This is a genomic window from uncultured Tenacibaculum sp. (genome assembly GCF_947495995.1).
Classification (GTDB): Bacteria; Bacteroidota; Bacteroidia; order Flavobacteriales; family Flavobacteriaceae; genus Polaribacter.
The window spans coordinates 1-57,671 of sequence record NZ_CANMAX010000007.1 but is presented as its reverse complement, the minus strand read 5'-3'; the positions used below and the strand labels follow the sequence as shown (position 1 = coordinate 57,671).

At 30.5% G+C, this 57,671-nt stretch carries 51 protein-coding genes (1 of these 51 running past the window's edge); 20 read left to right on the top strand and 31 right to left on the bottom strand.

Features of this window, described 5'->3' with window-relative positions; translation table 11 throughout:
• From Q1A15_RS16235 to Q1A15_RS16220, 4 genes are all read right to left on the bottom strand, one after another.
• Nucleotides 1-379 carry the 5' portion of a YceI family protein gene (locus tag Q1A15_RS16235; protein ID WP_299626380.1) on the bottom strand. The gene continues 155 nt to the left of window position 1, outside the view, so the window shows 379 of its 534 coding nt (coding positions 1-379); its start codon is at nucleotides 377-379; its stop codon lies off the left edge, out of view.
• A gap of 169 nt (nucleotides 380-548) precedes the next feature.
• On the bottom strand, nucleotides 549-3,371 hold the full coding sequence (gene leuS, locus Q1A15_RS16230; protein ID WP_299626377.1) for a leucine--tRNA ligase: 2,823 nt from the start codon (nucleotides 3,369-3,371) through the stop codon (nucleotides 549-551).
• A 483-nt stretch (nucleotides 3,372-3,854) separates the two neighbouring features.
• Nucleotides 3,855-4,328, bottom strand: coding sequence for a hypothetical protein (locus Q1A15_RS16225; RefSeq protein ID WP_299626374.1), 474 nt, complete (start codon nucleotides 4,326-4,328; stop codon nucleotides 3,855-3,857).
• A gap of 39 nt (nucleotides 4,329-4,367) precedes the next feature.
• Nucleotides 4,368-5,525 (bottom strand): LytTR family DNA-binding domain-containing protein, encoded by a 1,158-nt coding sequence (locus tag Q1A15_RS16220; protein ID WP_299626371.1) that lies wholly within the window; start codon nucleotides 5,523-5,525, stop codon nucleotides 4,368-4,370.
• Nucleotides 5,526-5,653: 128 nt separating this feature from the next.
• Here Q1A15_RS16220 and Q1A15_RS16215 point away from each other — a divergent pair, with 128 nt between their 5' ends.
• The 4 genes from Q1A15_RS16215 (at nucleotide 5,654) to Q1A15_RS16200 (ending at nucleotide 10,488) form a co-directional block, all read left to right on the top strand.
• The gene (locus Q1A15_RS16215) at nucleotides 5,654-6,085 is read left to right on the top strand and encodes a hypothetical protein (protein ID WP_299626368.1); all 432 of its coding nucleotides are present in this window, start codon (nucleotides 5,654-5,656) and stop codon (nucleotides 6,083-6,085) included.
• Nucleotides 6,078-6,623, top strand: a complete 546-nt coding sequence (locus Q1A15_RS16210; RefSeq protein WP_299626365.1) for a YceI family protein — start codon at nucleotides 6,078-6,080, stop codon at nucleotides 6,621-6,623. Before Q1A15_RS16215 ends, Q1A15_RS16210 begins: the two co-directional genes overlap by 8 nt.
• Nucleotides 6,610-7,503 (top strand): DUF5777 family beta-barrel protein, encoded by an 894-nt coding sequence (locus Q1A15_RS16205; protein ID WP_299626362.1) that lies wholly within the window; start codon nucleotides 6,610-6,612, stop codon nucleotides 7,501-7,503. The genes Q1A15_RS16210 and Q1A15_RS16205 overlap by 14 nt, the downstream gene beginning before the upstream one ends.
• A 123-nt stretch (nucleotides 7,504-7,626) precedes the next feature.
• Nucleotides 7,627-10,488, top strand: a complete 2,862-nt coding sequence (locus Q1A15_RS16200) for a leucine-rich repeat domain-containing protein (RefSeq protein ID WP_299626359.1) — start codon at nucleotides 7,627-7,629, stop codon at nucleotides 10,486-10,488.
• Nucleotides 10,489-10,576: 88 nt separating this feature from the next.
• Here Q1A15_RS16200 and Q1A15_RS16195 read toward each other — a convergent pair whose 3' ends face one another.
• The 8 genes from Q1A15_RS16195 to tyrS form a co-directional block, all read right to left on the bottom strand.
• Nucleotides 10,577-11,119 carry a DUF2911 domain-containing protein gene (locus Q1A15_RS16195; protein WP_299626356.1) on the bottom strand — a complete coding sequence of 181 codons (543 nt, stop codon included), beginning with the start codon at nucleotides 11,117-11,119 and terminating at the stop codon, nucleotides 10,577-10,579.
• A gap of 85 nt (nucleotides 11,120-11,204) precedes the next feature.
• Nucleotides 11,205-12,446 carry a PepSY domain-containing protein gene (locus Q1A15_RS16190; protein ID WP_299626353.1) on the bottom strand — a complete coding sequence of 414 codons (1,242 nt, stop codon included), beginning with the start codon at nucleotides 12,444-12,446 and terminating at the stop codon, nucleotides 11,205-11,207.
• A gap of 136 nt (nucleotides 12,447-12,582) precedes the next feature.
• A complete protein-coding gene (locus Q1A15_RS16185) occupies nucleotides 12,583-14,940 on the bottom strand; it encodes a TonB-dependent receptor (RefSeq protein WP_299626350.1) in 2,358 nt (785 codons plus the stop codon).
• 31 nt (nucleotides 14,941-14,971) lie between these two features.
• A complete protein-coding gene (locus tag Q1A15_RS16180; protein WP_299626347.1) occupies nucleotides 14,972-16,003 on the bottom strand; it encodes a transporter in 1,032 nt (343 codons plus the stop codon).
• Nucleotides 16,004-16,193: 190 nt separating this feature from the next.
• The gene (locus tag Q1A15_RS16175) at nucleotides 16,194-16,562 is read right to left on the bottom strand and encodes a hypothetical protein (protein WP_299626344.1); all 369 of its coding nucleotides are present in this window, start codon (nucleotides 16,560-16,562) and stop codon (nucleotides 16,194-16,196) included.
• A 117-nt stretch (nucleotides 16,563-16,679) separates the two neighbouring features.
• Entirely contained in the window at nucleotides 16,680-16,904 is a 225-nt protein-coding gene (locus Q1A15_RS16170; protein WP_299626341.1) for a hypothetical protein, read from the bottom strand.
• A 75-nt stretch (nucleotides 16,905-16,979) separates the two neighbouring features.
• A complete protein-coding gene (locus tag Q1A15_RS16165; RefSeq protein WP_299626338.1) occupies nucleotides 16,980-18,230 on the bottom strand; it encodes an aspartyl protease family protein in 1,251 nt (416 codons plus the stop codon).
• Nucleotides 18,231-18,529: 299 nt separating this feature from the next.
• Nucleotides 18,530-19,834: a tyrosine--tRNA ligase gene (gene tyrS, locus Q1A15_RS16160; RefSeq protein ID WP_299626334.1), complete on the bottom strand. Its 1,305-nt coding sequence runs from the start codon at nucleotides 19,832-19,834 to the stop codon at nucleotides 18,530-18,532.
• Nucleotides 19,835-20,021: 187 nt separating this feature from the next.
• On the opposite strand from tyrS, the gene Q1A15_RS16155 reads away from it, so the two are divergent.
• Nucleotides 20,022-20,630, top strand: coding sequence for a hypothetical protein (locus tag Q1A15_RS16155; protein ID WP_299626331.1), 609 nt, complete (start codon nucleotides 20,022-20,024; stop codon nucleotides 20,628-20,630).
• A 396-nt stretch (nucleotides 20,631-21,026) separates the two neighbouring features.
• Here the strand turns inward: Q1A15_RS16155 and Q1A15_RS16150 are convergent, their stop codons facing one another.
• On the bottom strand, nucleotides 21,027-21,767 hold the full coding sequence (locus Q1A15_RS16150; protein WP_299626328.1) for a LytTR family DNA-binding domain-containing protein: 741 nt from the start codon (nucleotides 21,765-21,767) through the stop codon (nucleotides 21,027-21,029).
• Complete coding sequence (locus Q1A15_RS16145) at nucleotides 21,748-24,609, bottom strand: sensor histidine kinase (protein ID WP_299626325.1); 2,862 nt, start codon at nucleotides 24,607-24,609, stop codon at nucleotides 21,748-21,750. The genes Q1A15_RS16150 and Q1A15_RS16145 overlap by 20 nt, the downstream gene beginning before the upstream one ends.
• A gap of 293 nt (nucleotides 24,610-24,902) precedes the next feature.
• Here Q1A15_RS16145 and Q1A15_RS16140 point away from each other — a divergent pair, with 293 nt between their 5' ends.
• On the top strand, nucleotides 24,903-25,907 hold the full coding sequence (locus tag Q1A15_RS16140) for an SDR family oxidoreductase (RefSeq protein ID WP_299626322.1): 1,005 nt from the start codon (nucleotides 24,903-24,905) through the stop codon (nucleotides 25,905-25,907).
• 3 nt (nucleotides 25,908-25,910) lie between these two features.
• Here Q1A15_RS16140 and Q1A15_RS16135 read toward each other — a convergent pair whose 3' ends face one another.
• The 3 genes from Q1A15_RS16135 to Q1A15_RS16125 are packed head-to-tail and all read right to left on the bottom strand — an operon-like array spanning nucleotide 25,911 to nucleotide 28,438.
• Nucleotides 25,911-26,375 (bottom strand): DUF4296 domain-containing protein, encoded by a 465-nt coding sequence (locus Q1A15_RS16135; RefSeq protein ID WP_299626319.1) that lies wholly within the window; start codon nucleotides 26,373-26,375, stop codon nucleotides 25,911-25,913.
• Nucleotides 26,376-27,716, bottom strand: coding sequence for a dihydroorotase (locus tag Q1A15_RS16130; RefSeq protein WP_299626316.1), 1,341 nt, complete (start codon nucleotides 27,714-27,716; stop codon nucleotides 26,376-26,378).
• Nucleotides 27,717-27,718: 2 nt separating this feature from the next.
• The gene (locus Q1A15_RS16125; RefSeq protein WP_299626313.1) at nucleotides 27,719-28,438 is read right to left on the bottom strand and encodes a polyprenol monophosphomannose synthase; all 720 of its coding nucleotides are present in this window, start codon (nucleotides 28,436-28,438) and stop codon (nucleotides 27,719-27,721) included.
• A gap of 82 nt (nucleotides 28,439-28,520) precedes the next feature.
• Here Q1A15_RS16125 and Q1A15_RS16120 point away from each other — a divergent pair, with 82 nt between their 5' ends.
• The 4 genes from Q1A15_RS16120 (at nucleotide 28,521) to Q1A15_RS16105 (ending at nucleotide 32,590) form a co-directional block, all read left to right on the top strand.
• Nucleotides 28,521-29,156, top strand: coding sequence for a DUF4271 domain-containing protein (locus tag Q1A15_RS16120; RefSeq protein ID WP_299626310.1), 636 nt, complete (start codon nucleotides 28,521-28,523; stop codon nucleotides 29,154-29,156).
• Between the two features lie 10 nt (nucleotides 29,157-29,166).
• Nucleotides 29,167-29,913 carry a uroporphyrinogen-III synthase gene (locus Q1A15_RS16115; protein ID WP_299626307.1) on the top strand — a complete coding sequence of 249 codons (747 nt, stop codon included), beginning with the start codon at nucleotides 29,167-29,169 and terminating at the stop codon, nucleotides 29,911-29,913.
• A gap of 94 nt (nucleotides 29,914-30,007) precedes the next feature.
• Nucleotides 30,008-31,381, top strand: a complete 1,374-nt coding sequence (locus Q1A15_RS16110) for a DUF1800 domain-containing protein (protein WP_299626305.1) — start codon at nucleotides 30,008-30,010, stop codon at nucleotides 31,379-31,381.
• A 12-nt stretch (nucleotides 31,382-31,393) separates the two neighbouring features.
• A complete protein-coding gene (locus tag Q1A15_RS16105) occupies nucleotides 31,394-32,590 on the top strand; it encodes a DUF1501 domain-containing protein (protein WP_299626302.1) in 1,197 nt (398 codons plus the stop codon).
• Nucleotides 32,591-32,633: 43 nt separating this feature from the next.
• Here Q1A15_RS16105 and Q1A15_RS16100 read toward each other — a convergent pair whose 3' ends face one another.
• The 8 genes from Q1A15_RS16100 to panC form a co-directional block, all read right to left on the bottom strand.
• Nucleotides 32,634-33,719 (bottom strand): hypothetical protein, encoded by a 1,086-nt coding sequence (locus tag Q1A15_RS16100; protein WP_299626299.1) that lies wholly within the window; start codon nucleotides 33,717-33,719, stop codon nucleotides 32,634-32,636.
• 64 nt (nucleotides 33,720-33,783) lie between these two features.
• Nucleotides 33,784-34,305 carry a hypothetical protein gene (locus tag Q1A15_RS16095; RefSeq protein ID WP_299626296.1) on the bottom strand — a complete coding sequence of 174 codons (522 nt, stop codon included), beginning with the start codon at nucleotides 34,303-34,305 and terminating at the stop codon, nucleotides 33,784-33,786.
• Nucleotides 34,289-34,834, bottom strand: coding sequence for an RNA polymerase sigma factor (locus tag Q1A15_RS16090; RefSeq protein WP_299626293.1), 546 nt, complete (start codon nucleotides 34,832-34,834; stop codon nucleotides 34,289-34,291). Before Q1A15_RS16090 ends, Q1A15_RS16095 begins: the two co-directional genes overlap by 17 nt.
• 69 nt (nucleotides 34,835-34,903) lie before the next feature.
• Entirely contained in the window at nucleotides 34,904-36,265 is a 1,362-nt protein-coding gene (gene radA / locus Q1A15_RS16085; RefSeq protein ID WP_299626290.1) for a DNA repair protein RadA, read from the bottom strand.
• 104 nt (nucleotides 36,266-36,369) lie between these two features.
• A complete protein-coding gene (locus Q1A15_RS16080) occupies nucleotides 36,370-37,248 on the bottom strand; it encodes a zinc-ribbon domain-containing protein (RefSeq protein WP_299626286.1) in 879 nt (292 codons plus the stop codon).
• 66 nt (nucleotides 37,249-37,314) lie between these two features.
• The gene (locus Q1A15_RS16075) at nucleotides 37,315-38,265 is read right to left on the bottom strand and encodes a lysylphosphatidylglycerol synthase transmembrane domain-containing protein (protein ID WP_299626283.1); all 951 of its coding nucleotides are present in this window, start codon (nucleotides 38,263-38,265) and stop codon (nucleotides 37,315-37,317) included.
• A gap of 1 nt (nucleotide 38,266) precedes the next feature.
• The gene (panD, locus tag Q1A15_RS16070; RefSeq protein ID WP_299626280.1) at nucleotides 38,267-38,617 is read right to left on the bottom strand and encodes an aspartate 1-decarboxylase; all 351 of its coding nucleotides are present in this window, start codon (nucleotides 38,615-38,617) and stop codon (nucleotides 38,267-38,269) included.
• A gap of 44 nt (nucleotides 38,618-38,661) precedes the next feature.
• Nucleotides 38,662-39,513 (bottom strand): pantoate--beta-alanine ligase, encoded by an 852-nt coding sequence (panC, locus tag Q1A15_RS16065; RefSeq protein WP_299626277.1) that lies wholly within the window; start codon nucleotides 39,511-39,513, stop codon nucleotides 38,662-38,664.
• A gap of 95 nt (nucleotides 39,514-39,608) precedes the next feature.
• On the opposite strand from panC, the gene Q1A15_RS16060 reads away from it, so the two are divergent.
• From Q1A15_RS16060 to glmS, 3 genes are read left to right on the top strand one after another with little or no spacing between them, the layout of a single operon-like run.
• The gene (locus Q1A15_RS16060) at nucleotides 39,609-40,430 is read left to right on the top strand and encodes a glycogen/starch synthase (RefSeq protein WP_299626274.1); all 822 of its coding nucleotides are present in this window, start codon (nucleotides 39,609-39,611) and stop codon (nucleotides 40,428-40,430) included.
• A gap of 15 nt (nucleotides 40,431-40,445) precedes the next feature.
• Entirely contained in the window at nucleotides 40,446-41,990 is a 1,545-nt protein-coding gene (locus Q1A15_RS16055; RefSeq protein WP_299626271.1) for a DUF4270 family protein, read from the top strand.
• Nucleotides 41,991-42,005: 15 nt separating this feature from the next.
• Complete coding sequence (glmS, locus tag Q1A15_RS16050) at nucleotides 42,006-43,862, top strand: glutamine--fructose-6-phosphate transaminase (isomerizing) (RefSeq protein WP_299626268.1); 1,857 nt, start codon at nucleotides 42,006-42,008, stop codon at nucleotides 43,860-43,862.
• Nucleotides 43,863-43,913: 51 nt separating this feature from the next.
• Here glmS and Q1A15_RS16045 read toward each other — a convergent pair whose 3' ends face one another.
• Nucleotides 43,914-44,867, bottom strand: a complete 954-nt coding sequence (locus Q1A15_RS16045) for an endonuclease (RefSeq protein ID WP_299626265.1) — start codon at nucleotides 44,865-44,867, stop codon at nucleotides 43,914-43,916.
• Between the two features lie 53 nt (nucleotides 44,868-44,920).
• A complete protein-coding gene (gene prfA, locus Q1A15_RS16040) occupies nucleotides 44,921-45,997 on the bottom strand; it encodes a peptide chain release factor 1 (protein WP_299626262.1) in 1,077 nt (358 codons plus the stop codon).
• Nucleotides 45,998-46,082: 85 nt separating this feature from the next.
• Between prfA and Q1A15_RS16035 the strand changes: the two genes are divergently transcribed.
• Both Q1A15_RS16035 and Q1A15_RS16030 read left to right on the top strand, forming a co-directional pair.
• A complete protein-coding gene (locus Q1A15_RS16035; RefSeq protein WP_299626259.1) occupies nucleotides 46,083-46,508 on the top strand; it encodes a hypothetical protein in 426 nt (141 codons plus the stop codon).
• A gap of 9 nt (nucleotides 46,509-46,517) precedes the next feature.
• Complete coding sequence (locus tag Q1A15_RS16030) at nucleotides 46,518-47,024, top strand: hypothetical protein (RefSeq protein ID WP_299626256.1); 507 nt, start codon at nucleotides 46,518-46,520, stop codon at nucleotides 47,022-47,024.
• Here Q1A15_RS16030 and Q1A15_RS16025 read toward each other — a convergent pair.
• Nucleotides 47,021-47,716 carry a sulfite exporter TauE/SafE family protein gene (locus Q1A15_RS16025; protein ID WP_363322694.1) on the bottom strand — a complete coding sequence of 232 codons (696 nt, stop codon included), beginning with the start codon at nucleotides 47,714-47,716 and terminating at the stop codon, nucleotides 47,021-47,023. The genes Q1A15_RS16030 and Q1A15_RS16025 overlap by 4 nt on opposite strands.
• A gap of 160 nt (nucleotides 47,717-47,876) precedes the next feature.
• Between Q1A15_RS16025 and Q1A15_RS16020 the strand changes: the two genes are divergently transcribed.
• The 3 genes from Q1A15_RS16020 to Q1A15_RS16010 all read left to right on the top strand — a co-directional run bounded on the left by Q1A15_RS16020 (nucleotide 47,877) and on the right by Q1A15_RS16010 (nucleotide 50,088).
• Complete coding sequence (locus Q1A15_RS16020) at nucleotides 47,877-48,296, top strand: Lrp/AsnC family transcriptional regulator (protein WP_299626253.1); 420 nt, start codon at nucleotides 47,877-47,879, stop codon at nucleotides 48,294-48,296.
• A gap of 146 nt (nucleotides 48,297-48,442) precedes the next feature.
• A complete protein-coding gene (locus tag Q1A15_RS16015) occupies nucleotides 48,443-49,006 on the top strand; it encodes a YceI family protein (RefSeq protein ID WP_299626250.1) in 564 nt (187 codons plus the stop codon).
• A 2-nt stretch (nucleotides 49,007-49,008) separates the two neighbouring features.
• On the top strand, nucleotides 49,009-50,088 hold the full coding sequence (locus Q1A15_RS16010; RefSeq protein ID WP_299626247.1) for a hypothetical protein: 1,080 nt from the start codon (nucleotides 49,009-49,011) through the stop codon (nucleotides 50,086-50,088).
• Between the two features lie 52 nt (nucleotides 50,089-50,140).
• On the opposite strand, the gene Q1A15_RS16005 is transcribed toward Q1A15_RS16010, so the two are convergent.
• Both Q1A15_RS16005 and Q1A15_RS16000 read right to left on the bottom strand, forming a co-directional pair.
• Nucleotides 50,141-51,319, bottom strand: coding sequence for an AIR synthase related protein (locus Q1A15_RS16005; protein WP_299626244.1), 1,179 nt, complete (start codon nucleotides 51,317-51,319; stop codon nucleotides 50,141-50,143).
• Nucleotides 51,320-51,385: 66 nt separating this feature from the next.
• Nucleotides 51,386-53,569: a glutamine synthetase III gene (locus Q1A15_RS16000; protein WP_299626241.1), complete on the bottom strand. Its 2,184-nt coding sequence runs from the start codon at nucleotides 53,567-53,569 to the stop codon at nucleotides 51,386-51,388.
• Nucleotides 53,570-53,726: 157 nt separating this feature from the next.
• On the opposite strand from Q1A15_RS16000, the gene Q1A15_RS15995 reads away from it, so the two are divergent.
• On the top strand, nucleotides 53,727-54,740 hold the full coding sequence (locus tag Q1A15_RS15995; protein ID WP_299626238.1) for a glutamine synthetase beta-grasp domain-containing protein: 1,014 nt from the start codon (nucleotides 53,727-53,729) through the stop codon (nucleotides 54,738-54,740).
• A 59-nt stretch (nucleotides 54,741-54,799) separates the two neighbouring features.
• On the opposite strand, the gene Q1A15_RS15990 is transcribed toward Q1A15_RS15995, so the two are convergent.
• Nucleotides 54,800-55,741, bottom strand: coding sequence for a calcium/sodium antiporter (locus Q1A15_RS15990; RefSeq protein ID WP_299626235.1), 942 nt, complete (start codon nucleotides 55,739-55,741; stop codon nucleotides 54,800-54,802).
• Nucleotides 55,742-56,263: 522 nt separating this feature from the next.
• Here Q1A15_RS15990 and Q1A15_RS15985 point away from each other — a divergent pair.
• Entirely contained in the window at nucleotides 56,264-57,595 is a 1,332-nt protein-coding gene (locus tag Q1A15_RS15985; protein ID WP_299626232.1) for an SPFH domain-containing protein, read from the top strand.
• Nucleotides 57,596-57,671 lie beyond the last annotated feature (76 nt).

Below are 57,671 nucleotides of genomic sequence, written 5' to 3'. Positions count from 1 at the left end.
ATTTTGTAATTCCTTTAATATTTAAATCTGCTTTAAGATTGTACAAATTGGTTGCGACTTTTTCTATCGCGCTAGACTTTAATGTAATTGTTGGATAATTTTTAACGTCGAAGTAATCTTTTGATAAAATTTTATTTCGGTACGAGTTGTTGGTATCGAATGAATTTACATCTATCGTAGCATTTAAGAAACTAGATTTCAAATCATTCTGATCAAAATTGCCATCAATATCTACTTTAGTAAATAAAGCATCTACATAAGCTCCAAAATATTTAATTTTAAATACAACGGTAGTTTTCGATACATCTTGAGTTAACTTTTGTGAGTGAATTTGAAAGGCACTCAAGAAAACGATCATTAAGGGGATTAATTTTTTCATCTTGTAAACCTTTAAAATTAAGCTTATTACAAATAATAAAAACTTAATAAATTGATTAATAATATAGTGATTTTTTAACAAAAAATCAATTTACAAGAAAAAAACTTATAAAAACACACAAAAAAATGGATATTTACTAAAGCTCAGTAAATATCCATTTATGATTAAATTATCCTACGATATTGATAATCTTTCCAGGTACGATAATCACCTTTTTAGGTGTACGACCTTGTAATTGTTCTTGTGTTTTTTCGTGAGCCATTACTGTTTTTTCAATATCTTCTTTCGACATGTCTAATGGTAACTTTAGCTTGAAACGCATTTTCCCATTAAAAGAAATTGGATATTCTTTTTCAGACTCTATCAAGTGTTTTCCATCAAACTGAGGGAAAGCAGCAAAAGCAATCGAGTTTTCATGACCTAATTCACTCCATAATTCTTCTGCAATATGTGGTGCATAAGGAGAAACTAAGATTAATAACTCTTCTAAAATTGCTTTGTTATTACATTTTTGAGCAGTTAACTCATTAACCGCAATCATGAATGTAGAAACTGAAGTATTGAAAGAGAAATTCTCAATATCTTCTTCTACTTTCTTAATTGTTTTATGTAATGTTTTTAAGTTGTCTTTAGTTGGTTCACCTTCTGAAACTTCAAAGTTTTCTCCGTTGTGGAATAACTTCCAAAGTTTCTTTAAGAAAGAATACACTCCAGAAATACCGGAGGTTTTCCAAGGTTTAAATTGCTCTAAAGGTCCTAAGAACATTTCGAATAAACGTAAACTATCTGCTCCGTATTCTTCACAAATATCATCAGGATTTACAACATTAAACCAACGTTTAGACATTTTTTCAACCTCACGGCCTACGATGTATTTTCCGTCTTCTAACTCAAATTCAGCATCAGCATATTGTGGTTGCCAATTCTTTAATCCTTCTAAATTTAACTCATCTGAAGAATTAATTAATTTTACATCTACACGTAATTCCTGTAATTCATCAGCTTTATAATTGTCTTTAAGACCTAAAGACACATATTTGTTTGTTCCAGCAACTCTGTATACGATAGCAGAAGTTCCTAAGATCATTCCTTGATTGATTAATTTCTTTGCAAATTCATCAACAGGAACCAAACCTAAATCGAATAAGAACTTTTGCCAAAAACGTGCATATAATAAGTGTCCTGTTGCATGTTCAGAACCTCCGATATATAAATCAACTTCTTTCCAATACTCAACCGCTGCTGCGCTCACAAAATCACCATCATTTGTAGCATCCATATAACGGTTAAAATACCAAGAACTTCCTGCCCAACCTGGCATTGTATTTAGTTCTAATGGAAATACGGTTTCATTATCTATTTTATCATTTGAAACAACAGTATTAGTAGTTGTATCCCAAGCCCAAACATCAGCATTTCCTAATGGTGGTTTACCATCTTCTGTTGGTAAATACTTTTCAACTTCTGGTAAAACAACAGGTAAATGTTGCTTCTCAATCATCTGAGGCATTCCGTCTTTGTAATAAACTGGGAATGGTTCTCCCCAATAACGTTGACGACTAAATACTGCATCACGTAAACGATAGTTTATTTTTCCGTAACCAAATCCACGTTGTTCCATTTCATAGATTACAGTTTTCATCGCTTTCTTGTATGGTAAACCATTTAAGAAATCAGAATTCGCAATAACAGACTTTTCTTTATCAGCAAAAGCTTCTTCAGAAATATCAACACCTTCAAAAATATTTGGAATCTCTAAATCGAAATGCTTTGCAAAATCGTAATCACGTTGGTCACCACAAGGAACTGCCATTACAGCACCAGTTCCGTAGCTTGCTAACACATAATCACCAATCCAAATTGGTACTTGTTTTCCAGAAAAAGGATGGATTGCATATGCTCCTGTAAAAACTCCAGAAATTGTTTTAACATCAGCCATACGATCTCTTTCTGAACGTTTTGCCGTAGCTTCAACATAAGTCTCTACTGCTTCACGTTGTGCATCAGTAGTAATTTTTGCTACTAATTCATGTTCTGGAGCTAACGTCATAAAACTTACTCCGTAAATCGTATCAGGACGCGTAGTAAACACATCGATATTAGCATCGTTTCCATCAACTTTAAAAGACACCATTGCTCCTTGCGAACGACCAATCCAATTAGTTTGAATATCTTTTAACGGCTGTGGCCAATCAATTCCATTTAATCCATCTAATAAACGCTGTGCATACGCAGAAATTCGCATCGACCATTGTGTCATTTTTTTACGAACAACAGGATGACCTCCACGTTCTGAAACTCCGTTTACAATTTCATCATTTGCTAAAACTGTTCCTAAAGCTGGACACCAGTTTACTTCTGTATCAGATAAAAATGTTAAACGGTATTGTAATAAAATTTCTTGTTGTTTTGTTGAAGAAAAACCGTTCCACTCGTCAGCAGTAAACGTAATGATATCTTCATCACAAACTGCATTTACAGTTGTATTTCCTTCAGCTTCAAACTTTGCAATTAATGTACTTACATCTTCTGCTTTATCTGAATCTTTATTATACCAAGAATTGAACAATTGGATAAAAATCCACTGTGTCCATTTATAATATTCCGGGTTTGATGTACGAACTTCACGAGACCAATCGAATGAAAATCCGATTTTATCTAACTGTCCGCGATATGTTTTAATATTAGTTTCTGTGGTTATTGCAGGATGCTGACCTGTTTGAATTGCATACTGCTCTGCAGGTAATCCGAAAGAATCGTAACCTTGTGGGTGCAATACATTAAATCCTTTATGACGTTTGTAACGCGCATAAATATCACTTGCGATATATCCCAATGGATGTCCAACATGTAACCCTGCTCCGGATGGGTAAGGAAACATATCTAACACGTAATATTTGGGTTTATCGGAAGTGTTACTAGCTTTAAAAGTTTGGTTTTTTGCCCAATACTCTTGCCACTTTTTTTCGATCTCTTGGTGATTGTATTGCATTGTTTAATTTTATTCTTGTCATTACAAGAAATGACGTAATTCAAGCTACAAATTTACGGTAATTTCAGGATTATAAAAGTTTTAGCTAAAGCAATTCAAAGATTAATTGAAGATATAAAAAAAGGACAGTGCTGGGTCGGCACTATCCTATCCTTGGAATATAAAGAAACTTGGTTTAACTTAAACTATTTTGAGTGTTATTGTAGAGCTGGTAAATAGTATTTTCTCAATCGTCAGTCATAGATATTTCTGCTTTATTTCTATTGAAGAAAACTCTAGAATAAGATATACTTGTTTGTTGTGTTTTACTTTTCAACTCTGGTACAAATAACCAAAGAAGCTAGTAATAACAAGCTATTAAACTTTGTGAAAGGTGAAAAACACTTGCTAAAGAGGAAAAAAAAGGTTTAGAAGGAAGTGAAAATTATCTGTGTATTACTGCACATTAGTACGAAGAAATAATTGGCTTTGCTTTAAATATAATTAAACATTATTATTAGCAGCTCTTTTAGTTAAAAGTATTACGGCAAAAATCATATACTTCAGAATTGGGATAAAAGCTATATAACTTTGTAGCTCATAATTATCTTTTACACCTTCAATATATAAATCGAATTCTGATGAATATTTTTCCATTAAATAATAAGTTCCATAATATGTAAATAAGAATTGAAGGATAATTATTCCAAAAAATATACCTATTAGTTTAGTAAGAACTTTTCGAGTATTAATTTCAGGTGGATTTATATACTTGTTTATCATCCAAACTACTAAAATTACAAATACTATAAGATCAATTATTTCAGGAAGCCATAGGATCATTTTTGAATCAGCTTCATTTATTATAAGAAGGTTCTTAAAAAAATAATCAAGTGATCCACAAAATTCAAGTATTGAAAAAAATGCAAAAACACCTATTCCTAAAATATTAATAAAATCCGTCTCTTTTCTTTTCAATTTTTTTCTTAGTTTAAGTTGTTATCAACACTTTTCAAACTACATATTCAACCACTGCTTAAATTCAGCAGCTTTATTCTTACTAATGATAATTTCTTCGTTTACATTAGAGTTTAAGACAATCTTTAATTGACTCTTTCCGTATTTAATAATCTTATCAATAGCGGATATGCTGATAATGTACTGTCGATTTGCTCTAAAGAATAAAGTAGGATCGAAATTAGTATACATATCATCTAAACTTGCATTAGATGTAGATTTCTTTCCATCGAAATTTACAACATAAGTGATCGTATTTTCGGTATATACATAAGCAATCTCATTAATTAAAACAGGAACTAGCTCATTACGCATATACGTCAAAATCCTTTTTCTATTTGGTTCTACAACTTCAGAAGTTTTACTGTCTGTCGTTTCTTCTACTATTTCTTCCTCAACAACTGCAGCTGCTTCTATCTTAGCTTGTTCGTCTAAATCCTTCTCTTTTTTCTCTTTATAATTGACTAAATCTGTATTTAGTTTTGATAAGTTAATTACTTCCGATTCTAGTGATGTATATTTCTCTTCTAAGTGTTTTTCATATTTACTTCCAATAATTCGAACCGCAACTGAAGAAAGTACAATCACTAAAATTCCCATTAACAAGAAAATTAAGTAAAAGTTACGTTTTAGTTGTTGCAATTGTTTATCGATACTAGATACATTAACATTCGCTGCAATTAATAAATCTGTGCTTTTTACTGGAGCAGTATGAATTACCTCTACATATTCTTTCCCTTGTTCTTCTGATCTGTTTGAGACAAGAATATCATACAAATCTTCAGAATTATTCTTTTCTTTTAACGATTGTAATAAATTAGAATTCGATTTCTCGATTTCCCCTAACTTCGTTTTATCTGGATAACAAACTTTTTTTCCCGACCAATCTAATACAGAAATAAACCAAGCATTAGAATTTGTTCCTGTTATTGTAGTTTGAAGGTTTTCTAAAACAGCTTCCTTGTTTAAATTGTTTGATAATTGGAAATCGATTATGCTCGCAATCTCATTTGCTTCACGCTTACTCGTTTCTACTTGAACTTCGATTAACTGATTTGCACTAGCTTTAATAAAATATTTCGCCCCAATAATAGAGATAATTAAAAAAACTACTGAGATTGATAAAACAGTAAATAAATATAGTTTGTCTTTTTTCATTGATCCAAATATAAAAATGATTGATCATCATTTTTTCCTTTTCATCGTTCTATTTTCCTTTTCACCCAAAATTATTCTAAAATTATAAAAATAATTAGTTTACTTTGATAGAAATTAAATATAACACGATGATTAAAAAATATCGTTTTTTATTTATAAGTGCTGTTTTTCTAGTGATAGCTTACATTATGTATGAAACAATGCTATCATATCAATTTAAAAACATTAAACATTCTAGTCCCGAGTTTACAATTTCAACAAGTGAACTTACGAATGAGTTTAACACAAATGAAGAGCTAGCTAACAAAGAATACATTGATAAGGTTATTGAAGTTTACGGTAAGATTAAAAAAATTTCAACCTTAAACGATCGAAGAACAATTATTCTTGAAAGTAAAAACGCTATAAATATTATTTGTGATTTAGATGATACAGAAAAAACCGATATAAACACTTTAAAAATAAATCAACAATTGTATATCAAAGGAATTTGTAAAGGATATTTAAAAGATGTTATCCTTTTAAATTGCTTTATCGTTACACACAGGAACCATGAATAAACTACGGCTTTTAGTAATCTTATCATTTTTTAAGATAGGAGGTATTTTAGGACAACAATTTATTGCTCGGCAAGGTCAGGTTACTTTTTTCTCTTATGCTTCGGTAGAAAATATTGAAGCAAAGAACAATCAAGTACTAAGTATTCTCGACTTTGATAAAAAAGAGATTGCAGCAACAATGTTAATGCGAGCATTTGTTTTCAAAAAAGATTTAATGCACGAACACTTTAATGAAAGTTATATTGAATCGGATATTTTTCCGAAAGCAACTTTTGAAGGAACTTTACTTGAAGGATTAGAAAATGCTGGTCCGCAAACTCAATTGATAAAAGGTAAAGTTACCATCCATGGAATTACCAAAGAAATTGAAATAAAAACGATAATTCAGAAAACGCCAGACAGTTATAATCTTACTGGTGAGTTCAACCTTCCGGTACACGATTTTAATATCAAAATACCACCGATTTTATCAAACAATATCGCTAAAATTGTACTTGTAAAATTTAATTTCCAATATTTACCTTATGAGAATAACTAAATTATTATTCGCTTTTATTCTAGCATTACTAGTAAATTCTGTTAGTTATGCACAGGGACTTTTGGATAAATTAGACAAAGAATATCCTAAGAATCCTACATATGAAATGGCTACTTTTAAAACAACCAGACTCGGTTTAGGACATTCCGTGGAAATGCGTAAAAAAGGAGCTTTAGAAATTTCTTGGTATAATAGATACTGGAACAGACCTAATGGAGAAACTCAGTTTTTTCTTGCTGATGAAGTAAATATGCGTTTTGGTTTAGATTATGCCATTTCTGATAATTTTGCCATCGGTGTTGGTTACAGTACTTGGGATGATATTGCAGATGGATACTTAAAATATAAATTTGTAAGACAAACAAAAAAAGGAAATCCTTTTAGCATTGTTGCCTTACAAACTGTATCTATGACTGATAACATGATGAGTAAAAGTTTATATGGCGGCAGTTCAACTTCAAGCAATTATAGCTTTACTTCAAAAGTTTTAATCGCCAGAAAATTCAATCCTAAATTATCACTTCAAGTCAGTCCGTTTTTAATTTCACGAAGTCAAAAACCGATGAATGGCAATCCTGGAGCACAATATGGAATTGGATTTGGAGGACGTTATAAAGTAGGAGGACATGTATCGATAGTATCAGAATATTATTCAGTATTCAATCCTGTAAAAACGGTTAAAACTTACAATCCTTTTATGATAGGTGTCAATTGGGAATTAAGTCATTTAATGTTGCAATTTCACATGACCAATGCTCGAACTTTTGCTGAAGATGCATTCATTACTCAAACCACGAATAATTTCAATTTCCACGATGGAAATTTCCATTTTGGATTTAATGCGACATTCGTCTTACATCTAAATAAGAACAAATTATAAAAATTCACACACTGTTTTCTTTTCACGGAAAACAGTGTGTTTTTCTTTGTACATTCATGCTAGTTTTGATGTTAGTTATACTAACAGTTAACACCGACTACCAAAAATTAAAAAACTTAGCATATGAAGTGTACTACAATAGAAGAAGCGCTTAATCATTATAATGAAGTTACAGGTCTTTATTTAAAAGGAGAAGAATGTAAAAAAGCCAATACAGAAGAGATTGAAAAATTCACCAATTTAAAATCGCTTCATTTCTTACCTAATATAGAAGAATGGTCTACTTTTCCTGAAGGATTTAAAAAATTAGAGTTAGACGTTTTACAGATTTCTGGAGTTCGTATCAACGAACTTTTAGGAATGAAAATAAAACATCTTGGCATTCAATTAGCGCATATCGATTTAGTACCGCTTTGTAAAAACTTTCCTGATTTAGAAGAATTATCATTGGCTTTTGGAAATGCTGAATTCTCTATTCCTAAAGAAATTGAACAATTAACAAACCTCCAAAAGTTATCGATTAAACAAGGTACATTAACCAATGTTGCCAACGAAATTAAAAACTTAACGAAGTTAAAATCTTTAGAACTCCATGGTTTAGGGTTCGAAGAATTACCAATAGAATTTACTACTATTCCTAATGTAGATGAAGTTACATTGAAAAACTTTTATACGTTAACAACTCTGCCTGAAGAAATTAAAAACTGGAAAGTTCTTGAAAAAATTAACTTTAAGTTCTGTTTTAAAGGTAGAGAGGAAAAGAGTTTTGAAGATGAATTGTTTATTGAAGATAAACCAAACGCGTTACCTGCTGCAATTTCTGGATTAAAAAACTTAAAAGAGATTCGTTTAGAATTTTGTCCTATTCAAAACCTTGATCCGCTTGCAGAACTAAGTCATTTAGAAGAAATACATATTACCCAAGCTAAATTAAATACTATTGATGCTGTTAAAAACCTAACAAGGCTCAAAAAAATAGATATTAAAAACTCATACGATCTTAACAATGTAGATGCTGTTAGTAAACTCATCAATTTAGAATATTTAGATATTTCTAGCTCAAAAATTACAAGCTTAGAACCTCTACATAAATTAACTAAGCTTGAATACTTAAATATCAAAGGATGTACATTAGATAAAAGCAATTTCAATGTAAAAAATGCGCTTTTACCTTTATATCATTTTGAAAATCTGAAAACAGTAAAGTCTTCTCATCTTACAGAAGAAGAATGGACTGAAAGAGATAAAAATGAAGCTTCAAAAAAGAAATTTTCTCCAGAAGAAATTATCGCTGTTTTAGAAAATAAGGAAAGTAGCCTTACCACAATCGAAGAAGTATTAAATGCTATCGGTGATATGGAGTTTGTGTTTAATGTAAAAAAACACGATGCTTATGACAGTACTTTAGAGATACCAGCACTTGATACTATTGTAAGTACCTATGCTGAAAAATTAAGCAAAGAAACCTTGAAAAAATTGATTTCTGTTAGTTTTGCTGATACTGGAATGGGAGATAGTTATGAAGTAACTACTATTGTAATTCGTGAATTTATAAAACGTAAATCTGTAGCCGGACAAAATCATGTTGTAGACGCTTTTATAAACTGCATGAAGTATTATGATGCTGGTCATCGTTATTTTGGTTCTACTGTTCACGATCAATTGATTGATGATTTCTTACCTCAGTTTGAAATTGAACCTTTAGCAAAACTTATACTTTCTTTAGGTAGCGGTATAAAACATCCAGAATACGGTGATGGAATATGTGAATTGTATGCTCCTATTTTCAGTAAAATGAAAGAAGAAAATACTTATGAAGCTGAAATCGTAGGTGATTTTACCAATTTTATTTTTGAAAACATTGATGAATCCATCATACTAGATATTATTGATGACGTTTTAGAAGAAGATATTTCTAATGATACTAGAGAAGTAATTGAAAAGATTAAAAATATTGCTTCACGAACTCATAAGGCTCTACAAGGTGAAAGTGCTTCTGATTTTGAAATGATGTTGAAAGATGTATTAAATGGTGATTTACCGTCATATTTTTTTAACGATTATGATTTAGAGCGTTCATTTGAGAACTTCAACATTCAAGAACTTTCTTTTGATCTCTTACTTAATGTTTTCGACTATACATTTTTTGCAAAAAGTTACACAACATTAAACAACTTAAACAAAGTACTTTTTTCATTAGATCGTGAAAAGTTAACTACTTATTTAGAGGATATTTCTGAAGATAATGAAGAAGTAACACAAATGCTTATTAAAGTTTTAAACTATAAAGTTTCTAGCACTGAAAAGAAATATATTGACAAAGATGCTTATGAAAGTTTTGCACTAGAATTTAAATATAAGTTACAAGGAAAAACTGAAGAAGATATTGCTAGAGAATTGGCTGAAAGGAAAGGGGCTGAGTTAAAAAAGGCAGCAGCAAAAAATCAAAATAATAAATTAAAAGAAGCTTTTCAGCAATCTTTAGCAAATGGTGATAATTCTATTTTTATCACTGAAAGTAAAAAAGTAATTTCTGAAGAACAATTAAACGATTACTCGTTTGACATGTCTAATTTCACCACCAAATTATTGATTAACTCTTTAATGGGTGGAGATTTCAATTCTGCTAAAAATGTATTCTTAAACTTTACAGAAAACTTGCTTCCTGTTGTCGGAATATCTCACAAAACTGATGATGTTGCATCAAACGCTATTGTTTTAGCTATAATGGCTAAAGATAAAGAAGTGGAATCTTTAGTTTTTGAAAAATTACTACCAAAAGATTTTAAAGCTAAAGATGTAAGTAATGAGGTTTTAGCTTTTAACTTATCGTGTTTTTATGCTAAAAATGAAAAGAAAGAAGATATGTTGGGTATGATTAAACAGTCATTAAATTTAGGAAAACAAGCCAAGCAATTTCAAACAGATTCTGACTTTGAAGCGTATTGGCAAGACCAAGATTTCATTGAGGTTTTAAAAGCCTAAATAAAATCTTCATATTTAAATAGTAACAACAAAAAAGCCTTTTAAAAATTTAAAAGGCTTTTTTTATAGTTATTCTTACGATGTTATTTTATCCTTTAACAGGAACTGATACTACAGTAGTTCCCCATCCTAAGTGCATATTTGCATTTCCATCTTTTCCATCAAAAGCGATAGAGAAAGCTTCTACTGGTGAACTCGTTTTAGATACTTTTCCAGTAACTCTAACAACGTCTTCGTTTTGCTTATAGAAATAAGATCCCCAAACGTTCTTTGCAGTACTTAAAATTACTGTCCATTCTTTTTCTCCAGGAATAGTAAATAGAGAATAAGTTCCAGCTTTAACTGATTTACCTCCAAAAGTTACATCTTTATAAAATGTAATTTCTGCAGCTTCGTTAGCACCTGTTCTCCAAACTTTACCAGCTGGAGCTAACTTTGCTAAAGATCTACCTTTTAATTGTGGACGGCTATAAATTACCTTTACTAATTTGTCGGCAACTTTATAACTGCTAGGGTAAGTAGCCGCATCCATAGGACTCTTGTCTAACTTAGGAAACTTTTGCGCGAAAGCTTCATTAGAAAATACTAAGGCTACAGCAAACACAACAATTGATAAAATCGATTTTTTCATGATTGATTGTTTTAAATTATAATTTAAGGGTTCGTCTATCAATTTATAAAACCTTACATCTAATTTTATTAAAATTTTGTGAAAATTATGTTTTTAAAGAAATCGCTTTCCTTTTAAAAAACTCTGATAAACAAATCAATACAATACTCACTCCAAATAAAGGAAAAATTATTCCTAAAAATAATATTGCAATCACTAAACCATAGTTTTGTTTGAAGCTCTTTGGTGATTTAGGCACACTCAATTTTCCTTTTTGTTTTCTGAATACATAAGAGAAAATTGCAGCAGTACTCATTAAAGTTAATAACACTGCTATGGCAAACATTAAATACCAATTCCATCCACCAAACTCTCCTTGATGAAAAGCCATTAACCACATTCTAGCTCTCATTAATACGCCAACATCACTCCAATTGTGAGACTTAACTAGTTCACCAGAATATTGATCAAAGTGTATCATTTTTTGTTCAGAAAGTGGAAAAGTTTTATTTGAAACTGAGAATGTACTTTTTGCTGATTTTGGTAAACCTACTGTGATTTTACCTGGTAAATTTTGTGCATTTGCAATGCTGATCATTTCATCTAAAGACAATCTCTTTTCTTTTACTGATGAAGTTAATCCGCGACCACTCCAAGTTTTTGGATATCCAGTATTTGTCCATTGCTGAACTTTCTTAAAATTCCCTCCAAAAACATCTGTCCAAGGAAAACCTCCAGCCAAAACAATCAGTAATAAAATAGAAATCCAGAAACCAGTAACTGCATGTACATCTCTAAAAAGGATTCTTTTTCCTTCTTTTAATCGTACAGTAAAAACTCCTTTAATTCCTCTTACAAAAGGAAACCAAATGTATAAACCTGATAATATTAAAACGACCATCCAACTTGCAATAAACTCAACTACTTTCGTTCCTACTTTTCCTCCAAGAAGTTCACCATGTAATTTTCTTACAGAATACATCCAAGTATCTTTCGCTTTAAAAGTACCCGAAACTTCTCCTGAATACGGGTTAATATATACAGATTGTTTTCCTCCAAATCTTCCAGAAATAAATTCAGTACTTAGATCAGTTTCATCAAGAACTACTGAATTTAATTTTCTTTTAGAGTTTTTTTGAGCGATCTCCCATTGTTTATCATAACTCAATCGTTCACTTTTTTCTTCAGGAATTAATTTTTGTATTCCTTGAATAACTTCGTTTTCTACATCTGATTTAAACAGGTAGATTCCGCCTGTAATTGACAAAACAATTACAAACGGCAAAGAAATGATACCTGCAATGAAGTGCCATTTCCATAACCATTGATTTAATTTTCTATTTTTCATAAATAAAATTCATCAATCAGAATAAATGAAACGTCATTACGAACGAAGTGAAGTAATCTCTGTTTTGAAAACTAAAAGATTCCTTCGGTCATATTTTCCCTTCAGAATGACGAAACAATTAAATAATCTTATCTGTTTAAAAGTTATACTTCACTCCAAAATGAAAAGCTCTAGGATTACCGATACTATAGCTATTTTCTCTTCTCCAGATATTATAGCTAGCACGCACAGCATATAATTCATCAAAAATATTTAATGCTTGTCCCCAGAATTCAAAATCATAAAACTTAAAACTCCCTCTGAAATTGAACACATGGTGTCCATCGTAAGTTGATGTTCCTAAAATATCATTTCCTGCAGTATCAGTTCCAACAACTACTTGATTTTCGAAACTTGTATTGTAACTTCCAACTTGTTCGTGCTCTAACGTTACTATTAAATTATTTAGCGGCTTGTACGTAATATTAGACATCGATAAGTAATTTGGTGCTGTTTGCATATCTGTATTTGAATAATCTACACCATTATCGAAAAACGAAATGTATTTATGAGTTGCATAACTTCCGCTGTAATTCACCGAAAGATTTTCTAATATTTGATATTTAAGACCAAGTTCTACACCTTGCGATCTTGTTTTACCAGCATTTAACTGAACAAAGTTTCCTGACATATCTCTAAGAGAAATTAATCGATCTGTTCCATCTAATCTGTATACTGCTACATCTACTTTTAATTTCGATGGAATTGTAAAATATCCTCCAACTTCGTAGTTATCGAACTTCGCTGGTTTTAAATCGAAAATTGTAGCACCTGTACTACTATTTCTACTATTTCTGAATAATGTTGATGTTTGTGGTGGTGTAAATCCTTTTGAGTAATTACTATAAAAACCTAAGTTTTTATTCACGTTATAGTTTAGTCCAAATTTTGGTGCTACACTGCTATAATTTACTTTAGTATCTACAACTCCTGCCTGACTTTCAATTAAGTTATTGTAATCGAAACTAAACTCATCGAAACGAACAGCTGCTGTAACTTTTAAAGCTTTAATTGGTGAAATTTCGAACTGTGCATATCCTGCATAATTAAAAATATCAGCATTATAATTTAAAATGTAATCTCCAGAATTTATTGTAAAATCAATGTTCTTTCCTGTTTGTGTATCTACAACCACGTCTACAGTTTCTGCAACATAATCTTGCGGAGAAAAATCAGCTGTTGCTCCTACTACTAAAGAAGCATCTTTAAAATTGAAATCTAATTTATGTTGAATTAAACCAACATAACTTCTAAATTGATTTGAATTAATTTCACCCGAACCTGTTCCTGTTAATTGTCCCATGTTTCTATCTTGGCGAACTCGATACGATGGAAGTTGATTCATGATGTTGTTTCTGTAAATAAAGTTTACAGAAGTTTTATTTCGATCATTCCAAACTTTCTCTAAAGTAGATCTAAAACGTAATGCTTGTGCTTCACGTTCTGTAAATGTTTGATCACTTTCGTAATTCCCAGCTAAAAAGTTTTGTTCAGAAATAGAACCAGTCATATCTGATCTATAGTCAATAAAACTTACCGAATTTATCCAACGTAAAGTTTCAGAGAAATTATTTTCGTTCTTAAATGTGATGGCAAATTTCTCATAATCTGAATGCCCAACAGGACCATTATTTCTTTGAATATAATGTCCACCAACATAGAATCCGTATTTCTCATTTGCTGTTGTAGAAGCTTCTGCTTCATACCTTGTAATTCCAAGGTCGTTTCCTTGAATACTTACAGAACCTCCAAAATCTTTTCTAGGTGATTTGGTAATAAAGTTAAAACTTCCACCGATAGCTTCACTTCCGTAAATACTAGAAGCCGGACCTTTTAGAACTTCTACTTTTTCGAAAGTAGTATTGTTCATTTCCAATAATGCATTGTGATTAAACACAGCTACAGGACGAATTGGTAATCCGTCTTCAACATATAAGAATAAAGATCTTGTTGAAATAGGAGAACGAACTGCCATAAAATGTTGTTCGTTACTCGCAGCTTTTGAAGAACTCATAAAAACTCCAGGAACTTGATTTACTAACTGTTCAATTCCGAAAGCTTTTGTTTCTTCAATTTGCTTACTAGTTAATACTCCAATAGAAGCAGGAACTTCTCTTCTTTGCTGAATTTCTCTACTTGCTGATACGATAACCTCATCTAAATTTTGAAGATTTTCTTGTAAAATAATCGTGTTGAATTCTGATGATAATTTGACCACTTTAGTAGCAAAACCAACCATCGAGATTTTCACTTGATTATCGTTAAGCTTAATCATAAATCCACCTTCATAATCAGTAGCAACTCCTCTTTTTGAGTTTTTTACTGAGATTACTGAAGCTCCAAAAATCGGATTTTGATTTGCGTCTACTACTTTTCCTTTATATATTTTTTGTGCTGAAATATTTGCACAGGCTAATACTAACCCTAGAAATAGGATTATTACTTTATTATTCATTTTGATGTAATTTCTTTGAGTTCTTTTTAACTTATAGTGAGTATTGAAGTCCGAAAGTTAATGTCTCGTTTCTCTCTAATTGAATTCCATTTGGCTTTTGGAATAGTGGCTGCGCATATTCGAATCCAAATCGTACATTTTTAAATCTTCCTTCAGGAATATAAATGTTAAACCCAAGTCCTCCATTGATATATTGACCACCAGAATTTGCAGTATCTGCAGTAGTTACCATCATCGGATTTAAATTTGGATTAGCTCCATTAATTCGTTCTTCTGCAACCACTTCTCCTCTAGCAGAAAAACTTAGCCACTCTGTAGTTTTATATGCAAACCAAGAGTTTAAATTATAACGGTTTCCTAAAGAATAATCGAAATCGTTGGTTCCAAAACGATACAATCCTTTTAACTGTGTTCCCCAAGAAAGATTATCAGATTGACCTAAGTAAGTTAACCCTAACTCTGCATCGAAAGTTCCACTACCAATTTGCATTGGATAAGGCAATTGAATTTCGTTTGGAGCAGACATTGGAGTAACATCTTTTGCTTCTAAAGTTCCTGTAGGAATTGATAACCCAACGTTTGCATGTAACGATTGACGATCTTTGTTGATGAATTTATATAAAGCACCGATTTTAATATCTCCAAAACCAGAAGAAGCTGTAGAAAATTGATTTGTCATTCCTGTTGGCATACGCATTTGTAAATCCATTTCATTTTGCATGTACATTGCCATAGCCATCACTGTGATTTTATCAGTTACACCATACATTACTCCGATCATATGCATATCCATTGGCATATTAAGAGGTGTAACCATATAACCACGATCATGAGCAGCTGCATTTGAAATATCTGAAGTTCCATCTAATAAACCTTCCATACTCATTCTCATATACCTGTAAGAAAACATTACGTCTCCTTTCCCATGATAATGATCTCCCATAACTGAGATTGGTGCATGCCCATCAGGTCTTCCAGCTGTCCATAAATTTTCTTTTTCTTGTGCGTATGTATTTACCATTGCTATTAACGAAATAGCAACAATCATTAATTTGTTTTTCATCGATTGTTATTTTTTGATTTCTGAATTTTAAAATTTAATCTGTTCAGAAATCTGCATGAATTTTAAACTCTCATGATATTGGAAAGAATAATTCATACTAATTTTATTTATTGAATATGTGTTTCTTGATTGATCGCAATATCAATCTTAAAAAGATGTAAGTCCGTTATCGAACTTCCTAATAAATAAATTATGCGGTGGGTGGATGAAAAACTGAAGGATGGTACAAAAACTTATAGTTTTTATGATAACCGAAGTTACTTTTTTGCTTTTGTTTAGGATGTACTCTTTTTCTAACTTCTAGTACAGAAACGAAACCTATTGGATATTCTTCCATAGCAATTCGTAAAGAGTTGTAATCTTCCTCTTGTTGCTGCTGAAGTTTCTTTTTTAAATGACATTTTCCATTACAACTAAGCTCAGGCTTGTCTGTATTTATACATAAAACTTTAGCGATATAATCGTAATTAATTGCATACTCAACAAATGGAGCTATAGGGCGCAACATTGCGATTAAGTATAATAAAACAAAGAAATATGTAGTTACTTTTAACTTCAAAAAACAATCCTATTTTTCGGGCTGCAAAGGTAGTTTAGTTTTATAATCTAAACAATTATTATTAACTCCAAAAACTACCGTATTTGAAACTTTAACATAGTTGGTGTTTTTGAAAAATTAAATTTCAGTTCCCCAATAAAACTTAACAAAAGGTTTTATTAGTCTATACAAAGCGTAAATTAAGATTAGAATTTTCAGAATTCCTATAAACAGTTTTTTTGTATTTGATTTTACATCAACTTCTTTACCCTTTCCATCTGTTCTTTCAAACGAGCAATTTGGACAAGATTTTCTACTATCATAAAATTTATCTCCGCAATTTTCACAAGTAATATGAGGCATAGCTTTTTTATGACAAATGTAATTTTATTTACTTAATATCATTGTTGAAGTCATTTATATTTTTTCAAATATTTACTATTGTAAATCCTCATTATTTAGAAAAACGTGTTCTTTTGTTAGCACTATTTCTTTAACAGAATTATTGTGTTTTATCTTGATTTTTAAAGAATCTGATGTGTCTTTTTTACTTCTAAATTCACATACCACATCTTCTGAAGTAATTGGTGTATCATTAATAGCTAAAATTTCAGCTTTTAAAGGCACATTTTGTACTGAAGCAGAAGAATTATTAAGAATACTTTTTACAATTAACTTTTGTGTTTCCTTATCAAATTTAGTTCCTAATCCGTTAGATTTCCAAATGAAGTTTGGCACACTATCATAAGGTTCTAAAATCATTTTTTTTGATTTCCAGCTTAATGTTGTTTTGTATTTCTTTAAAAAACCTAATCCTAATAAATTCATAGATGATGGCGACATTACCGCTGGAACTTTTTGAACATTAAAATCTGTATTCTTAAAAAATAAAGAATCTAAAAGCACTAATTTCTCTGTACTACTTGACTTTGATTCTCCACCTAAACCTTCAGATCTTTTTCCTAAAATCTTTCTTGTTTGTAGGTTTAAAGAATCTTTTAAAACATCTTTCTCAACCAAAGAAAGCACTCCGTTATTTCCTAAATCTACTAAAGCTCTTTTATATTTCTTTTCTTTTGAAAATTGTAGTGAAGTTCTGATATGAAAACTCGATTTATTGATATTTAATGGAACTTCTATCGTGTTATCTCCAAACTTTAAATCATTTAAAGATTGTGTCATTATGATTTCTTGTTTTTCAAAATCAATTTGCCAATCTACATGTTTCATAGTTCCGTTACCGATTAAACCATAGATTTCATCAGAACAATTAAAATTAAATTCTATTTCCTTAAAGTTTAGTTTTTCAATACGTATGTTGTCAATTTCAATCGCGTCAACTTTTTTAATGCTTGTAAGAAAGAAATTCCCCGTAGCACCTCTACCAATAGCTTTACCATTTGATTCTAATTCAAACTCGCTGGAATGATGCTTAAAAATAAAATTTGAAGCTCCGCTATCTAATATAAAAGGATAAGCTTTTTTACTGTTCTCGAATTTTACATCAATAAGAATGTGTCCTGAAGTTGAATAATAAAACGGAATTGTAACTGATGTTTTTTCTCCAAAATATAATTCTCCTTCACCTAACTTCTCTTGTTGTTTTATGAAATAGTACAATGTACCTCCACCAAATACTATAAGAATTCCTATTAGGAATGCTATAACAACTAAAATTCTCTTTACCATTTCACTTATTTTTTTGTTTCTATTAGTGGAATAAACAACTGGTTTCGTTACAAATAAATTTTTATTTTAATTTATTCTAAATAAATAATTATATTTGCAGCGAATTTACAGAAAGTATGATTGTTTTTTACACACCTAAAAGAGAAATAGTTAAGACATTACCAAAGATTAGTGCTTGCAGTACTGATTGTGCTAGTAATTGCTTAAAACCAAAAAGTAAGTGTTGTAATAAGTATAAGAAAAAAGGCATCAACTGTAAGCGATGCCCTTTAAGTTTTGATATTAAAATTGCTTCTTAATTATTCTACTTTTAATAAGAAATAATTTCTTTTTCCTCTTTGAAGAATTACGTATTTGTTAGCTACTAAATCATTAGAAGTAATCTTGTAATCTTCTTTTACTTTAACTTTATTTACTGCTATCGAGTTTTCTTTTAATGCTCTTCTAGCGTCTCCGTTTGATTTTAAGAACTGTGTTTTGGCAGCCAAAGCAGCTATCATATCTAATCCGGCATCTATTTCAGCTTTTTCAACAACAGCTTGAGGAACACCTTCGAAAATATCTAAAAATGTTTGCTCATCTAAACTCTTTAAATCTTCATCTGTAGATTTTCCGAATAAAATATTAGATGCTGCAATTGCTTTATCTAATTCTTCTTTAGAATGTACAAATGTAGTAACTTCTTCTGCTAACTTTTTCTGTAAAGCTCTTTGATGTGGTGCTTCTTTATGCTCTTCAATTAAATTATCTATCGTTTCTTTATCTAAGAATGTAAATATTTTAATATACTTCTCTGCATCTACATCTGTAGTATTTAACCAAAATTGATAGAATTTATATACCGAAGTTTTACTTGCATCTAACCAAACGTTCCCTCCTTCTGTTTTACCGAATTTAGAACCATCTGCTTTAGTAATTAAAGGACAAGTCATAGCAAAAGCCTTTGCATCTTCTCCAGGGTTCATTCTTCTTACTAATTCTGTTCCTGTAGTAATATTTCCCCATTGATCTGATCCTCCCATTTGTAAAGCACATTTGTGTGTTTTATGTAAATGATAGAAATCGTATCCTTGAATTAATTGATATGTAAACTCTGTAAAAGACATTCCGCTTCCAGATTCTCCAGAAATTCTCTTCTTTACAGAATCTTTAGCCATCATATAATTTACAGTAATTCGCTTACCTACATCTCTAGCAAATTCAATGAAAGAAAAATCTTTCATCCAATCGTAATTATTAACTAAAACCGGAGCGTTTTCTTTTGTACTATCAAAATCTAAAAATCTTGCAAGCGTAGCTTTAATACCATCTACATTCTTTGCTAAAGTTTCTTCATTTAACAGATTTCTTTCATCTGATTTCCCTGAAGGATCACCAATCATTCCTGTAGCTCCACCAACTAAAGCGATAGGTTTATGACCTGCTTTTTCTAAATGAACTAATAATATAATTGGCACTAAACTTCCGATATGTAATGAATCTGAAGTAGGATCGAAACCAATATAAGCACTAGTCATTTGCTTTTGAAGTTGTTCTTCTGTTCCTGGCATTATATCGTGGATCATACCACGCCATTCTAATTCTTTTACTAAATTTTCAGTCATTGGTGTAAATTACTTTGTGATGACAAATATACCATTTACAAAATTTTATTTTCTAAGAATATTGAGAAACAATACTTTTAATTTTCGCTTCACAATTTTTAAAAAGATTTGGTGTTTCCCTTTTGTGACCAATCTTATTTTTTTCGGTCTAAAGACTACATTAAATACACTAAATAAATTTAAAAAAATGAAAAGTACATTTAAATTCCCATTATTTTTTGCATTAGTTACAGGCTTATTGATGTTAACAAGCTGTAATAGTGAAGATGAAATAATTGATCCTGTTGATCCGCCTGCTGCAGTTACAACATATTCTGCAAAATTATTAGCTGCTCCTTTAGCTGATGAAACTTCGTCTACTTTTATGACTTTCTACAATAATACTGTTCATAAGATAAGTGATGCCGCAACCAATGGTAGTTCTTGGGATTTTGGTTATTTTTATGGAACTAGTAGAAAAGCTTCTTTTGCTTCTGTAAAAAATTATCCTACTGATGTTTTTGATTTAACTGCTATTGCTGATGCTGACAAAAAAGAATGCTTCTTTAGTAAATCTACTACGATTACCACTGCAGATTTTGATGCTATTACTTTAGAAAGTGAATTAAATACTATCGTAAAACCTACAACACAATCTGTTACTGAATTAAATGGTGGTGATATTATTGAATTTCAAGATGCTTATGATAACAAAGGACTTATAAAAATCACGAGAATAGTTGAAGGAAATGGTTCTAATGGAGAAATTGAGTTTGATGTAAAAATTCAAATTAACAATATTCCTGTTACTCAATAAAACCTAAAAACATAGTAGTTCATCAAACTTTTAAATATTCGGAATGACAAGTCGTACACTTTAATTTCTTTGTAAAGGGTAAAAAAACACGCTCTGCTTTGGTACGTCTAATTCTTCTTTTTAGTTGATCACCGCAATTCTTACAGGTATTGTTGACTACGAATTTCATAACAATTTATATCAATTGTAATTTTAACTCAAAAGCCAGTATATTACTGGCTTTTTAAATTAAAACCCTTCAATTTAAGGTTATTAAAACTTTCTTTTACTTTCATTTCTAATAACAAAAGTATCTCTATTCTTTTCTTCTCAACATGAATATTTGTAGAATACGGATTTTACTTTGTGAAAGACACTATTTTCTTTTTAAAAGGAAAATTTAATTAGTGAGATAGACTAAAACAACTCTTTTACACAATCGGAAAAAGCATCGAAATTAGCTTTGGCTAATGGAATTCGAGTGTCATTTTTCATTAATAAATAACCACCATCGTTCTTTACAAACTCTTTTACATACTTAATGTTTACCAGATATGATCGATGTGATTTGAAAAAGAAATCGTTATTCGAAAGTTGATCTACAAAGAATTTTAATGTTTTCGAAATCACTTTTACATTACCATCTTTCACATAAATTTTTGTGTAAGAACCATCTGCTTCTAAATACTGAATTTCATCGTAAGAGAGAAAAATCATACCATTTGGCACTTCTATTGGCAATCTATTTATTGTAAGTTTTTTTAGTTTTTCTAATTGCTGACCGACTTCTTTTTGTGCTTTTCTTTCTTTACTTCTTTGAACAGCAGCTTTAAGATGATTTATATTAATTGGCTTTAAAATGTAATCTACAGCACTTAATTTAAAAGCTTCTACTGCATATTGATTGTATGCTGTTACAAATATGATATTGAAATTAACTTGTTTACTATCGAAAAAATCAAGAATTTGAAGTCCCGAATAATTAGGCATTTCAATATCTAGAAACACAATATCTGGAGCGTGTTTATGAATTAATTCTACTCCTTCTTTTAAATCTAAAGCCGTATAAATATGGGTGATTTCTGGAAACAATTCTTTTAATAATGCTTCTAATAAAATCAACGCGTTTTTTTCATCATCAATTACTATAACTTTCATCTTCTTGTGGAATTTTAATAATAACCTTAGTTCCTTCAGAAATGCTATCAGAACTAAACTTATCTTGTATTGTTATTGTTACCTTTTCTTTTCTATTTTTATTCAGCAAATTGGTTCTATCTTCATTTGCTTCTATGGCATAAGAACTATGATATTGACTTTTAATTCGTTTCAATTCTTTTGCTCTTTCTCTTCCTATTCCGTTGTCATCTATAACACATATTAATGCTTCTTCGTCTGATAGATAACTGAATGTAATATTTAATTTTTTTATTCCTTTCTTCGGAAATAATCCGTGTTTAATCGCATTTTCTATATAGGGCTGAATAAATAAAGAAGGAATTTTCATCAATTTTCCTTTACCAACATTACTTGAATTAATAGTGTACTGAAAACTTTCTCCAATTCTTAATTGCTCAAGTTTTAAATATGTTTCTAAAGCTTTTATTTCTTCTGGAAGTTTGGTGAATTGTTTTCTACTAAAATCTAAATACATTCTAATTAACTGAGAAAACTCAGCTAAATAAATACTTGCTTCTTCTTTTTTATTCGTGATAATATAACCTTGAATAGAGTTTAAGGTATTGAATATAAAATGAGGATTCATTTGCGATCTTAAATTTTCTAATCTAGAAAATATTAACTCTTTACTTAATCGTTCTTTTTCGAATAGATTTCTTTGGTTTCGTCGAACTCTTTTTACAAACAGAAAAAGCACCAGAATAATTAATAAAATAACTCCGCTAATAAACCACCATTGCATCCAAAACGGACTAGCAATTGTGATAATAATCTCTTTGTGTTTATTGTATTTATTATTTTTTCGGTTTAAAGCTTTTATCTGAAAAACATATTGTCCGTAAGGTATGTACGGATACCTAACTTGAGTTTCATTAGTTACACTCCATTTTTCACTCAACCCAAGTAATCGGTATTTAAATGTTTTACTTCCTATTTCAGATCCTAAAACATCAAAATAAAGTTCCATTTCATTTTTATCGTGAGGAAGTGAATATTTCGATTCTACTTTAAATTTTTCATTTCCAAATAGAATATCTTTAAAAATTATCCTTTCAGGATATATTTTTTCGTTAAGTACTTTTTTATCAATGGTTACAATAGCTTTTCGACCTAATACATACAATTTGTTTTGATGTAATCGAATCTCCTTAATTTTGTTTCCTCTAAGCTCATTGATTAAGTCAAACTTTATAACCGAATTCTCTTTTCTATTGTAAAAACTTAAATGAGTTTCTCCTAGAACCCATAAATTATTTCCGTCTGCTAAAACGTGTAATATTTTATTATCCTGAGTATTTTGATGCAATTCAAAATTGGTGATTTTTTGATTTTCATCAACTTTTAATAAACCTAGATTCGGACTCGCTATCCAAACCACACCATCGTTAGTTTCAGTAAAAGAATTTGCTAAAATATCTTTACCATGAAACGATATTTCTTCTTGCTTGAAACCTTTTGAAAAACGATACAATTTATACGAACCAGAAACATAAATTATAGCTTTTGATGTAGTAAAATTCTTCCAAGAATTTCCATTGAGTAATACATTATTTCTTTGAAAGAAAATGCTTTCAGCTACAACTGGTTCTTTATTTTTTTGCTGATTTTTAAACTTGAGATTATTTACGAAGTAATAACAATCACTTGGATCTGACACGAAAAACAGATGATCTTCTTCTCTATAATTTATATCTCGTAAATAACTCCCATTTTCAACTTTATGCAGTGTATTTAATTCTATATTCCAAAGTAAAGATCCTCGAGAACCGAAAAAGAAAATTAAATTCGGACTCGCTTTTTTTAACCAAATAATCTCTCCGACCAGATTGAAAACATCAAACTCTTTTTTATCATTGGTCTTAGCTAAATTTTGAACAACAATCTTTCCTTTTTTCTTTCCACAAATCATAGTATTATCGTGAAAAAGAAATGAAACCACTTCTCCAGATTCCGCTAAGTTTTGTATTTGTATATCGTAATTCGGAATAAGAAAAATTCCGTTTTTTAAAGTAGTTACCCAAATTTTTCCTTTAAAATCTTGTACTACTTGAGTAATATATTCTCCCTGAAAAAGTACATTTTTAAACACTAACTTATCTTCAACAAAATCGTATAAGAACACACCTTCATTGGTAACAAACCACAATTGATTGTTGATCTCCTTTATACTATTGATAAATTTATTCTGCAGTCTTTTCGGTAGAAGATTTTTGTTAGATAATCCTTTTTCGGGATCTACTCTAAATAATTTTTCCTGCAAACCCTCTTCTGCAACTGGAATTTTATTTCTTGATCGGTATAAATATAAATTCCTTTTAAAAGAGAAAAATGAATTGTAGTTATCTTCTTGATGATCTATCGGGAAACTAGCGATTTTTTCTCCTAGATAATTAATCTTCAATATAGAATCTAATAAGATATAATTGTGATTTTTAAAATGAATTATATCTGTATTTCTTCTACCTTGATGAGGAGTATCTTTCTCGTAGATTGTTGTTTTTGTTTTTAAATCTATAAAATAAGTATGCTTTACATTCGAGACATTAAGAGATGTTGCTGAAACATTGTAATCGATAAACTGAGTTGAAATACCGAAATTATCTTTTAGATCTATAAACAATTTTAACTCGTCTCCTTCGGTATAAAAAAACTGTCCGTATCTATTTCTACACCAAATTCTACCTCTACTATCTTTCTTAAGATTAAAAACTGAAAGTCCGATTTTATTAGGATGTTCAACTTTTATGTATGCATTTCCGTCGTATCGAAACAAACCTCTATCTGCAGCCAACCAAATATAACCTTTATCATCTTCTATCATATCATAGAATTCGGTGTCTGGTAATCCGTCTATTTCAGATAAATGAATACTTAATGGTTCTTGAGTCCAAGAAATACTTAAAATGAAGAAAAATAATATGTAGAAATACTTTGTGATTGCTTTATATAGGATAACGGTTCTGGTAAAATTATAAAATTAAGTTTTCTACACAAACCTTATTACATCGAATTAAAATCCGCTAACAAAACATCATTATTTGATCAAAAACAAGTAATAATAGCTACTTTTACATTAGCTAATTATTGGTTAAATATTTCATTTAAATTAAGCATATGATATTAGTTACTGGAGGAACTGGTTTGGTTGGATCGCACTTATTATATTTCCTGTTGGAAGAACATGAACATATAACTGCGATTTACAGAACAGAAAAGAAGTTAGCTTCTGTTAAAAAAGTGTTTTCTTATTACACTGAAAATTCTGACGTACTCTTCAATAAAATCAAATGGATTAAAGCTGATATTATTGATATTCCTTCGTTAGAAGAAGTATTCTCTCAACAATATGAATATGTTTATCATTGTGCGGCTTTAGTTTCATTTGATCCGAAGGATTATCACGATATGAGAAAAGTTAATATCGAAGGAACAGCCAATCTTATTAATTTTTCTATTTCAACCAAAGTTAGAAAATTCTGTTTTGTAAGTTCTATAGCTGCAGTTGGTGATGCTATTAATAACAACACCATAAATGAAGAAAATGAATGGGTAGACACGAAAGACAAACATGGTTATGCAATTAGCAAATATGGTGCAGAAATGGAAGTTTGGAGAGGAAGTCAAGAAGGTCTTGAAGTAGCTATAGTAAATCCAGGAGTTATATTAGGTAGTGGTTTTTTCCATGAAGGATCTGGAAAAATTTTCGATCAAGTTTTTAAAGGATTAAAGATTTATACAGAAGGAGTTACTGGATTTGTTGGTGTAAAAGATGTTATTAAATCTTTAATTAAACTTGCGCATTCTGATATAAAAAACGAACGCTTTATTTTAGTTTCTGAAAACAAATCTTTCAAAGAAATTTTTCATGAAATCGCTGATAACTTTGGTATTAAACGACCTAATATAAAAATCAATCGATTTGTAACTTCTATTGTTTGGAGAGTAGATTGGTTCCTTTCATTAATAACTAGAAAACGTCCTTTTTTAACAAAGAACTCTGCCCGATCTGCACATAACAAAGATTATTATAGTGCTGATAAGATTAAAACTGCTTTAGATTTTAAGTTTGAATCGATAACAAAAGTTATTGAAGACGTTTGTAATGATTATAAAAAATAACCATTACTCTTCGTCTTCTTGTATAATTAAACTGTCTTTAACAGCTTCTATGCTTTTTTTAGGTGTCAGAGAATCTGCTTTCTTTTTTAGAAGTTCTTTTTCTTTCTTCTTAATAGAATCTCTTGTGTTTTTTTCTACTTGATATTTACTTGCTATTACTTCTAAGTTTGTTCTCACTGACTTCAATAGCTTATCATAATCATCAATTCTAGAAGTATAATACGTATTACTTTGTTCGAAACGTAAACTATCTATTTTGTATTTATCATACACCAATTGCATGTAGTTTAAATCTCTCCTATTTTTTACCGTTTTAATAGGTTTAGATGCCGATGCAATATGCATATCGGTAAGTAAACTTATCATAGTATCTCTTGGTATAAGATTTTCTGGTGCTTTGTAAATGGTATTTCCTGTACAAGAAATCATTATACAAATAGAAAAAATAAATACAATTGTGTTTTTCATTTACCTTTCAAATAATAAACGCTTTCCTTTAATTTCTTCATTAAATACTCCGTTATCATACATTAGATTACCATTGATAAAAGTATGCGTAATCTTAGATGATAATGTAACTCCTTCGAAAGGAGACCAACCACATTTATAAAGTACGTTGTCTCTTGAAACTTCCCAAGGATCGTTTGGATCTACTAACACAATATCTGCATAATAGCCTTCTTTAATGTATCCTCTTTTTTCAACTTGAAAAAGAATAGCTGGATTATGACACATTTTCTCAACTACTTTCTCTATAGAAATTACGCCTTCTTTTACTTTTTCAAAAAGCGCAACAACAGCATGTTGAACTAAAGGTCCACCACTTGGTGCTTTTGTATACACATTTGCTTTTTCTTCTAAAGTATGTGGAGCGTGATCTGTAGCAATCACATCAATTCTGTCATCTAATAAAGCTTTCCAAAGTCCGTCTTTATCTTGCTGTGTTTTTACTGCAGGATTCCATTTGATATGCGTTCCTTTTCTATCATAATCTGCATCGGTAAACCATAAATGGTGAATACAAACCTCTGCTGTTATTTTCTTATCTTTTAAAGGAATATCGTTTCTAAAAAGTTCTGTTTCTTTTGCTGTAGATAAATGGAACACGTGTAATCTTGCTCCTGTCTTTTTCGCTAATTCAATAGCTTTTGAAGAAGATAAATAACAAGCTTCTTCACTTCTAATAATTGGATGATATTTTACAGGAATATCGTCTCCATATTTTTCTTTAAACTCTGCTGTATTTTTTCTGATTGTTCCTTCATCTTCACAATGTACAGAGATTACCATATTGGTTGAAGAGAATATCTTTTCTAATACTTCTTCATTATCTACCAACATGTTCCCTGTTGAAGAACCTAAGAATAATTTAATTCCAGCTACATTTCTAGGATTCGTTTTTAATAACTCATCTAAGTTATCGTTTGTTCCACCAAACATAAACGAGTAATTTGCATAAGAAGTTTTACTTGCTATTTCAAACTTATCTTCTAATAATTCTTGAGTAGTTGCCTGCGGAGAAGTATTTGGCATTTCTATAAAAGAAGTAATACCTCCAGCAACAGCAGCTTTACTTTCTGTTGCTATGTTAGCTTTATGTGTAAGTCCTGGTTCTCTAAAATGAACTTGATCATCTATCATCCCTGGAATTAAATATTTCCCATTGGCATCAATTACAGTTTCATCACCTGTAGGTTCGATTTTATCAGCTATTTTACTGATAATTTCATCTTTAATTAATACATCTCCGGAAAAAACACGATTCTCGTTAACAATTTTTGCGTTCTGGATTAAGTATGATTTTTTCATTTTTATTTTGGTAAGCCTTTTAATCTCATTTTTATTACTCCAAATAAAGCTTCGTAAACAATACCTCCGCTCATTTTAGATTCTCCTAAAGTTCTGTCGGTAAAAATTACCGATACTTCTTTTACATTAAACTTGTGTTTCCATGCTTTGTATTTCATTTCAATCTGAAAAGCATATCCTACAAACTTAATTTTATCTAACTGAATTGTTTCTAACACTTTTCTCGACCAACACACAAACCCTGCTGTAGTATCGTGTACAGGAATTCCTGTAATAAATCGAACATATTTAGATGCGAAATACGAAAGCAATACTCTATTCATTGGCCAATTCACAACATTCACTCCTACAGAATATCTAGACCCTATAGAAACATCAGCACCATCAACAACACATGAATTGTATAAACGTATTAGATCGTTTGGATTGTGAGAAAAGTCTGCATCCATTTCGATTAAATAGTCATAATTTTTATTCAATCCCCATTTAAAACCATGTATGTAAGCAGTTCCTAATCCGTTTTTTCCTGTTCTCTTTTCTATGAACAATTGATTCGGAAATTCTAACATTAAACTTTCTACGATTGTAGCGGTTCCATCTGGTGAATTATCATCAACAACTAAAATATCGAAAACTTTTTCCTGACTAAATGTAGCTCGGATAATAGCTTCTATATTTTCTTTTTCGTTGTAAGTAGGGATTATGACTAATGTGTCAGACATCAAACTTTATTTCGTTAAAAACTCGAACAAAGATAAACTAATTTATTACTAATTTTGTGTTAATTGAATTTCTGAAAACTTTATGGAAATTATTGAACGTAATTTCATTTCTAACGACTGGATCACACTTGTATTGTTAACTTCTTTAGTGCTAATTGCTTTAATGAAGTTATACAAACCTCAGCTATTACTAGGATATAGTATTGCCTTTTTTTCTCAAGGATTTATAGAAAATCGTTCCAATAAAAATCCATCTATTTTTTCTGTATTTCACGTATTAATTTTCATTTTTAGTTTACTGATATTTTCATTGTGCATTCATTTTCTTTTATCAAACTATTTAGAAAATTATACTAGCTCTTATCTGATTACTTTAGGAGGAGTATCTGCATTTATCTTGATAAAGTATCTGATTATAAAATTGATTTCATTCTCTTTAGAAATTGAAGAATTAACTCGATATTTTTTATTTTCAAAAACTGGATACCTATATTCTATCAGTTTGTGGTTGTTTCCTATTTTAGTTTTTTATCAATATACCTACTCAAATGACAAAATTTTAATTGTTTATTTGCTTTTATTAATGGCTTTTAGGGGAATATTGGTGATTAAAAACAACAAAAAGCTGATTTTTAATCACTTCTTCTATTTTATTTTGTACTTTTGCACCCTCGAATTAGCTCCTTTGCTAATTATTTATAAAACAACAACTATATAAAGAAAGTTTTATGAAAGTGAAAACGATTTTAGTATCTCAGCCAGCACCAAAAACTGAGACTTCACCTTATTTTGATTTAGCTGAAAAACAAAAAGTAAAAGTTGATTTTCGTTCATTTATCCACGTAGAAGGAATTCCTGTAAAAGAGGTAAGAGCGCAAAAAATCGACTTAAGTAATTTTACAGCAATCATTTTAACAAGTAGAAACGCTGTAGATAATTTCTTTAGAATTGCAGAAGAAATGCGTTTTACAGTTCCAGATAGTATGAAATACTTCTGTCAATCAGAAGCTGTTGCTTACTATTTACAAAAATATGTTGTTTACCGTAAGCGTAAAATATATGTTGGAACAAGAACTTTCCCAGAATTATGTAAATTAATTAAAAAACATAAAGACGAGAAATTCTTACTTCCTAGTTCAGATAAATTAAAGTCTTTAATTCCAGACGAGCTTGACAAATTAGGTGTAAACTGGAAAAGAGCTGACTTATATAGAACTGTAGTTAGCGACTTATCTGACTTAGAAGACGTATTCTATGACGTATTAGTTTTCTTTAGTCCTTCTGGAATCGAAAGTTTATTTGAAAACTTCCCAGATTTTAAACAAAACAATACAAGAATTGCTGTATTTGGTAATTCAACAATAAAAGCTGTAGAAGCAAAAGGTTTACGAGTAGATATTGCTGCTCCAACTCCAGAAACACCTTCTATGACAATGGCTTTAGAAAAGTATATTAAAGAAGTGAACAAAAAGTAATTTCTTACAAAATATATCATAAGAACCTCGCTAACTGTAGCGAGGTTTTTTATTTTTATATTAAACCTTACCTCATTAGTTCTGTCTTATTATTATGAAAACACAGTATATACTTCATCTTTATAATAGAATTGGTTTTGGATTGCATCCGAAAGAAATTGAAGCACTTCAATCTAAACAAAGAAACGAAGTGATTAACCAACTTTTTCAATCTTCAGAAAAAGTTACTCCTTTAAATATTGACACTAGTTTTATTAGTGATCTCTCTCTTAAAGAATTAAAAAATAAAAAAAAGAGAAAAGACCTAATGAAAATCAGCAGAAAAAAAATACGAGAATTAAATGGTATTTGGATTGACAGATTAAATAATCCTACTGAGATTTTAAGAGAAAAAATGACTTTGTTTTGGGCAAATCATTTTGTTTGCGAAGACAAAAACATTGTACACGTTTTACAATACAACAACACTTTAAGAAAATTTGCTTTAGGAGATTTTCGTGCTTTTGTAAAAGCGATTTCTAAAGAAGCAGCAATGCTGAAATACCTAAACAATAAGCAGAACAAGAAAGATAGTCCGAATGAAAATTTTGCAAGAGAATTATTAGAGCTTTTTACTTTAGGCCAAGGAAACTATACCGAAACAGATATTAAAGAAGCTGCGAGAGCTTTTACAGGATACAATCACGATTTTAAGGGCAACTTTAGATTAAGAAAACGAAAACATGATTATGGCGAAAAAACCTTTTTGGGAAAAACAGGAAACTATTTTGGCGATGATATTATTGATATTGTTTTAAGTAAGAAACAATGTGCACGTTTTATCTGCGAAAAGATCTACAGCTATTTTGTAAATGATAAACTAGACAATGATAGAATAGAAGAATTAACAGCTATTTTCTTTACTGATTACAACATTGAAAACCTGATGAAACATATTCTTTTATCGGATTGGTTTTACGATGAAACAAATATTGGAACTAAAATTAAATCTCCGATAGAATTAATTGTGGGTACACATAACATTGTTCCGTTTACATTTCAAAAAGAAAAACAAGAAATTCTTATTCAGAAATTATTAGGTCAGATTTTGTTATTACCTCCTAATGTTGCCGGTTGGAAAGGTGGACAAAATTGGATAGACAGTAATACCATTGTTACACGACTTCGTTTGGCTTCTGTATTGTTAAATAACGCAGAAATCACGTATTCTGATAAGGATGATTTTAAAGCTGTGATTACTGATTTTAAAAAGAGAAAACGAAAACGTAAAACCTTTATAAAAACAACTACCGATTGGGAGAATTTCGAAACAAAATACAATACTGTTTCTAATAAAGAACTTGTTGATGTATTAATTACAGCTCCAATAAGTGCCGGGACTAAAGAATTACTGAAACAATATTACAATCTACCTAAAAAGGAGTTCTGCATTCAGTTATTATCACTTCCAGAGTTTCAATTATGTTAAAATAGTAAGATCATGAAAAGAAGAAATTTTATTAAAAGAACATCGCTAGCTACAGGTGGAGCTTTTTTAGTTCCTCAATTTTTAAAAGCTTTTGAAACGACACTTTCTCAAGTCAATTCTTACAAGAAAGTAGTAATTATTCAGTTGAAAGGCGGAAACGACGGATTAAATACTGTTGTTCCGTTTAGGAATGATCTTTACTATCAAAACAGAGGAAATATTGCACTTCAGAAAAATCAATTATTACAATTGAATGATGAAGTTGGTTTTCATCCGAGTTTAGCTCCTTTACAAAATTTATTTGATGATGGTCATGTATCGATTATCAATAATGTAGGCTATCCAAATCCGAATCGATCACATTTTAGGTCAACAGATATTTGGCAAACGGCTAGTGATAGTAATGAATATTTACAGTCGGGTTGGGTTGGTCGTTTTTTAGATGTTACAAACTCAAAACCATATCGTGCTATAGAAGTAGATGAAAGTCTTTCTTTACTGTTAAAAGGAAATCATCAAAACGGATTGGCAATTACAAATCCGAAGCTATTTCATCGCTTGTTAAATCAGCCTTTTTTTGACAATGTTTTCAATAATTACAAAAACGACAAACATTTGAGCGAACACAATTTAGGCTACTTATACAACACCATGATTGATGCTAAATCTTCAGCTTCGTACATTTATGAAAAAACAAAAACACAATCGTCTTCTGTAGATTATCCTAAAAATGCATTCGGGAAACAGCTAAAAACAATTGCTGAGTTTATTTCTTCTGGAATAGATACGCAAATTTATTATGCTGGTTTAACTGGATTTGACACGCATGCGAATCAGAAAAACAGACAAGCGCGATTATTAAAAGTGTATGCTGAAAGTATTGCTACTTTTGTAAAAGATTTAAAACGCAATAACACATTTGATGATACATTAATTCTTACGTTCTCTGAATTTGGAAGACGTGTAAAACAAAATGGCTCTAACGGAACCGATCATGGAACTGCAAATAATGTATTTGTGATTGGAAAAAATTTAAAGAAAAACGGAATGTACAATCGTCTTCCGAATTTGAGTGATTTGGACGATAATGGAGATTTAAAATATACTGTAGATTTTAGAGAAGTGTATGCTACAATTTTAGATAAATGGTTAGCGATTGACAATGCTAAAGTTTTAAATAAAAACTTTTCTAACCTTGATTTTATTTAAAGTCAAGGTTAGAAATTTATTCGAATTTACTTTTTCTTTGACTCTAATTCCCCTTTTTACTTGATCTTAGTTTAATATCTTTTATCATAGTTCCCAACTCAGAGTTATGCCCTTCAAATTCAGAATTCAGTAGGTCAAAATTAAATTCTCTAAAATACTTAGATGTTTTAGGTGTTTTCATAGACAACATTAAAATTTTATCTTCCTTTTTCGATTCAACTTTCATATCATTTTCACCAGATTTAAACACAGTAGAGTTTCCTCGTACTTCTAGGTGATAATTATCATTAGGGACGAAAAAATTGACTTTAGAATATTCTCCTTTAAAATTGAATTTTCTGAATTTATTAGAGTAACCGTAAAAATAAAAGCGACTTCCAAAATCTTTAAAATCAGTATATGCATCCACCTCTCCAATTTCTATTTTTGTGTGTTCGGTGATTAAATTTGAATTAGCAATTCCTCCAATTAATAAACTTGTAGTACTTTTTGCTGTAATAATACTACTATCTACTTCACCTAAAAAGATACTGCCATTCCAACAGGTTAATTTTGAGTTGTTAATTTTTCTGATTTTAAGATAACCGCCATCAACAAATACATTTAAGTTTTTAAATTCTAAATCATTAAAATCTATATTACTTTTTTCAGCATTTAACTTTAGTATTGCAGCAAACTTCTTAGGAAGATAAATTGTAAAAGTATTTTTTATTAGCTTTTTGTTATTATCTATTATTACTTTTTCTTTTAATCTTATAAACTTTTTATAATCCTCTCCTTTTCCTTCTTTGTATTTCTTTAAAATTTCTTCCTTACTTTTCTTTTTGAAGGAAAAATCTGTGTAATTTTTAACCACTTTATCTACAAGCTTAGATAACTCTTCGTTCGTTACTCTTTCAGAAAAAGCATGTAGCCTGTTTAATTCAATCTCACTTTTTAAATCAACATTTATAACTCCTTCTGTAATTTCTTCATTAAACTTTAAAGACTCCAAAAAAGAAGTTTTTTCTTTATCAGAAAGGTTTTTAAACTCTAACTTAAAATTAAAATGAATTTGATTGTCTTCTGATGGTCTTATATCTACAGGAACATTTTTTAAAGAAAGCTTTAGACTATCAATATTCTTCATCTGAAAACTTTTACTATATAATATCTCTGTTTGTGCAAAAACAAAATTGCTTAGAAAGTATAGGCTAAATAATAATCGTTTCATGAGTTACTTTTTTTTGTTTTAAATTTTTTATGTGCGCTTGTATATCTTTTAAAGCTTGTAATCTTTTTTGAAGATTAGAAATCAAATCTTCTAAAGTGTTTATATCATTAGGATTTTTATTAAATCTAGACAATATGACTTTATAACTTTCTGATAATTTCTTTAGCTTATCATCATACTTTTTTATCAGTTTTTCATCATCTGTTAACTCCAAAAAATTATTCCATTCTGTATTAATATTTTTTAAGTATTCTGTTTCTATTTGCTGAACATGTAATAATAATTGCTGATCTTTTTCTTCAATTTTATTATCTGGAAGGAACAAATAATACACAGAAATTAAAACAATCACTGAAGCAACCAAACCAATCATTTTTTTGAAAGGATTTTTTTTCTTTCTAGAAGTTTCTTTAAGCTTTCCTAAAAATTCAGCTTTATGATTTTCTGGCAACTCTTTTTCGAATTCTTCTTCTTTAAAAAGTTCTCTAATATCTCGCTTCATTAAAATGCTTTTTTAATAATTCTCTTAATTGTAGTTTACCTCTTCTCAATTGTGTTCGAGAAGTTTTCACTTCGATTCCTAAAATTTGAGAAATTTCAGAATGATCGTATCCTTCTAACAGATATAATTTCACTACCAATTGATATTTTTCACTCAATTGATCTATTGCTTGTAAAATTTCTTGTTTTGTAATTTGCGTATCAAATAACCAATCTTCATCATCAACAATTTCTAATTGAACTTGCTCTATGGCACTTGTTTCTAATTTTTTCTTTTTCAATTGATCAATACATTGATTGATAACGATTCGCTTTAACCAAGCTCCGAAAGTTTTGTCTTTTTCAAATGTTTGGATATTTAAAAATGCTTTTAGAAATCCTTCTTGCATAGCTTCTTTAGCTTCTTCATGTGACAAGTATCTGCATGCAATAGTATACATTGCACCACAATACTGATCGTAAATATGCATTTGGGCTTTTCTATTGCCTTTTTTACATTGATAAATTAATATGTCGATTTGTTTAGACACGTATTCGATTGCATTGATTTACCCTTAATAACGAAGAAAAAAATAAAGGGTTTCAACAAAGTAAAAAAATTACGCAAATAACGTAGCAAAAGCATCTTCTATTTTACCCACTAAAATGAGTTTAATTGAATGATTTTTAGATGTAATCTTATTATATTTTGAAGTTACAAATGTTTTATAACCTAGTTTTTCTGCTTCAACAATACGTTGATCGATTTTAGAAACAGGACGAATTTCTCCTGCTAAACCAACTTCAGCCGCAAAGCAAACATCTGGATTAATTGCGATATCTTGATTTGAAGAAAGAATTGCCGCTACAACAGCTAAATCTATTGCAGGATCATCGATATAAATTCCTCCAGTAACATTTAAGAATACATCTTTTGCTCCAAGTTTAAATCCAGCTCTTTTTTCTAGAACAGCCAGAATCATGTGTAAACGTTTTAAATTATAACCCGTAGTAGATCTTTGTGGAGTTCCATAAACTGCAGTACTTACTAAAGCTTGAATTTCTATCATTAACGGACGAACACCTTCTAAAGTTGAAGCAATTGCTGTTCCACTTAAATCAGTGTCTTTTTCTGAAATTAAAATCTCTGACGGATTTTTAACTTCACGTAAACCGTCTGATAACATTTCATAAATTCCTAATTCGGCTGTAGAACCAAATCTGTTTTTTTGAGAACGTAAAATTCTATAGGTATGATTTCTGTCTCCTTCAAACTGAAGCACAACATCTACCATATGTTCTAAGATTTTTGGTCCCGCTATATTTCCGTCTTTATTAATATGTCCGATTAATAAAACTGGGGTATTTGTTTCTTTCGCAAATTTGATCAACTCAGCAGAAGTTTCTTTAATTTGAGAAATACTTCCTGGTGAAGCTTCAATATTATTTGTGTATAACGTTTGAATAGAATCTATAACTAAAACATCAGGCTGTACTTCTTCAACATTTCTGAAGATTTGTTGCGTATTTGTTTCTGTTAAAATCAAGCAATTTGAATCTTCGTTTTGCAAACGCTCTGCTCTCATTTTAATTTGCGATTGACTTTCTTCTCCAGAAACGTATAATACCTTCTGCGGAATTTGTAAAGCAACTTGCAGTAGTAATGTTGATTTACCAATTCCTGGTTCACCCCCTAGTAATGTGATAGAACCTTTTACTAATCCGCCACCTAAAACTACATCTAACTCATTATTTCGAGTGATGATTCTCTCTTCTGTATTCAATTCAATTTCTTGAATTCTTCTAGGTTTTGAAACAACTTTTTGTGTATTCAAAGGCGTTTTCCAATTTCTTTTTTCTTCTTTTTGGATTACTTCTTCAACAACTGTATTCCATTGTTTACAATTCGGACATTGTCCGACCCACTGCGCATGTTGCGCTCCACAATTCTGACAGAAAAAAGTTGTTTTAGTTTTTGGCATTTGAGCAAATTAAATGAACAACAAAGATACATTTAATATAAAAAATAAAACAGTTTGCTCATGTAGAACAAACTGTTTTATTAATATGTTTTTTTAAGTTATAATTATTCAAAAAAATCTTTTAGTAAAGAATCTCCTATTTCTTTTCTTTCCTTTACTACTCTTTTTAATGCTTTTTGATAATAGAAATCATAATAATCATAAACTCCTATATATGTATCATAAGACACATCTTTTAAAACTGTTTTTGTACAAGTTTCAACCTTTTTAAAAATCTCGTTTCTTTGTTTTTCTGTATACTTTTCATAATCACTCAATTCAATTAAAACTAAAATTTTATCATTATTAATTTCAGTGATATAATTGATACTTCTAGGTTCAATAAAAGAAAGATTTGGCTCTAAGCAATTTTTAATATTATATGAAACCGGTTCTTTAATAAGACCTGGACTCATAGTAGAATTCCCCATTATCTTACGAAGTTTTTCTTCCCAATTAAGTGCAGGTTTTGATTTTTCAGGTTCTTTCTTTGGATTTATTACAAGTGTTTCTACTTCTTTCTCTTCAGGCTGATATACTGTATTTATTTCTGTAGTAACCTCTGATTCATCATTAGTAAAAAAATAATCTCCAATAAATGCAAAAAGGCTTATAGTTAACGAAAGAGCAAACATAAAAAATATTGCTAAACAGCCAAAAGAATGCCATTTGGGTGTTTTAACGTTCGACTTCTCTACAGCTCGATCTAGAGCAACTCGAATGTTATCTGGAATTTCACTATCATCGTAACGTTTTTTACAATGACCACAAGTAACTTCTCTTGATTTTCCTACAGAAATAATCGGAATCCAAAAAACATGGAAATATGAATTATATATGATTCCTTGAAAGCTTTTTTCTGTACCACAATGACTACAAACAGTATTCTCTCTAATTGTAGCTACACCAATTTTAGATTTCTTTACACCGAAGAATATTATCATATCAATTTTTTCTCAAAAGTAGAAAATTATACTTTTCTAGCTTCTAAAATTGAAAGTAATATTTAGTTATTTATTCTTATTGAAAATTGGTAATATAAAAAATGATAACCCTCCAAAAATGATAATCATAGCGGTTTGTGCAGACCACATAATCCATCCAAAAGCTTCACTTGGATCTTTTTCAACTCCAAATAACATAAAAGCTCCTGCTACGGCTAATGGATAAGAACCAATTCCTCCATTTGTTGCGGCTATACTAAACCCTCCAGCTATGAAACCAACTAACACCGCACCCAATGGCACACTAAAATTTTCTAATGCAGGAATAGTTGCCCAAAACATCGCCACATACATTGTCCAAATAAATACTGTATGAAAAATGAATGACCACTTATCTTTCATTTTAAAAATACTTGTTAAACCTTCTGTAAGACTATTTAAAAAGTGTTTAATTTTCAATCCTATTCCTGAGGAAGCTTTCTTTACATAACTTCTTACAATTAAAAAAACAACAACTAAAATTACTAAACCTCCGCCAATTACAATTGGATCAAATTTCTCTGCAACTAAATTATATATAAACTCGAATTGAATTAATAATGTAATCCCTATAATTAAAAACATCATTACTAAATCTGCAATACGTTCTGCAACGATAGTTCCGAATCCTTTTTCAAATGGAATATCTTCGTAAGTTGTCATAACTGTAGCTCTAGATACTTCGCCTGCTCTGGGTATAGCTAAGTTTACAAAATACCCTACTAGAACAGCTAAAATACTATTACCTAATTTTGGCTTGTATCCCATTGGCTGAAGTAAAAACTTCCAACGATAGGCTCTAGATAGATGACTTAATATTCCAAAAAATAAACCTAAAGCTATCCATCCATAATTGGCTGTCTCTAAATAATCAATCATTTTGTCTTTGTCCATTCTTGACAAAGAATACCAAACTAAAAAACCTCCCAAAACGAGAGGTAAAATTATTTTTAAAATTTTCTTTTGCGAAGTATTCAAACTACTCTAGTAAATTTGTTTCCTCATTAGGGAAAACTAATTGTGGTTTAAACTTTTTTGCTTCTTCTAACTCTAAGAATCCATAAACGATTAAGATTAAAATATCTCCTTTTTGAACTCTTCTGGCAGCAGCTCCATTTAAAGTAATTTCTCCACTTTTTCTTGGTCCAGGAATTGCGTAAGTTTCTAAACGCTCACCGTTATTGTTATTTACAATCTGAACTCGTTCTCCTTCTATAATTCCAGCGGCATCCATTAAATCTTCATCAATAGTAATGCTCCCAATATAATTTAAATCTGCACCGGTTACTTTAACTCGGTGAATTTTAGATTTTACAACTTGTACTAACATGCAACAAAAATACTGTTTTTTAAAGAATTTACTCTTTAATTATTTTAATTGTTTTGGAATCGGACATTATCAATCAATCTTATTTCTCCTGCAAAAACTGCAATAAAAGCTCTATATCTTTTTGTAGCATCAAAACTTTCAGCAGTTTGCAATGTTTTTTCATCTGCAATTATAAAATATTCTAATTCTAAAAGCGGATGTTTTTTAAATTGATTTTCAACCCATTCAATGATTTCTTTAACATTTTTTGTACCAGTTTTTTTTCTAGCTTTCTTTAACGTTTTGTGAATAAATGGTGCTGCTTCTCGATGTCCTGGAGTTAATCTTGCATTTCTAGAGCTCATTGCTAATCCGTCTTCTTCTCTAAAAATTGGCATTCCCTTTACTTTAATTGGCAACTTTAACTTCTCTACCATTTTTTTTATGATTTGAAGCTGCTGAAAATCTTTTTTCCCAAAATAAGCAACATCTGGTTGAACGATTTCAAATAAAGCTTTCACAATTGTACCTACTCCATCAAAATGACCATCTCTAAACTTTCCTTCCATTTGATGTTCTAATCCGTCGAAATCAAAACGCTCAGATATTATATTTTCACCATAAATCTCATCAACTGAAGGAACAAAAACAGCATCACAAGAACCACTTTCTAATAATTTTACATCTTCCTCAAACGTTTTCGGATATTTAACTAAATCTTCTTTATTATCAAACTGTGTAGGGTTAACAAAAATGCTTACAACTGTAACGTCATTTTTCTTTACCGATTTCTTTACCAAAGACATATGGCCTTGATGAAGCGCCCCCATAGTTGGAACAAATCCGATCTTCTTTTTTTCTTCCTTTTTTGACGAAATGTAACTTTTCAAATCGGATTTTGAAGTAAATATTTTCATGTATAGAATTATTAGAATACGAGCAAAATTAGCAATTTAACAGGATTTTAGCATAAAATTTCGTAGTTTTGCCGCTTTATAAAGAGTTCGATTTAATGAAGGATAAGAGAATTTTATATGTTTCTTCGGAAGTTATTCCGTATTTACCAGAAACAGAATTATCATCTACGGCGTTTAATGTTGCTAAATATGCACATTCTAAAGGGGTTCAAACGCGAATTTTCATGCCACGTTTTGGAGTTATTAATGAAAGAAGACATCAGTTACATGAAGTAATTAGATTGTCGGGTATGAATCTTATCATCAACGATATGGATATGCCGTTAATCATTAAAGTAGCTTCAATTCCTAAAGAAAGAATGCAGGTTTACTTTATTGACAACGACGAATACTTTAAGCGTAAGGCCATTTACACAGATGAAGATGACAAGTTATTTCAAGATAATGATGAAAGAATGATTTTCTTCGCTAAAGGTGTAGTTGAAACTGTTAAGAAATTAAATTGGGCACCAGACATTATTCATGTTCATGGATGGATGGCTTCGTTACTTCCTCTTTATTTAAAAGAATACTACAAAGAAGAGCCTTTATTTAGTGAAAGTAAAATTGTTACTTCTTTATACAGTAATGAATTCCCTGGAGAATTAAACAAAAATCTTATTGATAAAGTAAAGTTTGATAAAGTTGATAATGATAGTGTATCGTTGCTTCAAGATCCTAATCAGGAAAATATTTTGAAGAATGCATTATTAAATTCAGATGCGGTTATCAAAGGTAGTGCTGAATTTTCTGATGATTTAGAGCAATTCATCTCAGAAAGTGGCGTTACTGTTTTAGACTACCAATCTGAAGAGTATTTAACTGAAGCATATCTTGACTTCTACAAAGAAAACGTGTTAGAACTTCAAGATTCTTAAAATTTATCAAACATAATGAAAAAGATTTTTTATATATCTGCTGCTTTCGTAAGCTTTTTACTGGTAATGTCATGTGAAAAAGACTTTAGAGAGATCGGAGGAAATGTAATTAGTAATAATAACTTTACTACAGATCAAATTACTTTAGAAGTAGAAACTACTCCAATAGATATTAGTTCTGTTAGAGCTGATAATATTGCGATTGGTAATCTTGGAGAATATTGGTTAGGTGTTTATAACAACAACGATTATAAGCGTGTAGAAGCATCTATAATTAGTCAGTTAAACATTACTCCAAATCCAAGAACTGAGCAAAACTCAACTACAGATGAATTAGATTCTATTTATGTATTTAACGATGCTTATTTAATTCTTCCTTACGAATCTACTCAAACAGGTAGAGGAACTAATGGAGTTCCAGAATTTAGATTAGATTCTGTTTTAGGTAACGATCAGGTTCCTGTAGCCATAAAAGTATATAGAAACGGAACTTTCTTAAACCGTTTAAATCCAAATGATCCTTCAGAACAAAATTCATTTGAATCTGATCAATCATATACAGAACTTGAACTTTTAAATGACAATCCAAATTATGTTCATGTTCCAAACCCTGTAGATACTATTCTTCCTGTTCAAAGGGAATTGAGCACAGGTAGTACTTTCTTTGATGAAGTTAAATTAAACAATTCTATTCCTTTTATTAGAATTAAGCTTAACAAAGCTAGAATGAAAGAATTATTTTGGGACAAATTTGGTGATCCTGAATTTTCTACTACAGACGCTTTTAATCAATATTTCAAAGGATTGATTATAAAAGCTGAAGGAACAGATGGAGCTATGGTTCCAATTACACTAAACACAACTAGACCGTCAGTTGAATTCTATTACACTGAAACTAGAGTAGAAATAGAAAATGGAGCTAGAGTTGTAAAAGATACAGTTTTAAGTAGCTATCCATTCACATTAAGCGGGGTAACTAACAGTCAATATAAGATGTCTGCTGCACAAAGTCCAGCTCCAACTGCTACTAGTTTCAATATTCAGGGAACAGCAGGAAGTATGGCTAGGATTAATATTTTAAATGGGAACGAATTACAGACATTAAGAGAAAGAAACATTCTTATTAATGATGCTACGTTAACATTTAATATCGATGCTTCAAGAGATACTACTAAAGTTCCTTTACGTTTATTCTTATATCGTGAAACTAGTAATGGAGATGAGCAAATTAAAGATGCTATTACTGAAGGTGCTGCTTCATTCGGAGGAGGTTTATCAATAGTAGATGCTAAACCGAGTTCTTACTCTTTTGGTATCACAGATTATGTATCTGATTTAATATCTGGTGAAATTGACGAAAACTCACCTTTGATTTTAAAGGTATTCAATACACCAACAGATTTAGCTGTAGATCCTAGTACTGGAGCACTAAGAAACCTAAATGTAGACACATACAACTGGAACCCTAGAGGGGTTACCATTCTTAATAATTCAATAAGTAACGGAGATAAAAGAGCCAAATTAACTATTTCATTTACAGAAGAGAAAGAAGACAACTAATTAAAATCAAAAAATATGTGTGGAATTACTGGATATATAGGAGAAAGGGAAGCCTATCCAATAGTAATCAATGGTCTTAAGAGATTAGAATATCGTGGGTATGATAGTGCAGGGATAATGATGTATGATGGGGAAGATATCAACTTATCTAAAACTAAAGGTAAAGTTTCTGATCTTGAAGTTATCACAAACAACAATGAATCAAGAAAGAATGGAAAAATAGGTATTGGGCATACTCGCTGGGCTACTCATGGAGTACCAAATGATGTAAATTCTCATCCACATTTTTCTCAATCAGGAAACTTAGTTATAGTCCACAATGGCATCATAGAAAATTACGATACAATAAAAAAGGAATTAGTATCTCGTGGATATGAATTTAAAAGTGATACCGATACTGAAGTTTTAATAAACTTAATAGAGGAAGTAAAACAGAAAGAAGGATGTAAGTTAGGTAAAGCTGTACAATTAGCACTTACAAACGTAATTGGTGCGTATGCTATAGCTGTTTTTGACAAAACAAAACCTAATGAATTAGTTGTTGCCAGATTAGGAAGCCCTATCGCAATTGGTATTGGAAAAAACAATGAAGAATTCTTTGTTGCTTCTGATGCTTCACCTTTCATAGAATTCACTAAAGATGCTGTTTATTTAGAAGATGGTGAATTAGCTATCATTAAAAAAGGTAGAGGTATTAGAGTTCGTAAGATTGACAATGATAAACCTGTTGATGCAAAAATTCAGGAATTAAAGTTAAATCTTGATCAGATTGAAAAAGGTGGTTACGATCACTTTATGTTAAAGGAAATCTACGAACAACCAAAAGCTATTACAGATACTTTTAGAGGAAGAATGCTTGCTAATGATGGAATCATCAGAATGGCAGGGATAGATGATAATGTATCTAAGTTTTTAAACGCAGATAGAATCATTATTATAGCTTGTGGAACGTCTTGGCATGCTGGATTAGTAGGTGAATATCTATTAGAAGATATGGCTCGTATTCCTGTAGAAGTTGAGTACGCATCTGAATTTAGATATAGAAACCCGATTATAACACCTAAAGATGTAGTTATAGCTATTTCTCAATCAGGAGAAACCGCTGATACACTTGCTGCTATAAAATTAGCAAAATCTAAAGGAGCTTTCGTATTTGGAATCTGTAATGTTGTAGGTTCTTCAATCGCTAGAGAAACTCACGCTGGTGCTTACACTCATGCTGGACCAGAGATTGGTGTAGCTTCTACTAAAGCTTTTACAACTCAAATCACAATTCTTTCTTTAATTTCTTTAAAACTAGCTCAAGCAAAAGGAACATTATCTAAGACTGCTGTAAATAAGTATCTACAGACAATGAATCAAATTCCTGAGCAAGTTGAAAAACTATTAAAAATAGATAAAGACGTTCAGAAAATAGCGTACCACTATAAAGACGCTACTAACTGTTTATATTTAGGTCGTGGATTCAATTTCCCAGTAGCTTTAGAAGGTGCTTTAAAATTAAAAGAAATTTCTTATATCCATGCAGAGGGTTATCCTGCTGCTGAAATGAAACACGGACCAATTGCATTGATTGATGAAAACATGCCTGTTTTTGTTATTGCAACTCGTAAAGGTCATTACGAAAAAGTAGTAAGTAATATTCAGGAAATTAAGTCTAGAAGTGGTAAAATTATCGCTATCGTTACTGAAGGAGATGTAACTGTAAAAGAAATTGCAGATCATGTAATTGAAATTCCTGAAACGGAAGAAGCATTTACTCCTTTATTAACAACAATACCTTTACAATTATTATCGTATCATATTGCTGTAATGTTAGGTAAGAATGTTGATCAACCTAGAAACTTAGCAAAATCGGTTACTGTAGAATAAATCAGTAATTTTATATAGAATAAAAAAACCAGCTTTTCAGCTGGTTTTTTATTATCGTTTAGTCATATGCATATAAACGGGAAAGTGATCAGAAAAACCTCCTTTATACCACGGACCAATGTAAGTTCTGTATGGACTTCCTTTGTATTTTCCTTTGTGAGTTTGAAGCCATTTTTTATTAAATATTTTCGCTTTTAGAAATTGATGATCGGAATGACCTTCTTCTAAAAACTCATTAGAAACTATAATCTGATCAAATAAATGCCATTCCTTCTTAAATGTTAAGGTTCCAGTATCTTTTTTATGAAGCTTTTCCATAGGATTAAAGAACTCTTCTGTCATTAAATAGCCTTGTATACTTTTATCAGCGGGATTATCGTTAAAATCACCCATAATAATAATTTTAGCCTGCTCATCCTTTGCTTTAATATCTTGTATAGCTTCATGAACAATTTCAGCAGCTCTGAAACGTTTAGGATCTGTTTCTTCTTTTCCTTCTCTTCTTGATGGCCAATGATTAACTATAATATGAACCAATTCTCCGTTTAAAAAACCTGATACAGATAAAACATCTCTTGAAAAATCTAAAGTTCCGTCTTCATCTTCAAAATCGAAATGATACCGCTTCGACGAAACCGGATCAAAAAATTCATCTCTATAAATCAAAGCAGTATCTATTCCTCTTTCATCTTTTGATTCATAATGAATATATCTGTATCCATAGTTTATCAAGTTTTTATGTGTAGTAAGATCATTTAAAACAGTCGTGTTTTCAACCTCAACTAAACCTACTAATACAGGTAAATGTCCTGAAGTATCTTTCCCTATTTGAGAAATAACATGACTTATTTTCTTAATCTTTTTCCAATATCTGTTATAGTTCCATTTACGTTCACCTTTAGGTGTAAACTTATCATCATTTGTATGAGGATCTGAAACTGTATCAAATAAATTTTCAACATTGTAAAAAGCAACAGTAAATACCTCTTTTCTATTATAACTCATGAATTACATAAACTTTTATGAGACAAAAAACGCAACCAGAGGTTGCGTTTTGATTAAATTGTTTCTCCTAATTCTTTTAACTTAGAAGTATTTTCTGCGAGCATTAACTCATCTATAATTTTTTGGATATCTCCATTTACAATATTTTGTAAATCGTATAACGTTAAACCAATTCTATGATCGGTAACACGTCCTTGTGGATAATTATACGTTCTAATCTTTGCAGAACGGTCACCAGAAGTAACCATAGAACCACGTTTAGCAGCATCTTCTGCTTGTTTTTTAGCCAACTCTAAATCGTATAAACGAGAACGTAATACTTTAAATGCTTTTTCTTTGTTTTTATGCTGAGATTTTTGATCCTGACATTGCGCCACTAATCCTGTTGGAATATGCGTTAAACGAACTGCAGAATAAGTTGTATTTACAGACTGACCTCCTGGTCCAGATGAACAGAAGAAATCGATACGAACATCTTTTGGATTAATTTCTACATCAAATTCTTCAGCTTCAGGAAAAACCATACAAGTTGCTGCCGATGTATGAACTCTACCTTGAGTTTCTGTTTGAGGAACACGTTGTACACGGTGAACTCCAGCTTCAAATTTTAAAGTTCCGTAAACATCTTCTCCTGAAACTTCAAACTGAATTTCTTTAAATCCACCATTCGTTCCTTCGCTATAATCTACAATTGAAACTTTCCAACCTCTACCTTCACAATACTTAGAATACATTCTAAATAAATCTCCAGCGAAAATACTTGCTTCATCTCCTCCAGTTCCTGCACGTAATTCTACTACAGCATTTTTACCATCTTCAGGATCTCTAGGAATTAATAAAAATTTGATCTCTTCTTCTAAAGCAGGGATTCTATTCTTAGCTTCATCCATCTCCATCTTAGCCATTTCAACCATTTCTGCATCACTTCCATCAGCAATGATTTCTTTAGCTTCATCTATATTGTTTAAAAGCGTTTGATATTCGTCTGCTTTCTTTACAACTTTACCTAAATCTTTATATTCCTTATTTAACTGAACGTAACGTTTTTGATCAGAAATAATATCCGGCTGAATGATTAAATCTGAAACCTCATCGAAACGTTGTTTTACAATCTGTAATTTATCTAGCATTATTCTTTTCGTTGGTGTGCGAATTTACGACTTTTCTTTAAATTTGTTGTACTGGAAATCAGCGTATGAACAAAAATTGTTAGATATGAAACAGCTATTTTTTATTTTTTCTCTGTTATTAATAACCTCTTGTAAGCAGGAAATTAAAAAACCTGACTTTTTAATTGGTAAATGGAAACGGGTAAACGACGAAGGTCCTAAAGAAACTTTTGAAATATGGAATCAGAATTTCAATGGTTTAGGTTATTCTTTACAGGAAAAAGACACTGTTTTCAAAGAAATTTTATCCATTATTGAAGTCAAGGGAAATAAATATTTACAAGTTACTGGTGTAAATCAAAGACCAACTTTATTTCAATTCACAGATCAAACGAACACTTCATTTACTTGTAAGAATCCAAATAACGAATTTCCTAAAGTAATTTCATATTGGTTAGAAGAAAATCAGTTAAAAGCTAAAGTTGCTAATGACGATTTTGCCATTGATTTTGTTTTCGAAAGAATAAAATAAATTGCTTACATGTTTATTGAAGAATTTGAAAGGCTTAAGAAAAAGTTTGACGGTAAATTAAATACTGAAGAAATTACATATACTCTAGATAATGGTGGTAAAGACTTTTCCACAAAACTTTATTTAGAAATACCATATAAGGATAAAAAAATATGTATTTGGAATAGAACAAATCCAGGTGTTGGACGTATTAATGTGAACTTTGAGACACAAAAAGAAAGCTTAGAATTTCACATGCACACTAGAAATCACTTTGTCAGTCTATTTTTAAGAGGTAATCGATTTAAATTTTCTAAAACCACTCCTAATATATCTTCATTTTTCAGAAACAGTAAAAGTTTTAGAGAATTAAAAAGGATAGCAGATAAAACAGCTTTCGAACCTACAATATTTGGCAAACATAAAGACAATAAATACTCTTTAACTATTGAATATAGTTTACTATTTGAAAATAAAACCAAAGCTTTAGAACCTATAGTTTTATTTTGCAGAGAGTTTATTGATGAGTTTAATTAACTTTTAATCAATAAGACAATACCTGATACAAACAGCAAACTCAACACCATCTTTTTTAGAGCATTTTCGTTTAGTTTCGAATACATTTTTTTCCCTAAAAACGTTGCCAATAAAAATATAGGTATAACTAACAACGAATCGTAAACATGATGTAATGTTAGAATATCTTGAGCATATAAAATCGGAACTCTAGTTAGTGTAATTAAACCTAAAACACCAATCATTGTAGCTCTAAAAACCTTCATATCAACTACTGCATTTTTAACGACCATAACATACAAAGGACCTCCTGTAGAAAATAAGCCAGAGAAAAAACCTCCGAATAGCCCGAACACAAATCCTAATTTGGGATTTTTAACACCTTCATTTTTTATTAAAAAAGTAGTGTAAACAACATACAAAAGAATAAAAGCGCCTAAGAGTTTTTTAAGGATTAAAGGTTTTCCAAATTGTAACACCCAAATACCAATTCCAACTCCTATAATAGTAGCCAAAACTAATTTAAGAATTACAGGTCTATCTATATTCTTCCACTCTTTAGAAACTAAGATGATACTTGAATATAAATAGAATAAAGCTAGGTAAGCTATTGCATCTTGCAAACTCATTCCGATCAATAGAATTGGTAAAGCAATTAAAGCACCAGCAAAACCAACAACAGTTTGAATAAAAAAACCTAGAAAAATTGCCAATATTAAGATCAAAAACACACTTAAGGACATAATAGAAAAAATCAATAAATTCTTGAATCAAAATTAAAAACCCATTACTTTAGTAGGAAATTAATTCAACTGCACTTTATAAAACTTTAAGTTGAATTCACCTTTTTAAACAAAACAAACAAACGATTCAATGGTTGACGAAATAGATCTTTCCATTCTGAAAGAAATACAGATAAATTCTAGAATATCATTTGCCGATATAGGCAGAAAAATCAACTTATCTCCTTCTGCTGTTCGGGAAAGAGTTCAAAAACTTGAAGACAATGAAGTGATTAAAAAATATTCAGCAGATATTGATTACGCGAAAATCGGTTACGGAATAGAAGCTTTTATTATACTGAAATTATACAGTGGAAAGCTCAAGGTTTTTATGAATGAATCTCATCAATTTTCTGAGATAAAAAAAGCATATCGGATTACAGGTTCACAAAATATACATATGAAAGTAGCTTTAAGAAATCAATTACACTTACAAGAATTTATAGATAAGTTAATTGATTATGGAGATACAACAACTCATTTAATTTTATCTGAAATCACAAAAAACTAAACGATAATAGCCAAAAACATAAATGCAAAAATAAATCAAATTATAATTAAGGATTTATTGACAAGTTTTTGCACTTCTTTTACAATCGTTTGACAGTTTTCACGAATATCAAAAATAGTTTTACTCAAAATTTAAAATCTAAATCGATGAGAAAAATTATTATCCTTTTTGTATCATTATTTTCTTTAGCAACCAGTATTAAAGCTCAAGAAAAAATAAATATCAATATTGAACAGAGTACTATTAAATGGACTGGAGAGCTAACATTTCATTTTGGAGGACATGATGGTTATATACAATTCAAAGAAGGTTTCTTTATAAAAAGAGGAGATAAAATTGTTGGTGGTGAATTCACAATCGACATGAATTCAATGACCAATAACGACATTAAAGAACAAGAAGGAAAAGACAGCTTGATAGCTCATTTAAAAGATCCAGATTTTTTTGACGTAGAAAAATTCCCTTTAACAAGTTTGCTGATTACTAAAGTTGAATATTCTGAACAAAACACAGCTCGTATTGAAGCGAAATTAACACTGAAAGGGATTACAAAACCTATTAATTTCAGAGCTAATTTTGATTTTGATAAAAAAGAAATGACTACCCGTTTTAAGATCGATCGAAGAAAATGGAATGTAAGTTATACTAGCAAAGTAAAAGATTATGCTATTTCTGATGCATTAGGGTTTGAGGTGAGTATAAAATTATAAGTATGAAAAAAGTATTCTTAACCTCACTTCTATTATTTCAAATAACTTCTGTATTTCCACAAGATAAAAATGAATTACAGATTTTTGAAAACAAAAACAACTGGAAAAAAGAAGTCATTAAATTCCCTATTGAATGGGCTCCAAAATTTAAATTAACTGGTTTTGAAGAATTACTTTTTTCTCCGAATTGGAATAAACCGAAAAATCATCAGTTTTGGTCTTTGGTAATAGGATGGAAAATTGACTCTAAAAACCCAATTTCTTTAGAAGAAATAACTACAAACTTTAAAGGATATTTTGACGGTTTAATGAAACCAAATCATTGGGCAAAAGATTTTCCTAATCCAAGAGTTAATTTTAAAAACAGTAAAAAAGGTTTTGTAGGAAGTATGACTTTTTTTGACGGATTTCATACAGGAAAAGTTCTTACTGTAAACATTAAAGGAAATCAGTTTTTTGACAAATTTTTAAAGAAATCAATTATCACTTTTCGTATTTCCCCTAAAGAATACGGTAACCCTATTTGGGATTATTTAAACGAAATTAAAGTAAAAAACAATAATACATCTATCATAAAACTCGATAATTCTTGGGGAAAAGAGATATTCAAATTTCCAATTCCTTTTGCTAAAAACATTAATTATAAAGGAATAGCTGAAGTAAGATTTCCCCCGAAAGGTTGGAGAAATCCTAAACATGAAAATTTCTGGTCTTATGTTTATGCTTGGTATATAGACTTAGATCAAAAAATCACTAAAGAAGAATTAAAAACTAGTTTACAACAGTATTTCGACGGATTAAACAATATTGAAAACAATAAACATTTGAGTATCTATAAAGCAGTTGTTTATCTTCAGAATAAAGGAACATCCAAAAACAGTACTCTTTATAAAGGTGAGATAAACACTTATGACAGATTTGCAACTAACAAAGGTTTAAAACTAAATGTAATTATAGAAAGCACATATTGCGAAATAAGTAAGAGAAATCTTCTTCTTTTTAAGTTTTCACCAAAAATGTTCACTCATGAAACATGGCAAATGCTAAACAAAATAAACACAGCCGAAAACTTATGTAACTAAAATAAAAAAGCCTCGAAAATTCGAGGCTTTTTTATTTTTCTATTTATTAATTCTAATACTCGAAAGTACCAAATTCACTATTAATAGTTAGCTTTTTATTTTCAGAAGCTTCTACTCTACCAATAATTTGAGCATCTACATTAAATGATTTCGAAATAGCTATAATTTCTTCAGCAACTTCCGGTTTTACATAAAGCTCCATTCTATGTCCACAGTTAAATACTTGATACATTTCTTTCCAATCTGTTTTCGATTGTTCTTGAATCAATTTAAATAATGGTGGAATTTCGAACATATTATCTTTTACAATATGAAGATTATCTACAAAGTGTAAAATTTTTGTTTGCGCTCCACCAGAACAATGAATCATTCCGTGAATTGAGTCTGATTTATATTTTGATAAAATCGCTTTAATAATCGGCGCATAAGTTCTTGTTGGAGAAAGCACTAATTTACCAGCATCAATTGGTGAATTTTCAACTTCATCAGTAAGCTTTACATTTCCTGAATACACTAACTCAGAAGGTACAGCAGCATCAAAACTCTCTGGATATTTTTCAGCTAAATAATTATTAAAAACATCATGACGAGCAGAAGTTAATCCGTTACTTCCCATTCCTCCATTATATTCCTTTTCATAAGAAGATTGTCCGAAAGAAGCCAAACCTACGATTACATCCCCAGCTTGAATATTTGCGTTATCAATTACATCTTCGCGCTTCATACGAGCAGTTACCGTAGAATCTACAATAATTGTACGCACTAAATCTCCAACATCGGCAGTTTCACCACCAGTTGAATGAATTGTTACACCAAATTCTTTTAACTCTGCTATTAATTCTTCTGTTCCATTTATAATTGCAGATAAAACTTCACCTGGAATTAAGTTCTTGTTTCTTCCAATTGTAGAAGATAACATAATATTATCTGTAGCTCCAACGCATAACAAATCATCTATATTCATGATTAACGCATCTTGAGCAATACCTTTCCAAACAGAAACATCTCCTGTTTCTTTCCAATACATATATGCTAAAGATGATTTTGTTCCAGCACCATCTGCATGCATGATTAAACAATGCTCATCATCATTCGTTAAATAATCTGGTACGATTTTACAAAATGCTTTAGGAAATAAACCTTTGTCGATATTCTTAATCGCATTATGTACATCTTCTTTAGATGCAGAAACACCTCTTTGCGCGTATCTTTTAGAAACTTCTTGACTCATTATTTTGTGTTGTTGTTGGGTGCAAAGTTAAATTATTGCAGCGAAATGCAAACTTAAATCAGATATTTATCTTGTAAATAAAAGCTCTCTATATTTTGTTAAAGGCCATAAGTTGTCATCTACTAACAATTCTAATTTATCTACATGATAACGAATATCTTCTAAATACGGTTTCACTTTATTACAGTATGCCTCTGCATTCTTTTGACCAGATAGTTTATTTGCTTTTTTACGTTGATCAGTCATATCTTCAATCATGGAATTAATTTCTACAATATGATTCGATATTCTCTTTATTAAATCTATTTGTTCTGAAGCATATTTTTCATAATCATTACCAAAGATTTCTTTTAAACCTTTTACATTTTCTATTAATGTATTTTGATATTGAATTACCGTTGGAATTACATGATTTCTAGAAACATCTCCTAAAACTCTACTTTCTATTTGAATTCGTTTCGCATATTCTTCTAATTCAATTTCATGACGAGCTTCTAACTCAACACGGCTCATCACTTTCATTTCCTCAAAAACAGCAATACTTTTATCACTAATCTTTGCTTTTAAAGCTTCAGGTGTAGTTCTATGATTACTCAATCCTCGTTTCTTTGCTTCTTTTTCCCAAGATTCACCATAACCATCTCCTTCGAACCGAATATCTTTTGAAGCTTTAATGTATTCACGCAATACATTAAATACTGCCTCATCTTTTTTCAACCCTTTACTGTCTACCAACTTATCAACTTCTACTTTAAAATCTTTAAGCTGTTTCGCTATAATGGTATTTAAAACTGTCATTGGTCCAGCACAATTCGACCAAGAACCAACAGCTCTTAATTCAAATTTATTTCCTGTAAACGCAAATGGTGATGTTCTATTCCTATCTGTATTATCCAATAAAATTTCTGGAATTTTACCAATAATATTAAGCTTTAGATCTGTTTTTTCCTTTGGGGAAAGTTTTCCTTTGGTTACATTCTCTAATTCATCTAAAACCTGTGAAAGCTGAGAACCAATAAATACGGATATAATTGCTGGCGGAGCTTCATTTGCTCCTAATCGATGATCATTTCCTGCACTAGCTATAGAAGCTCGAATCAATTCTTCATATTCATAAACCGCTTTAATTGTATTCACAAAAAAGGTTAAAAATTGAAGGTTTTTCATTGGAGTTTTACCTGGACTCAACAAATTAACTCCAGTATTTGTACTTAAACTCCAATTGTTATGTTTTCCAGATCCATTAATTCCTTTGAAAGGCTTTTCATGAAACAAAACTTTAAAATTATGCTTTTGAGAAACCTTTTTCATCAAATCCATTAATAATGAATTATGATCAACAGCTAAATTTGCTTCCTCAAAAATTGGTGCTACCTCAAACTGATTCGGCGCAACTTCATTATGTCTTGTTTTTACAGGAATTCCAAGTAACATACATTCTTGCTCTAAATCTCGCATAAAGTTTAAAATACGAGTTGGAATAGAACCAAAGTAATGATCATCTAACTGTTGTCCTTTTGCTGAAGCATGACCTAACAAAGTTCTACCAGTCATCATAATATCAGGACGAGAAGCTGCTAAAGCTTTATCAATTAAGAAATATTCTTGCTCCCAACCTAGAGTAGCAGAAACTTTAGTTACGTTTTTATCAAAATACTTACAAACAGCAGTTGCAGCATCGTCAACAGCCTGCAACGCTCTTAGTAATGGAGTTTTATTATCTAAAGCTTCCCCTGTATACGCAACAAAAACTGTCGGAATACATAAAGTGGTATCATAAATAAAAGCTGGTGAAGTAGGATCCCAAGCTGTATAACCTCGAGCTTCAAATGTATTACGAATTCCTCCATGAGGAAAAGAAGAAGCATCAGGCTCTTGTTGTACTAATTTTCCTCCATCAAATAATTCCATGGCATTACCTCCTTCAATAGTCTCAAAAAACGCATCATGTTTTTCCGCTGTAGAACCTGTTAACGGCTGAAACCAATGTGTATAATGTGTAGCTCCTTTAGATAAAGCCCAATCTTTCATACTTACAGCTATTTGATCTGCAATCTTCCTATCAATCTTATGTCCGAACTCTACAGCATCTCTTACACTTCTATAAGCTTCAGCTGTCATATACTGAAGCATCGCTTTTTCATTAAATACATATTTAGCATATAACTGAGATCGACGCTCTTTTTCTTCCACTAATACCGGTACTCTGTTAAGAGTTTCCTGCAACGCATTAAACCTAATTGTAGCCATTATTAATAATTTTAAGCAAAACTACTATTAATACCCTAAAAAAATAGGGGTTAAATTATTTATTTTTAAAATAACTGTTTTTTAACCCTAAAAAATTTGGGGGTGTTTGAAAAAAAATACATTTTTGCATGATAAACTAATTAACGATAAAAAAATCATGGCTAAATCTAAATTAGAATACATTTGGTTAGACGGATATTATCCAACACAAAACATGCGAAGCAAAACTAAAGTTGTAGACGATTTTAGTGGAAAAATAGAAGACTGTCCTATTTGGTCTTTTGATGGATCATCTACAAAACAAGCTGAAGGAGGAGACTCTGATTGTTTGTTAAAACCTGTAGCTATTTATCCTGATCCAGCTCGTGACAACGGTTACTTAGTAATGACTGAAGTTTTAAATGCTGATGGTACTCCACACGAATCAAATGCAAGAGCTACTATTGATGATGATGATAATGATTTCTGGTTTGGATTTGAGCAAGAGTATTTTATTATGGATTCACATACTCAATTACCTTTAGGTTTCCCTATTGGTGGTTATCCTGGACCTCAAGGAATGTACTACTGTTCTGTAGGAGGTAAAAATACTCACGGTCGTGATTTTGTTGAAGAGCATGCTGATTTATGTATTGCTGCTGGTTTAAATTTCGAAGGAATCAACCAAGAAGTTGCTTCAGGTCAGTGGGAATTCCAATTATTCGCTAAAGGAGCTAAAAAAGCTGGTGATGAAATTTGGGTTGCTCGTTATTTATTAGATAGATTAACTGAAAAATACGGATTCTACATTGAATACCACCCAAAACCAGTAAAAGGAGACTGGAATGGTTCTGGTATGCACGCTAACTTCTCAAACACTTTATTAAGGACTTGTGGAAGCAAGGAAACTTACGAAAAAGTTTGTGAAGCTTTTAGACCTGTAACTAAAGAGCATATTGCTGTTTATGGAGAATATAACGATCAACGTTTAACAGGATTACACGAAACAGCTTCAATCAACGATTTTAGCTATGGTGTATCTGATAGAGGTGCTTCTATTCGTATTCCTATTATTACTGTAGAAAAAGGTTGGAAAGGATGGTTAGAAGATCGTCGTCCAGCTTCTAATGCTGATCCATACAAAGTAGCAGGAAGAATCGTTCAAACTGTAAAAAGCGCAGATATTAAATAATATCTCACTCAATACAATAAACAAAAAAGCTCACATATTTTATGTGAGCTTTTTTTATGCTATATAAATGCTAAATAGATAAAAACACAATACCCTAAAAAGAGAACAGCTCCTTTCAATCTACTCAACTTAAACTTTTCTGGAATAAATACTAACGGTAGAATAATGAAAGCAAAAGCTAACATCCAATAAATATCTCTTGTTAATATTTGAGGCTCGGTAACTGGAATAGTTTTAATCATAGATGTTAAACCTAAAACCGATGCTATATTAAAGATGTTAGAACCAATTAGATTCCCTAAAGAAATAGCTTTTTCTCCTTTTACAGCTGCAATTACAGAAGCTGCTAGTTCTGGTACACTTGTTCCTATAGCTATCATTGTAATAGAAATTACCCCTTCACTTACCCCAACACTTTGTGCTAAGTCTTTTGCTCCTCTAACTAACAAATCAGAACCAAAATATAATGCTGCAGCTCCAATTAGTAACCAAATAGCTATTTTACCATAACCAATACCTGCTAACTTATCATCAACTTCTTCTGCATCTGCATTGTCATCTTTAGCCGATCGAATTAAAACAATTAAAAAAACAACTAAGCCTAAAAACAACGCTAAACCTTCTGTTTTTGTTAATTGATTATCGTTCTGTAAAAAATAAAAGATAGCCAATGAAAACAACATCATAACCGGCCAATTCAATTTATAAAAATCTTTACTCACAATTATTGGACCTATTAAAGCTGTAACTCCTAAAACCAAACCGATGTTTGCAATGTTAGATCCTATAACATTATTTATTGCAATTGCTGGTGATCCATCTAAAGCGGCTTGTAAACTAACCAACAACTCAGGAGCAGAAGTAGCAAAAGATACCACTGTCATTCCAATCACCATTTTTGAAATATTCAATTTAAATGAAAGTCCAACTGAAGCTTTCACCAAAAAGTCTCCTCCAAAAACCAACAACAACAAACCAATTAAGACGTATGCAATACTCATGTGAAAAATTTTAGTGCGAATATAGACATTTATAAACTGTCAAAATTTCAATTTTTTTCGTCTTAAAAAATGATAAAAATCAGTTATCGAAAATTCCGTCTATTTTTTCTTTCGAAAAGATAGAATGCCATTTTTTAACAGTTTTAAAAGTAAATTCTCCTTTGCTTTTAAAACTCAACTCAAAAAAGCCCTTTATTTCATTACAAAAAACAAACTTTCAACCACATTAATATTACACATTAAAACCTAAATAAAGAAAATAAGATTACAAATTAAAACTTTATTAACTTTTTTGACTTCAAATGTAAATTCAATTAAATTAAATCCATTTCAAAAATTTGGTGATGATATTTCGTTCGTCATATATTCATCAAACAATTTCGAAATTGAACTAATTACTAACACAAAAACAACTTAAAAAATGATCACTATTGTAATAAAATTAACTGTTGCTTTAATTGAACTTATATCAAATTTAATTCAAACTTTATTTTAATTACTAACATCAAATAACTAAACTATATGCTAACATTTTTCGGAATATTACTAATCCTAATCGGATTAGCATCTTTAATCGCAAAACCTTTTCTACCTAAAGTAAAAAACTTAGAGTTAATAACAACTCAACGAAGTGTACTTACGATAATAGTAGGCGGTTTGCTAAGTATTACTTCAGGAATATTCTTTTATGCTGAACCTGGTACAGCTTACGCAGTACAATATCCATGGGGAGGACAAAAAGCCGTATTTCAACAAGGATTAAAAACAAAGATGTGGGGACGATTAATTCCTATACAATTTGAAATACCTGTAAAATATGTAATACCAAATAAAAAAGGACAACTAGGCGACCAAAGTAAATATGCTTATGTAGATAAATCTCGTCAATGGGAATTTAACGATGCTGTAAAAGGAAAAATCGCAACATCAATCGTAATAAGTATAGATATTTCAGATGAGAAACAATTCTTATCAGTTGCTGACAGAAATAAAACAGAAAAAAACTTAATCAGATCTAGAATAATACCAAACATTGATCAATCAATAAAAAACACTTGTAAGTTGATGGCTGCTCAGGATTACATATCTGGACAAGCAGCGGATTTTGATAGATATTTTCAAGATCAATTAGAAAACGGAATGTATGTTTTAGAAGAGTACTCTGAAAATCAAAAACCAGAAATAATTGGAGACAGTACTGTAACCAGAACAATTCCTAATAAAGAATCTCGTCAGAAAAGATTCAGAATAAAAATGAAGGACGGAGAACCTGTTCGAGTAAAAGGAAATTCTTTAAAATCATACGGTTTAACTGTAGTACAAGCTGTAGTTACTGAAATTGACTGGGAAGAAACTTTTGATAACAGATTACAATTACAAAAAGAAGAAGTTGCACAAACACAATTAGAAAAACAACAAGCAGAAAGAGAATTTTATCGTGCACAAAAAGAAAAAGCAAAAGGAGAAGCAGAAAAAGCAAAAGAGAGAGCTAGATTAGAAAAAGCACAAATACAACAAACTATTGCTGCGGAAACAGAAGCTAAAGTTGCTGAGTTTAACTTAACGAAAGAGAAAAAACAATATGAAGTTGAGCAATATAAAGCAAAGAGTAAAAAATTAGCTGCAGATGCTCAAGCCTATGAAAACCAAAAGTTAGTAAGCGCCGGACTTACACCTCAAGAAAAAGCAGAATGGGAATACAAGACCGCAGTGGGAGTTGCTAAACAATTGAAAGACTTAAAACTTCCAACTACTTATATAGAAGGAAGTACAGGAAATAAGAACAGTGGGAATTTGCTACAATCGTTAATTGGTGCTGAGTTAGCTAAGAAAATGATTGAAAAAAAGAAGTAGAAAACGAAAAAGTGAAAACGAAAAAGTGAAAACGAAAAAGTGAAAACGAAAAAGTGAAAACGAAAAAGTGAAAACG

Coding starts and splice junctions, on each gene's coding strand:
- leuS (WP_299626377.1), bottom strand. CDS start 3,371: ATGCAATACAATCACCAAGAGATCGAAAAAAAGTGGCAAGAGTATTGG.
- Q1A15_RS16220 (WP_299626371.1), bottom strand. CDS start 5,525: ATGAAAAAAGACAAACTATATTTATTTACTGTTTTATCAATCTCAGTA.
- Q1A15_RS16215 (WP_299626368.1), top strand. CDS start 5,654: ATGATTAAAAAATATCGTTTTTTATTTATAAGTGCTGTTTTTCTAGTG.
- Q1A15_RS16210 (WP_299626365.1), top strand. CDS start 6,078: ATGAATAAACTACGGCTTTTAGTAATCTTATCATTTTTTAAGATAGGA.
- Q1A15_RS16205 (WP_299626362.1), top strand. CDS start 6,610: ATGAGAATAACTAAATTATTATTCGCTTTTATTCTAGCATTACTAGTA.
- Q1A15_RS16200 (WP_299626359.1), top strand. CDS start 7,627: ATGAAGTGTACTACAATAGAAGAAGCGCTTAATCATTATAATGAAGTT.
- Q1A15_RS16195 (WP_299626356.1), bottom strand. CDS start 11,119: ATGAAAAAATCGATTTTATCAATTGTTGTGTTTGCTGTAGCCTTAGTA.
- Q1A15_RS16190 (WP_299626353.1), bottom strand. CDS start 12,446: ATGAAAAATAGAAAATTAAATCAATGGTTATGGAAATGGCACTTCATT.
- Q1A15_RS16185 (WP_299626350.1), bottom strand. CDS start 14,940: ATGAATAATAAAGTAATAATCCTATTTCTAGGGTTAGTATTAGCCTGT.
- Q1A15_RS16180 (WP_299626347.1), bottom strand. CDS start 16,003: ATGAAAAACAAATTAATGATTGTTGCTATTTCGTTAATAGCAATGGTA.
- Q1A15_RS16170 (WP_299626341.1), bottom strand. CDS start 16,904: ATGCCTCATATTACTTGTGAAAATTGCGGAGATAAATTTTATGATAGT.
- Q1A15_RS16165 (WP_299626338.1), bottom strand. CDS start 18,230: ATGGTAAAGAGAATTTTAGTTGTTATAGCATTCCTAATAGGAATTCTT.
- tyrS (WP_299626334.1), bottom strand. CDS start 19,834: ATGACTGAAAATTTAGTAAAAGAATTAGAATGGCGTGGTATGATCCAC.
- Q1A15_RS16155 (WP_299626331.1), top strand. CDS start 20,022: ATGAAAAGTACATTTAAATTCCCATTATTTTTTGCATTAGTTACAGGC.
- Q1A15_RS16150 (WP_299626328.1), bottom strand. CDS start 21,767: ATGAAAGTTATAGTAATTGATGATGAAAAAAACGCGTTGATTTTATTA.
- Q1A15_RS16145 (WP_299626325.1), bottom strand. CDS start 24,609: ATGATAGAAGATGATAAAGGTTATATTTGGTTGGCTGCAGATAGAGGT.
- Q1A15_RS16140 (WP_299626322.1), top strand. CDS start 24,903: ATGATATTAGTTACTGGAGGAACTGGTTTGGTTGGATCGCACTTATTA.
- Q1A15_RS16135 (WP_299626319.1), bottom strand. CDS start 26,375: ATGAAAAACACAATTGTATTTATTTTTTCTATTTGTATAATGATTTCT.
- Q1A15_RS16130 (WP_299626316.1), bottom strand. CDS start 27,716: ATGAAAAAATCATACTTAATCCAGAACGCAAAAATTGTTAACGAGAAT.
- Q1A15_RS16125 (WP_299626313.1), bottom strand. CDS start 28,438: ATGTCTGACACATTAGTCATAATCCCTACTTACAACGAAAAAGAAAAT.
- Q1A15_RS16120 (WP_299626310.1), top strand. CDS start 28,521: ATGGAAATTATTGAACGTAATTTCATTTCTAACGACTGGATCACACTT.
- Q1A15_RS16115 (WP_299626307.1), top strand. CDS start 29,167: ATGAAAGTGAAAACGATTTTAGTATCTCAGCCAGCACCAAAAACTGAG.
- Q1A15_RS16110 (WP_299626305.1), top strand. CDS start 30,008: ATGAAAACACAGTATATACTTCATCTTTATAATAGAATTGGTTTTGGA.
- Q1A15_RS16105 (WP_299626302.1), top strand. CDS start 31,394: ATGAAAAGAAGAAATTTTATTAAAAGAACATCGCTAGCTACAGGTGGA.
- Q1A15_RS16100 (WP_299626299.1), bottom strand. CDS start 33,719: ATGAAGAATATTGATAGTCTAAAGCTTTCTTTAAAAAATGTTCCTGTA.
- Q1A15_RS16095 (WP_299626296.1), bottom strand. CDS start 34,305: ATGAAGCGAGATATTAGAGAACTTTTTAAAGAAGAAGAATTCGAAAAA.
- radA (WP_299626290.1), bottom strand. CDS start 36,265: ATGCCAAAAACTAAAACAACTTTTTTCTGTCAGAATTGTGGAGCGCAA.
- Q1A15_RS16080 (WP_299626286.1), bottom strand. CDS start 37,248: ATGATAATATTCTTCGGTGTAAAGAAATCTAAAATTGGTGTAGCTACA.
- panD (WP_299626280.1), bottom strand. CDS start 38,617: ATGTTAGTACAAGTTGTAAAATCTAAAATTCACCGAGTTAAAGTAACC.
- panC (WP_299626277.1), bottom strand. CDS start 39,513: ATGAAAATATTTACTTCAAAATCCGATTTGAAAAGTTACATTTCGTCA.
- Q1A15_RS16060 (WP_299626274.1), top strand. CDS start 39,609: ATGAAGGATAAGAGAATTTTATATGTTTCTTCGGAAGTTATTCCGTAT.
- Q1A15_RS16055 (WP_299626271.1), top strand. CDS start 40,446: ATGAAAAAGATTTTTTATATATCTGCTGCTTTCGTAAGCTTTTTACTG.
- glmS (WP_299626268.1), top strand. CDS start 42,006: ATGTGTGGAATTACTGGATATATAGGAGAAAGGGAAGCCTATCCAATA.
- Q1A15_RS16045 (WP_299626265.1), bottom strand. CDS start 44,867: ATGAGTTATAATAGAAAAGAGGTATTTACTGTTGCTTTTTACAATGTT.
- prfA (WP_299626262.1), bottom strand. CDS start 45,997: ATGCTAGATAAATTACAGATTGTAAAACAACGTTTCGATGAGGTTTCA.
- Q1A15_RS16035 (WP_299626259.1), top strand. CDS start 46,083: ATGAAACAGCTATTTTTTATTTTTTCTCTGTTATTAATAACCTCTTGT.
- Q1A15_RS16030 (WP_299626256.1), top strand. CDS start 46,518: ATGTTTATTGAAGAATTTGAAAGGCTTAAGAAAAAGTTTGACGGTAAA.
- Q1A15_RS16020 (WP_299626253.1), top strand. CDS start 47,877: ATGGTTGACGAAATAGATCTTTCCATTCTGAAAGAAATACAGATAAAT.
- Q1A15_RS16015 (WP_299626250.1), top strand. CDS start 48,443: ATGAGAAAAATTATTATCCTTTTTGTATCATTATTTTCTTTAGCAACC.
- Q1A15_RS16010 (WP_299626247.1), top strand. CDS start 49,009: ATGAAAAAAGTATTCTTAACCTCACTTCTATTATTTCAAATAACTTCT.
- Q1A15_RS16005 (WP_299626244.1), bottom strand. CDS start 51,319: ATGAGTCAAGAAGTTTCTAAAAGATACGCGCAAAGAGGTGTTTCTGCA.
- Q1A15_RS16000 (WP_299626241.1), bottom strand. CDS start 53,569: ATGGCTACAATTAGGTTTAATGCGTTGCAGGAAACTCTTAACAGAGTA.
- Q1A15_RS15995 (WP_299626238.1), top strand. CDS start 53,727: ATGGCTAAATCTAAATTAGAATACATTTGGTTAGACGGATATTATCCA.
- Q1A15_RS15990 (WP_299626235.1), bottom strand. CDS start 55,741: ATGAGTATTGCATACGTCTTAATTGGTTTGTTGTTGTTGGTTTTTGGA.
- Q1A15_RS15985 (WP_299626232.1), top strand. CDS start 56,264: ATGCTAACATTTTTCGGAATATTACTAATCCTAATCGGATTAGCATCT.